Below are 56,633 nucleotides of genomic sequence, written 5' to 3'. Positions count from 1 at the left end.
TGCCCGAGCACTTCAGCGAGTACGAGGTCCGTGAGGGCGGCGACGGCGAGGGCACCCTCGTGCACTGGAAGCTCCAGGCCACCAGCAAGCGGGTGCGCGACTGCCTGATGGAGGTCAGCGAGCCCACCGACGGCGAGCTGGTCGAGAAGGACCGCAACTCCTCCATGGTCACCACCTGGCGCGTCACCCCCGCCGGCGAGGGCAGGTCCCGGGTCGTGGTCACCACCACCTGGAAGGGCGCCGGCGGCATCGGCGGCTTCTTCGAGAAGACCTTCGCCCCCAAGGGCCTCGCCCGGATCTACGACGCCGTGCTGGCCAAGCTCGCCGCCGAGGTCGAGAAGTAACCCCAAGGCTCCACCGCTGAAGGGGTGTTGCCTCCACGGCGCGCCCCTTCACTGGTTCGAGTGGATCTCCCCCTCGTCCGGAACGATGCCGTGACTCACCGCAGTTGTTCACAGTTGACGCTCAATGCGGGAAATGTGACAGGTGTGACGAGGGGAGCGGTACGTGGGCGGCACGACACTCGTGGAGCAGGAGCCGGTGGTCGCACCGGCCGCGGAGCACACCGCCGCCGCGCCCGAGGCCTCCGCGTCCGCGGGCGCGCCCGGCCCGCGCCGGGTCGGGCTGGTCTTCTTCGGACTGATGCTCGCCCTGCTGCTGGCCGCGCTCGACCAGATGATCGTCGCGACCGCGCTGCCGAAGGTCGTCGGCGAACTGCACGGCCTGGACCGGATGTCCTGGGCGATCACCGCCTATCTGCTCACCTCCACCATCGGCCTGCCGCTCTACGGCAAGCTCGGCGACCTCTTCGGCCGCAAGGGCGTCTTCCAGTTCGCCATCGCCGTCTTCGTGCTGGGCTCGGCGCTGGCCGGCCGGGCCCAGTCCATGGACCAGCTGATCGCCTTCCGCGCGGTGCAGGGCGTCGGCGCCGGCGGGCTCATGATCGGGGTGCAGGCGATCATCGCGGACATCGTGCCGCCCCGGCAGCGCGGCCGCTACATGGGCCTGATCGGCGCCGCCTTCGGCCTCGCCTCGGTCGCGGGCCCCCTGCTCGGCGGCTACTTCACCGACCACCTCTCCTGGCGCTGGTGCTTCTACATCAACGTCCCCTTCGGACTCGTCACCCTCGCCGTCGTCACCCTCGTCCTCAGACTTCCCAGACCCGCGGGCCGCGGCAGGCTCGACATCCTCGGCGCACTGCTGCTCGCCGCCGCCTCCACCTGCCTGGTGCTGCTGACCAGTTGGGGCGGCACCGAGTACGCCTGGGGCTCGCGGCAGATCACCGGCCTCGGCGCCGGGGCGCTCGCCTCGGTCGTGCTGTTCCTCGTCGCCGAGCGCTTCGCCGCCGAACCCGTCATCCCGCTGCGGCTGTTCCGCGACTCCGTCTTCAACGTCTCCGGCCTGGTGGGCCTCGTGATCGGCGTCGCCCTGTTCGGCGCAGCCAGCTATCTGCCGACCTTCCTGCAGATGGTCGACGGGGCCAGCGCCACCGAGTCCGGGCTGCTGATGCTGCCCATGATGGCCGGGATCGTCGTCGCCTCCGTCATCGGCGGCCAGCTCATCAGCCACACCGGCCGCTACCGGATCTACCCCGTGCTCGGCGGCGCCGTCTCCGCCGTCGGCATGTGGCTGCTGTCCCGGCTCGCCGTGGACACGCCCCGGCTCCACTACAGCATCTGGATGGCCGTCCTCGGCGCCGGCATCGGCATGGTGATGCCCGTCCTCGTCCTCGCCGTGCAGAACTCCGTACGGCCCGCCGACCTCGGCACCGCCACCAGCGCCAGCAACTACTTCCGGCAGATCGGCGGCAGCGTCGGCGCCGCGGTCTTCGGCACCCTGTTCGCCAGCCGGCTCACCCACTCCCTGCGCAGGGAACTGCCGGAGAGCACGGGTGTCCGGCTGCCCGACCCCGAGTCCATCACCCCGCAGCTCGTCCACGCGCTGCCCCCGGCCCTGCGCGACGCCTACATCCGCGCCTACGCCGACGCGATGCCCCGGATCTTCCTCTACCTGGTCCCGGTGCTCGTCCTCGGCCTCCTCATCGCCTTCTTCCTCAAGGAGAAACCCCTGGTGTCCCACCACACCGCCGAAACCGAGCCCGGCACCGCCGGCACCGCGATCCCGCAGGCCCGCACCCCCCACACCGCCGGAATCCCCGTCTGCGGCACCGTCCAGCACCCCGACGGCACCGTGGTGCCCCGCGCCGCGCTCACCCTCATCGACGTCGCCGGGCAGCAGATCGGGCGCGGCGCCAGCGGCGACGACGGGCGGTACGCACTCAGCACGCCCGGCTCCGGGTCGTACGTGCTGATCGCCGCCGCCGGCGGTCACCAGCCGCAGGCCGTCTCCGTCACCGTCGGCGAGCGGCCCGTCGAACTCGACGTCGTCCTCGGCGGCGCGGGCCGCCTCGCCGGCAGCGTCCTCACCGCCGACGGCAGCCCCGTGCGCGACGCCACCGTCACCCTCACCAACGTGCACGGCGAGGTCGTCGCCGCCACCCGCAGCGGGCGCGAGGGCGGCTACGTCATCACCGAACTGGTCGCCGGCGAGTACACCCTCGCCGCCAGCGCCCCCGCCTTCCGCCCGGCCGCCCTCCCGGTCACCGTGCAGGCCTCCCGGGAGACCCGGCAGGACGTCGAACTGGCGGGCGGCGCCGTGCTGCGCGGCACCGTCCGGGCGAGCGGCGGACGGCCCGTGGAGGACGCGCGCGTGACGCTCCTCGACGCCGCCGGGAACGTCGTGGACACCCTCACCACCTCGGCGGACGGAACGTTCCGGTTCGTCGACCTGTCCTCCGGCGAGTACACCGTCATCGCCGCCGGTTACCCGCCGGTCGCCACCGTGCTCCAGGTCGCGGGCGGCGGCCGTACCGAACGGGACCTGCAGCTGGGCCACGAGGACTGAGCGGGACCGTGCGGAGGCGCCCGGCGGGGCGCCCGCCCGCGCGCCGGTGCGATCCGGTGCAGGGCAATTCCGGGATTGCCACACATCGCGACCGGCCGCCGTCTTACCGTAGTGGCGGGCGGCACAGATCGTTTGCGTACAGCCGTGGGGAGAGAGGGCCTGGGCCATGGACCGTGGCAGCGAGCGGGACACACCTCCCGGGAGCGGCGCCGGCGACGCGGCGGCGGGCCGGATTCCGCTGGCCGTGGTCGTCGTCGACCGCGACGGTCTGGTGTCCCACTGGAGCAGCGGCGCACGGCGTCTGTTCGGCGCCGCCAGGGAGGAGGCCGTCGGGTGCCCGGCGGCCGACCTGCTGCCGGTCTCCGGCGCCCTCCCCGAGGAGCTGCACGGCGCGATGCCGGACGCCTACGAGGAGTACGACGGGCTCGGCCCCGACCTGGAGGCCTCGCTCGGCGGCCGCACCGCCTACCCCACCGCCGGCCGCGCCCGCGTCGTGCCGCACGGCCACCGGCCCGACGACGACCGGCTCGACGTGCTCTGGTGGGCCTACCCGCTGGTCGGCCCCGGCCCGTCCCGGCTGCTCGTGCTCGCCGCCGACGCCACCCGGCTGCGCGACGAGCGCGGGTACGACGACGAGACCGCCGAACGCATCTCGCCCGGCTTCGCCCGCCACACCGAACTGCCCGCCTCCGAGGAGCTGGCACGCCGGCTGCCCGAGATCCTGCCCAACATGGGTCCGGGACTGAGCGGCCGCATCGTCTCCCAGGTGCTCGAACTGGGCTATCCGGTGCTGGAGTTCAGCCAGTTCGACCGGGTGCCCGTCACCCCGTACTGGGGCGTGCCCCGCCGGCCCGGGCGCAGGCGCGCCGAGGCCGTCGTGCCCCCGCAGCGAAGCGCGCCGGCCGCCGTCGTCCCCGAGGGCGCCGAGCAGGACCTGGAGTACGCCGCCGCGCGCGAGCGGCTGGAGTTCCTCAACGAGGTGAGCTCCGCCATCGGCTCCTCGCTCGACCTCGGCGAGACCATCCGCGAGGTCACCAGCGCCGCCGTACCCCGGTTCGCCGACTTCGCCGGCACCCATCTGCGCGCCGCCGTCCTCGCCGGCGAGGGCTTCCCGGACGGCCCGCCCGACGCCAGCACCGTGATGTTCCGGGTGTGGGTCGAGCACAACGACGAACCGGGCCGCTGGGACGACACGGTGCCCGTCGGCGAGGCCTTCGCCTTCCCCGAGCACACGCCGTTCTACAAGTGCATGAGCACCGGCGAGCCCGTGCTGATCCCGCGGGTCACCGAGGAGCTGTCCGAGCGCATCGCCGGCGAGTTCGAGAAGCGCGACCTCAGGCCGCTCATCGGCGGGCGCTCCCTGCTGATCGTGCCGCTCAAGGCCCGCAACGTCGTCCTCGGCTTCATGGTGCTGATGCGCCGCCCGGACCGCCCGGCCTTCGACGACATGGACCGCACCACGGGCGCCGAACTCGCCGCCCGCGCGGGCCTCGTGCTCGACAACGCCCGTATGTACACCTACCAGGAGAACGTCGCCGAGACCCTGCAGGACAGCATGCTCCCGCAGGTCACCCCGCGGATGGCCGGCTGCGACGTCGCCACCCGCTATCTGCCGGGCACCCGGCTCGGCCGGATCGGCGGCGACTGGTTCGACACCATCAAACTGCCCGGCTCGCGCACCGCGCTCGTGGTCGGCGACGTCATGGGCCACGGCCTGAACTCGGCCGCGATGATGGGCCAGTTGCGCACCGCCGTGCAGACCATGGCCACCATGGAGACGCCGCCCGCCCAACTGCTGCGCAACCTCGACGACCTGGCCCGCCGGCTCGGCGACAACTACCTCGCCACCTGTCTGTACGCCGTCTACGACCCGATCCGCGGTGAACTGCACCTCGCCAACGCGGGCCACATCCCGCCGGTGCTGGTGCGCGCCGAGGACGGCGGCAGCGAACTGCTCGACCTGCCCACCGGCGCGCCCATCGGCGTCGGCGGCGTGCCCTTCGAGGCCACCCGGGTGAAGGTCTCGCCCGGCGACCGGCTGGTGCTGTGCACCGACGGCCTGGTCGAGGTCCGCGGGTCCGACATAGGCGAGGGTCTCGCCGCCCTCTGCGAGTCCGCCGCCCATCCCGCCGCCTCGATGGACGACGCCTGCGACACCATCATCCGCGCCCTGAACACCCGCGGCGGCCGCAAGGACGACGTCGCCCTGCTCATGGCCCGCCTCAACGGCATCCCGGACGACCATGTCGCCGAGTGGCGGCTGGACGCGGATCCGCGCGAGGTCGCCCGGGCCCGACGCCTGGTCCGCGACCAGCTGCTGGAGTGGGGGCTGCCGCAGGCCGTGGAGACCGCAGAGCTGCTGGTCAGCGAGGTCGTCACCAACGCCGTACGGCATGCCGTGAGCGAGTCCGTCGGACTGCGCGTGGTCCGCACCGAGGCGCTGCTGTTCGAGGTCACCGACGACGAGCCCGCCCTGCCCGAGATGCTCTCCGCCGGACCGTACGACGAGTCGGGGCGCGGCCTGCGCGTGGTCAGCCGGCTGGCCCAGGAGTGGGGCGCCAGCGCCACCGGGCACCGCAAGACCGTGTGGTTCGAACAGGCCGTCGCCGGACGCAGATGACCAGCGGGGGCGCGCAGTGCGCTGACGTGCGCCCCTGCCAGGTTGTCCGGGGCCCGTACATCCGGTGAAGGCGGCCTCCCGCCCCTTGCCCCGCTCCGGGCGCCCGCGATATCCCGATCACGGAACCGAACCGTGGGGAGATCGCATGAACGTCTCGGACAAGTACCGCAGCAACTGGGAGAGTTACTGGAGCGAGACCTCCGACGACACCGGCGAGGCGATCTGGGACAGCGATCCCGCCCTCTCCGCCGAACCGCACAGCGCCCTGCTGCTGGCCCACGCGGACCCGGCACGCACCATCGTCGACCTCGGCTGCGGCAACGGCACCCAGACCCGCCATCTCGCCACCCGGTTCGCCCGCGCCGTCGGCGTCGACCTCTCGCACGCCGCGGTCGAGCACGCCCGCCGCGCCACGTCCGACGGCGCGGTGGAGTTCGAGCAGCTCGACCTGACCGACTCCGCGGCGGTGCGCGACCTGCACGAGCGGCTCGGCGACGTCAACGTCTACATGCGGGCCGTCATCCACCAGAGCGAGCCCGAGGCGCGGCCGGCGGTCGCCGCCGCCGTCGCCGAACTCATAGGCGCCGAGGGCCGCGCGTTCGTCGTGGAACTCACCTCCGGCTCCCGGGACGTGCTCAGGCGCGCCGTGTCCCAGGAGGGCGGGCCGGGGCCCAAGCTGCAGCGGGTCTTCCAGCACGGGCTCAAGCCGGCCGACGCCGACGACTCGGAGATCCCGCGGCTGCTCGGCGAGGCCGGTCTGAAGGTCCTCGCCGAGGGCGAGACGGTCGTGCCGCAGACCGAGCACCTGACCGACGGCACCCGCATCGACCTGCCGGCCCACTGGTTCGTCCTCGCCGGAGCGTAGGCCCGGAGGGTGCGCGGGAGCGCCGTCCCGCGCACTCTTGCCCGCGTTGTGGAGCCGCATGGCCGAAGACGGCCCCGCTCACCTGCACATCCCCGGCCGTCGCGCGGCCGTCCGGGATCCGGGTCCGGCAGCAGCGCGCCGCGTGACGGCTCGTTCCGAGTCGTAGCCTTGCCGCCGTCCGGCGCGTAACGTGACGCAGCATGAAGATCCTGATCAGTGCCGACATGGAGGGGGCCACGGGCGTCACCTGGCCGGCCGACGTGCTGCCGGGCACGCCGCAGTGGGAGCGGTGCAGGTCGATGTTCACCTCGGACGTGAACGCCGCCGTACAGGGCTTCTTCGACGGCGGGGCAGAGCACGTACTCGTCAACGAGGCCCACTGGACCATGCGCAACCTGCTGCTGGAGCACCTCGACGAGCGGGTGGAGATGCTCACCGGCCGGCACAAGGCGCTGTCCATGGTCGAGGGCGTGCAGCACGGCGACGTCGACGGCATCGCGTTCGTCGGCTACCACGCGGGCGCCGGCATGGAGGGCGTCCTCGCCCACACCTACCTCGCCAACCAGATCACCGGCGTCTGGCTGAACGACGTCCGCGCCAGCGAGGGACTGCTCAACGCGCGCGTCGTCGCCGAGTACGGCGTCCCCGTCGTCCTCGTCACCGGCGACGACGTGGCCTGCGAGGACGCGCTCGGCTACGCGCCCGAGGCGCTGAAGGTCGCGGTGAAGGACCATGTGTCCCGGTATGCGGCGGTGTGCCGGACACCGGCGCGCACGGCCGCCGACATCCGCGCCGCCGCCAAGGAGGCCGCCCGGCTGGCGGTGCGCCACGAACCCGTCGACGCCGGGCCGTTCACCGTGGCCGTCGAGTTCGACGCCGAGCACCTGGCGATGGCCGCGACCGTCGTGCCCGGGGTCGCCCGGACCGGGGAGCGGAAGGTGGCGTACACGAGCGCCACGATGTACGAGGGGATCAGGGCGTTCAAGGCGGTCACCACCGTGGTCTCCGCCGCCGTGGAGGAGCAGTATGGCTGACCGGCAGCCCGACCGGCAGGCCCTCGACGAGGTCGTGGAGTTCACCTCGGGCCTGATCCGCATCGACACCACCAACCGGGGCGGCGGGGACTGCCGGGAGCGGCCCGCCGCCGAGTACGCCGCCGAGCGGCTGGCCGGGGCCGGCCTGGAACCGGTGCTGCTGGAGCGCACCCCGGGCCGCACCAACGTCGTCGCCCGGATCGAGGGCACCGACCCGGCCGCCGACGCCCTGCTGGTCCACGGCCACCTCGACGTGGTGCCCGCCGAGGCCGCCGACTGGAGCGTGCACCCCTTCTCCGGGGAGATCCGCGACGGGGTGGTGTGGGGGCGCGGCGCCGTCGACATGAAGAACATGGACGCGATGATCCTCGCGGTCGTCCGGTCCTGGGCCCGGCAGGGCGTGCGGCCCCGCCGGGACCTCGTCATCGCCTTCACCGCCGACGAGGAGGCCAGCGCCGAGGACGGCTCCGGCTTCCTCGCCGACCAGCATCCCGGCCTCTTCGAGGGCTGTACCGAGGGCATCAGCGAGTCAGGCGCCTTCACCTTCCACGACGGCGCCGGCCGGCAGCTCTACCCGATCGCGGCGGGGGAGCGGGGCACCGGCTGGCTCAAGCTCACCGCGCGCGGCCGGGCGGGACACGGCTCCAAGGTGAACAGGGAGAACGCGGTGACCCGGCTAGCCGCCGCCGTCACCCGGATCGGCGAGCACGAGTGGCCGCTGAGGCTCACCCCCACCGTCCGCTCCGCGCTCACCGAACTCGCCGCGCTGTACGGCATCGAGCCGGACTTCCGGGACGTGGACCGGCTGCTGGAGAAGCTCGGCCCGGCCGCCAAGCTGGTCGAGGCGACGATCCGCAACAGCGCCAACCCCACGATGCTCGACGCCGGTTACAAGCTGAACGTCATCCCCGGCGAGGCCGTCGCCCACGTCGACGGACGGTATCTGCCCGGCGGCGAGGACGAGTTCACCGCCACCCTCGACCGGCTGACCGGTCCGGACGTGCACTGGGAGTTCGCGCACCGGGAGGTGGCCCTCCAGGCACCGGTGGACTCGCCGACGTACGCGAAGATGCGGGCCGCCGTCGAGGAGTTCGCGCCCGAGGGACACGTGGTGCCGTACTGCATGTCGGGCGGCACGGACGCCAAGCAGTTCTCCAGGCTCGGCATCACCGGATATGGTTTCGCCCCGCTGAAGCTGCCCGAAGACCTCGACTACCAGGCGCTGTTCCACGGCGTGGACGAGCGCGTGCCCGTCGAGGCGCTGCACTTCGGCGTGCGGGTGCTCGACCGGTTCCTGCGCACGGCCTAGGGGATGGGGGACGAGATGATCACCACACCGTACGGTTCCTGGCCGTCGCCCGTCGACGCGGCCCTGGCCGCCGCGCACGACGGCCGGCCGGAGTGGACCGGATTCGTCGGGGACGAGACCTGGTGGACCGAGCCCCGGCCCACCGAGGGCGGCCGCCGCGCCCTGATACGGCGCCGCGCCGACGGCACCGAGGAGTCCGTGCTGCCCGCGCCCTGGAACGTGCGCAGCCGCGTCATCGAGTACGGCGGCCGGCCCTGGGCCGGGACCGTACACGACGGGCACCCCCTCGTCGTCTTCGTCCACTTCGCCGACCAGCGGCTCTGCCGGTACGAACCCGGCGCCGAGCCGCGCCCGCTCACCCCGGTGTCGGCCGTGGGCGGCGGGCTGCGCTGGGCCGACCCGCGCGTGGACCTTCAGCGCGGAGAGGTCTGGTGCGTGCTGGAGGAGTTCACCGGCGACGGCCCCAGTGACCTGCGGCGCGTCCTGGCCGCCGTGCCGCTGGACGGCTCGGCCGCCGAGGACCGGGGCGCCGTCCGGGAACTCACCGACGACCGGCACCGGTTCGTCACCGGGGCACGCCTCGCCCCCGACGGCCGGCGCGCCGCCTGGCTCGCCTGGGACCATCCGCGCATGCCGTGGGACGGCACGGAACTGCTCGTGGCCGACGTCGCCGACGACGGCACCCTGCACGACGTGCGGACCGTCGCCGGCGGACCCGAGGAGGCCGTCGCACAGGTGGAGTGGGACGCGGACGGCAGGCTCCTCTACAGCAGCGACCGCAGCGGCTGGTGGAACCTCTACCGCGACGGCACCCCGCTGTGCCCGCGCGAGGAGGAGTTCGGCGGCCCCCTCTGGCAGCTCGGGCTGCGCTGGTTCGCGCCGCTCGACAACGGGCTGATCGCGGTCGTCCACGGCAAGGGACCGGCCGTACTCGGCGTCCTGGACCCGGAATCCGGCGAGATCGTCGACGCCGCCGGCCCGTGGACCGAGTTCCCGGCCCATCTCGCGGCCCACGGCACCCGGGTGATCGCGGTCGGCGCCAGTCCGCGCACCGCCTACGAGGTGGTCGAACTGGACACCGCCACCGGCCGGGCCCGCGCGATCGGCGCCCGGCACCGGGACGCCGTCGACCCCGCGTACTACCCGGAGCCGCAGATCCGCGTCTTCACCGGCCCGGACGGCCGCGAGGTGCACGCCCACGTCTACCCCCCGCACCACCCCGGACACACCGCCCCCGACGGCGAGCTGCCGCCCTACGTCATCTGGGCGCACGGCGGCCCCACCAGCCGGGTGCCGCTCGTGCTCGACCTGGAGATCGCCTACTTCACCTCCCGCGGCATCGGCGTCGCCGAGGTGAACTACGGCGGCTCCACCGGATACGGCCGGGCCTACCGGGAGCGGCTGCGCGAGCAGTGGGGCGTGGTCGACGTCGAGGACTGCGCCGCCGTCGCCCGGGCCCTGGCCGGCGAGGGCACCGCCGACCCCGCCCGGCTCGCCGTCCGGGGCGGCAGCGCGGGCGGCTGGACCACCGCCGCCTCCCTGACCACCACCGACGTCTACGCCTGCGGCACCATCCTGTACCCGGTGCTGGACCTGACCGCCTGGGGCCCGGGGGACACCCACGACTTCGAGTCCCGCTACCTGGAGTCGCTGATCGGCCCCTACGCCGAGGTGCCCGCCCGGTACGCCGAGCGCTCCCCGGCCGCCCACGCCGACCGGCTCACCGCGCCCTTCCTGCTGCTCCAGGGCCTGGACGACGTGATCTGCCCGCCCGCCCAGTGCGAACACTTCCTCGCCCGGATCGCCGGCCGTGACGTGCCGCACGCCTACCTCACCTTCGAGGGGGAGGGGCACGGCTTCCGCCGGGCGGAGACCATGGTGCGCGCCCTGGAGGCCGAACTCTCCCTGTACGCCCAGGTGTTCAAGCTGGACGTGCCCGGCGTCCCGAGACTGGAGCTGCACACGTGAAGCAACTGACGCGGCCGGCGCGGCTGGCCCCGGGCGCCCGGGTGGCCGTCGTCGCCCCCAGCGGACCGGTGCCCGAGGAGCGCCTCCAGGCGGGGCTCGACGTGCTGCGCGGCTGGGACCTCGACCCGGTCGTGGCGCCCCATGTGCTCGACCGGCACACCGAGTTCGGCTACCTCGCCGGCCGCGACGCCGACCGCGCTGCGGACCTCCAGAACGCCTGGTGCGACCCGTCGGTGGACGCGGTGCTGTGCGCCCGCGGCGGATACGGCGCGCAGCGCATGGCCGACCTGCTGGACTGGGAGGCGATGCGGGCGGCCGGACCGAAGGTGTTCGTCGGCTTCAGCGACATCACCGCGCTGCACGAGGCCTTCGCCGCCCGGCTGGGCCTCGCCACGCTGCACGGGCCGATGGCGGCCGGCGTCGACTTCCTCAAGAACGCCGCGGCCCAGGAGCATCTGCGGGCCACGCTGTTCGCCCCGGAGACGGTGCGCACCATCGCCTCCCGCGGCACCGCCCTGGTGCCCGGCCGGGCGCGCGGCATCACCCTCGGCGGCTGTCTGAGCCTGCTCGCCGCGGAGCTGGGCACTCCGCACGCGCGCGCCTCGGCGGCCGGCGGGCTGCTGTGCCTGGAGGACGTGGGCGAGGAGACGTACCGGCTGGACCGGTATCTCACCCAGCTGCTGCGCGCGGGCTGGCTTCAGGGGGTGCGCGGGGTGCTGCTCGGCTCCTGGGAGGAGTGCTCCGCCTACGCCGAGGTGCGCCCGCTGCTCGCCGACCGGCTCGGCGCGCTCGGTGTGCCGGTGGCGGAGGAGTTCGGCTTCGGGCACTGCGCGGGCGCCCTGACGATCCCCTTCGGCGTGGCGGCCGAACTCGACGCCGACGCGGGCACGCTGACCCTGGAGGAGCCCGCGCTGCGCTGAACCGCGGCACGTACGCGGTGACCCGTCGCGCCGACGGCCCCGGCCGGAACGCCGTATTACCCTGGCCGGATGCCGCACACCGCGCCCCACTACCTCGCCGAGGGTCCCCGCGTCGCCATCCGCCACTTCACCCTCGAGGACGGCCCCGAGTTCACCGCGCGGGTCCGCGAGAGCAAGGACCTGCACCGGCCCTGGCTGTTCCCGCCGGACAACGAGCAGGCCTACGCCGCCTACACGCGCCCGCTGATCGAGGACCCCGCGAAGGCCGGCTTCCTGGTGTGCGAGAGGGACAGCGGGGACATCGCCGGATACATCAACATCAACAACATCGTGCGCGGCGCCTTCCAGTGCGGCGCCCTCGGCTACGGGGCCTTCGCGCACGCCGCCGGGCGCGGTCTGATGCGCGAGGGCCTCGGCCTGGTCGTCGACCACGCCTTCGGGCCGCTCGGGCTGCACCGGCTGGAGATCAACGTACAGCCCGGCAACACCGCCTCCATCGCGCTGGCGCGCGGTGCCGGCTTCCGGCTGGAGGGGTTCTCCCCGGCCATGCTCTTCGTCGACGGCGCCTGGCGCGACCACGAACGCTGGGCGCTCACCGTGGAGATGCGCGCCGGGACACGGGAGTCCACCGCCTGAGCACACCCTTTGCGCAATCCTGACCGGCACGTCCCCTGGCCGGGACGGCCCGCGCCGGGTTCCATGGTGATCGTGACGAGGATCCGACGTGAGGTACTGACGCTGCCCGCCGCGCCGTTGGGCCCGGACAACCCCCTGCCCCCGCTGCGCCCCCTCGACGAGGTCCACCGCATCGACGACCGGGACCGGGACGGCATGCCCAGGGACATGGCCCGCCAGCTGGGCTACGAGCCGCTGCGCAGCCTGCTCCCGGTCCGCGTCCGCGACGGCTACGGCAGAACCCGCGAGCCCCGCCCCCTAGACGCCCTGGTGATCGAGAACGACCGGCTGCGCGCCACCGTCCTGCCCGGCCTCGGCGGCCGCGTGGCCTCCCTGGTCCACCTGCCGACCGGACGCGAACTCCTCTATGCCAACCCGGTGTTCCAGCCCGCCAACTTCGCCCTCAACGGCGCCTGGTACTCCGGCGGCATCGAATGGAACATCGGCGCCACCGGCCACACCACCCTGTCCTGCGCACCCCTGCACGCCGCCCGCGTCCCGGCCCCGGACGGCGGGGAGATGCTGCGCCTGTGGGAGTGGGAGCGGCTGCGCGACCTGCCCTTCCAGGTCGACCTGTGGCTGCCCGACGGCTCCGACTTCCTCTACGTCGGCGTCCGCGTCCGCAACCCGCACGAGCGGCCGGCGCCCACGTACTGGTGGTCCAACATCGCGGTGCCGGAGGAGTGCCGGGTCCTGGCCCCCGCCGAGGAGGCCTGGCTCCCCCACTGCCTTAAGGGCGTGGGAGGTACCCCCATCGGCTACGAGCGCCGGCTGCGCAGGGTCCCCGTCCCGTCGTACGACGGCATCGACCGCACCTACCCCCTCAACAGCCCCTACGCCGCCGACTACTTCTACGAGGTGCCGGACGGCCGCCGCCGCTGGATCGCCGCGCTGGACGCCGGCGGCCACGGGCTGGTGCAGACGTCCACCGACACCCTGCGCGGCCGCAAGCTGTTCGTGTGGGGCCATCTGCCCGGCGGCCGGCGCTGGCAGGAGTGGCTCACCGAACCCGGCACCGGAGGCTACTGCGAGATCCAGGCCGGGCTCGCCCGCACCCAGCTGGAACACGTCCGGCTGGAGGCGGAGAGCGAGGTGTCCTGGCTGGAGGCGTACGGCCCGCTCGACGCCCCGCCCGAGGGGGAGTGGGACCGGGTGGTGCGGGACGCCGAGGAGCGCCTCGAGTCCGTCCTGCCCCGGGCCCGCGTCGAGGAGGCGTACGCGGCGTGGCAGCCGTGCGCCGACACCGAGCCCGGCGAGATCCTGGCCGCCGGCTCCGGCTGGGGGGCGCTCGAAGTGCTGCGCGCGGACTGGAAGCTGCCCGGCACCCCGTTCCCCGAATCCACTCTCGGCGAGGCCCAGGCGCCGTGGCGGGAACTGCTGCGCACCGGCTCACTGCCGGAGCCGCGCCGGGTGCGGCCGCCGGGCGAGACCCTCGTCGCCCCGCACTGGCGGGACATGCTGGAGACCGCGCCCGCCACCCCGCACACCGAGTACCACCTCGGAGTCGCCCAGTGGCACGCCGGCGACCGCGCGCAGGCGGTCCGCAGCTGGGAGCGCGCCCTCGGACTCGCCCCGTCCCTGTGGCCGCTGCTGCGCTGCCTGGCCGTGGCCGACCAGGAGGCCGGCCACCACGAGCGGGCCGCCGACCGGTGCGCGGACGCCTTCGACGACCTGTGCCGCGAGCGGCGCGACGACGGCGAGGCGTGGACGGCCGCCGTGGCCGCGCTCGGCCGGGAGGCCCTCGAGGCGCTGCTCCGGGTGCGGCGGACGGCCGAGGCGCGCGCGGTCTTCGACCGGCTGCTGCCCGCCGTCCGCGAGCGCGGCCGCTTCCGGCTCCTGGAGGCCGGGCTGCTGCTCGCGGAGGGCCGGCCCGCCGAGGCCCGGGCGGTGTTCGACGCCGGGTTCGAGGTGGCCGACCTGCGGGAGGGCGAGGAGGCGCTGGGCCGGCTGTGGTCCCGGCTCACGGACGAGCCCCTTCCCGCCCGCTACGACTTCCGGATGCCCGACGCGCCCTGACGGGGTGCCCTGACAGGGTGCTCTGCCGGGGTTTTCGACGGGCTCAGCCGCGCTGGTCGACGTACTCGAACACCGACCCGTCCGGGTGCATGGCGAGGAGATTGCGGCCCACCGGCGTCGGCACCGGACCCGCGAGGATCCGGGCGCCGAGCTCCGTCAGCAGCCGGTGGGCCTCCTCGACGTCCTTCACCGCGATGGTCGCCGCCACCTTGCGCAGGATCTCCAGCTCCTCCTCCGGCCCGCTCATCAGCAGAAAGGAGCCGATCGCGGCCACCTGCACCCCGCCGCGCTCGAACCGCAGGGCTCTGCCGGCGGCGAGCCGCTCGTAGAACGGGATCGCGGTATCGAGGTCGTCGACGCAGATGCGCAGCGAGGCGCCCAGAATCTCCATGCGCCAGAGCCTAGTTGGACCGGGCGGACGTGTGCAGGGCACCGCGGATCAGGGCAGCTGCGGCAGCACCTTCGTCCGGTAGAAGTCGAAGAACCCCTGCTGATCGGGCCCGATCTGGTTCACATACACCCGGTCGAACCCGGCGTCGGCGAACGACTTCAGCACGGCCACGTGCTGGTCGGCGTCGTCCCCGCACACGACCTTCTCCCGCACCATGTCCTCGGTGACCAGCTCGTGGAGCTGCTCGAAGTGCCGCGGCGACGGCAGCACCTGGCCCATCTCGCCGGGCAGCAGCTCGTTGTACCAGAGCCGGTGCACCGTACGGACGCACTCCTCGCGGTCGGTGCCGTAGCACACCTTCGTCCCGCCGCTGACCGGCTTCGCGCCGCCGCCGCCCTTGCGGAACCGAGTCACCATCTCGTCGTCCGGCATCATGCTGATGTACCCGTCGCCCACCCGGGCGGCCAGCGAGATCGCCTTCGGGCCGAATCCGGAGATGTCGATGGGGACCGGCTCGTCCGGGACGGTGTAGAGGCGGGCGTTCTCCACGGTGTAGTGGGTGCCGCGGTGGTTGACCTCCTCGCCGGTGAACAGCCGGCGCATCACCTGGATGGCCTCCTCCAGCATCTCCAGGCGCACGTGCGTCGGCGGCCAGCGGTCGCCCAGGATGTGCTCGTTCAGCGCCTCGCCGGTGCCCACGCCCAGCCGGAAGCGGCCCCCGGTCATCACCGCGCTGGTCGCCGCGGCCTGCGCCGTCACCGCCGGGTGCATCCGCACGGTCGGACAGGTCACCGCCGTCTCGATCGGCAGGGACACCGCCTCCGACAGGGCGCCGATCACGGACCACACGAACGGGCTCTGCCCCTGCGCGTCGTTCCACGGGTGGAAGTGGTCGGAGATCCACAGCGCCCGGAATCCGGCCTGCTCGGCCATCCGGGCCTGCTCGACGAGCGCGGCCGGGCTGTGCTCCTCGCTCGCCAGGAAATAGCCGTACTCGGGCATGGAAAGCACCTCCGCGTGATCCGGTCCGGGCCCGGGTAACCGGGGCGCACGGCACAAAACGCGGAGCGGCGTTCGGGTGCCGCGGGGCGCGTACGGGTGACCCGCCCGGCGTTTGGGTGCCCCGGCCCCGGTTACGCGGAAAGCCTCGGACGAGCCGCACCGCCGGAGGCGCACCGTGAGCCGACCTCATGTCGTGATCGTCGGCGCCGGGTTCGCCGGGTACCGGGCCGCCCGCACACTGGCCCGGCTGACCCGGGACCGGGCCGACGTCACGTTGCTGAACCCGACCGACTATTTCCTGTACCTGCCGCTGCTGCCCCAGGTCGCCGCCGGCAGCCTGGAGGCCCGCAGGGTCACCGTGTCGCTGCCGGGCACCCTGCGCGGGGTGCGGATGGTGCTCGGCGAGGCGGACCACGTCGACCTCGACGCCCGCACCGTGCACTACGCCGACCCGGAGGGCGGCATCGGCACCCTCGGCTACGACCGGCTGGTGCTCGGCGTCGGCAGCGTCCACAAGCTGCTGCCCGTGCCCGGGATCGCCGAGCACGCGCACGGCTTCCGCGGGCTGCCCGAGGCGCTGTACCTGCGCGACCACGTGACCCGCCAGGTGGAGCTGGCCGCCACCGAGGACGACCCGAAGGTCTGCGCGGCCCGCTGCACCTTCGTCGTGGTGGGCGCCGGCTACACCGGCACCGAGGTGGCCGCGCAGATGCAGCTGCTCACCGACCGGCTGGCGCGCCGGCACCGGCTGCCCGTCCGGCCGCGCTGGATCCTGCTGGACGTGGCGCCACGGGTGCTGCCGGAGCTGGCCGAGCGGCTGTCCCGCACCGCCGACCGGGTGCTGCGGGGGCGGGGCGTCGACGTGCGGATGGGCACCTCGGTGAAGGAGGCCACTCACGACGGGGTGCTGCTCACCGACGGGGAGTTCGTGCCGTCCCGGACGCTGGTGTGGTGTGTCGGGGTACGGCCCGACCCGCTGGTGGAGGCGGTCGGACAGCCGCTGGAGCGGGGCCGGCTGATCGTCGACCCGTATCTGCGGCTGCCGGGCCGGCCCGAGGTGTTCGCCTGCGGGGACGCGGCCGCCGTACCGGACCTGGAGCAGCCCGGGTCGTTCACCCCGATGACGGCCCAGCACGCCTGGCGGCAGGGCCGGGTGGCCGGGGAGAACGTGGCCGCCTCGCTCGGCCTCGGCAGGCGCCGGCGGCCGTACCGCCATCGCGACCTGGGCTTCGCGGTCGACCTGGGCGGGGCGCGGGCCGCCGCCAACCCGTTCGGCGTCCCGCTGTCCGGCCCGGCGGCCGGCGCGGTCACCCGCGGCTACCACCTGGCCGCGCTGCCCGGCAACCGGATCCGGGTGGCCGCGGACTGGCTGCTGGACGCCGTACTGCCGCGCCAGGGCGTCCAGTTGGGCCTCGTACGGTCCTGGTCGGTGCCCCTGGACTCGGCGTCCCCCGAGCTGCCGCGCGTCCCCGGCGGACCGGAGGGGAAACAGGGACGTGAACGGGCGGCGCAGCCGCCCGCCGCCGGGCACGAGCCCGGCGACCACCCCGCCCCCGGCCCGGTCAGGCGCACCGATCCCCCGGCGCCCGGGGAGCCGGCCGACGGGTGACCCCGCCCACTGTGCCCGGCCGCCCGGCTCCTTCGGGGCCGTACCCCCCTCGACTCATCACAAGGAGATCCATGAACACCGACGAACTCGTCGAACTCGGACAGCAGTTGCGCGTGGACAGCGTGCGGGCGTCCGCCGCCGCGGGGTCCGGGCATCCCACGTCCTCGATGTCCGCCGCCGATCTGATGGCCGTGCTGCTCGCCCACCATCTGCGCTACGACTTCGAACGCCCCGAGCACCCCGCCAACGACCGGTTCGTGCTGTCCAAGGGGCACGCCTCACCGCTGCTGTACGCCGCCTACAAGGCGGCCGGGGCGATCGAGGACGGCGAGCTGCTCACCTTCCGGGGGCTCGGCAGCCGGCTGGAGGGGCATCCGACGCCCCGGCGGCTGCCCTGGGTGGAGACGGCCACCGGCTCCCTCGGCCAGGGCCTGCCGGTCGGCGTGGGCATCGCCCTGGCCGGCAAGCGCCTGGACCGCACCGGGTACCGGGTGTGGGTGCTGTGCGGGGACAGCGAGCTGGCGGAGGGCTCGGTCTGGGAGGCCGCCGAACACGCCGGGCACGAGCACCTGGACAACCTGATCGTCATCGTCGACGTCAACCGGCTCGGCCAGCGCGGGCCCACCCGGCACGGGCACGACCTGGACGCCTACGCCCGCCGCTTCCAGGCCTTCGGCTGGCACACCGTCGAGATCGACGGCCACGACGTCGACAAGATCGACCGGGCCTACGGCGAGGCGCTGTCCACGGCCGGGCAGCCCGTGGCGATCCTCGCCCGCACCCTCAAGGGCAAGGGCGTCGCCGCCGTCGAGGACCTCGAGGGCCACCACGGCAAGCCGCTGCCCGACGCCGAGGAGGCCGTCGCCGAGCTCGGCGGGCCGCGCTCCCTGCACGTGCGGGTGCACGAGCCGCCGGCCGCCGCCGCGCTGCGCGACCTGACCACCGAGGTGCTCCAGCTGCCGCGCTACGACCAGGGCGACCAGGTGGCCACCCGGGACGCCTTCGGCGCGGCCCTCGCCGCGCTCGGCAGCGCCCGCGGCGATGTCGTCGCCCTGGACGGCGAGGTCGGCGACTCCACCCGCACCGAGGAGTTCGCCAAGGCCCATCCGGACCGCTTCTTCGAGTGCTACATCGCCGAGCAGCAGCTGGTCGCCGCAGCCGTCGGCATGGCCGCCCGGGGCTGGCTGCCGTACGCCTCGACGTTCGCCGCGTTCCTCACCCGCGCCCACGACTTCGTGCGGATGGCGTCCATCAGCGGCTCCGGCATCAACCTGGTCGGCTCGCACGCCGGCGTCGCCATCGGCCAGGACGGGCCCTCGCAGATGGGCCTGGAGGACCTGGCGATGTTCCGCGCCGTGTACGGCTCGACCGTGCTGTACCCGTGCGACGCCAACCAGACCGCCCGGCTGGTCGCGGCCATGGCCGGCCTCGACGGGATGCGCTATCTGCGCACCTCACGCGGCAAGACCCCGGTGCTCTACGGCCCCGACGAGGAGTTCCCGGTCGGCGGCAGCAAGACGCTGCGGGAGAGCGAGGAGGACCGGCTGACGGTCGTCGCGGCCGGGGTCACCGTGCCCGAGGCGCTGACCGCGGCCGACCGGCTGGCCGAGAACGGCATCCGGGTCCGGGTGATCGACCTGTACTCGGTCAAGCCCGTCGACGCGGACACGCTGCGCCGGGCCGCCGAGGAGACCGGCTGCCTGCTCACCGTGGAGGACCACCACGCCGAGGGCGGCCTCGGCGACGCGGTCGCGGAGGTCTTCGCCGACGGCCGTCCCGTGCCCCGGCTGGTCCGGCTCGCGGTGCGCACCATGCCGGGCTCGGCCGCGCCCGACGAGCAGCTGCACGCGGCCGGCATCGACGCAGCGGGCATCACGGCGGCGGCGAAACTCCTGGTCGAGGAGGCGGTCGTGCGATGAGCGGCGACGCGCGGTCCATACGGGCGGGCCGCCGCACGGTGCGGATCCAGCGGCCGGGGAAGGTCCTCTTCCCCGGCGGCTCCGGCGCCAAGGAGTACACCAAGGGCGACCTCGCCGACTACTACCGGTCCGTCGCACCGGCCATGCTGCCGCATCTGCGGGGCCGCCCGCTGATGCTGGAGCGGTATCCCGACGGCATCGACGCCCAGCGGTTCATGCAGAAGAACGTCCCGGAGCACTACCCGGACTGGATCACCCGCGCCGTGGTCGCCAAGGAGGGCGGCACGGTCACGCACGCCGTCTGCGACGACACCGCCACCCTTCTCTACCTGGCCGACCAGGCCTGCATCACCCTGCACCGCTGGCTGTCGCGCACCGACCGGGCCGGCGGCACGGACCACCCCGACCAGCTCGTGTTCGACCTCGACCCTCCCGGCGACGACTTCTCCCCGGTGCGCGAGGCGGCCGGCCGGCTCAAGGAGCTGCTGGACGACCTGGAGCTGCCCGCCGCCCCCATGACCACCGGCTCGCGCGGACTCCACGTCGTGGTCCGCCTCGACGGCCGCGCCGGCTTCGACGAGGTCCGCGAATTCGCGCGCGCCGCCGCCGGGTTGCTGGCGTCCCGATACCCGGACCGGTTCACCACCGCAGCCCGCAAGGACGCCCGCGGCGACCGTCTCTACCTCGACGTGCAGCGCAACGCCTACGCCCAGACCGCCGTCGCCCCCTACACCGTCCGCGCCCGCCCCGGCGCCCCCGTCGCCGTACCGCTGTCCTGGGACCAGCTGGACGATCCCGGGCTCGACGCCCGCCGCTGGACCCTCGCCGACGCCGCCGAACAGGCCCGCACCGACCCCTGGGCCGGCCTGCCGGGCCGGGGCCGCTCGCTGGGCCCCGCCCGGCGCCGGCTGGAGGACCTCGGCTCCTGAAGGTTTGGCCATGGGATGAGGGGCCACCCGCAGAGGGAGGTGGCCATGTCGAACACAAAGAACACATCCCAGTCACCAAGCTCACAAGAAGACCAAGATTCACAGGAGTCACACGCCACGGACGAGCGCAGCACGGCGGACGAGCGACGGCCCACGCCCATGGAAGTACTGCGCGGGGCGCGCGCCCAGCTCGCCGAACTCACCGGACTCGCCCCCGAATCGGTGACCTCCTTCGAGCAGACCGAGGACGGATGGACGCTCGAGATGGAGGTCCTCGAACTCGCACGGGTCCCGGACACCATGAGCCTGATGGCGAGCTACCTGGTCGAACTCGACCAGCAGGGCCTGATCACCGGGTACCGGCGCGTCCAGCGCTACGAACGCGGGCGGTCCGACGCACGTCGGCCCGGCGGCCGCTAGGCCGCCGCACCGCCCGCCGCGCCTGTGAGCGCCCGTGACCCCGACCGACAACGAGGAGGAACGGCCGGCATGACCGTTGTCCCGGCACAGCAGACCGGAGGCGGAGGCGGCACCAGCGGCCTCTACGACGTACTGGAACTGGTTCTGGACAGGGGACTGGTGATCGACGCGTTCGTGCGCGTCTCCCTGGTCGGTATCGAGATCCTGAAGATCGACGTGCGGGTCGTCGTGGCCAGCGTCGACACCTACCTGCGCTTCGCCGAGGCGTGCAACCGCCTCGACCTCGAGGCCGGACCCAGCAAGAGCCCCGGGCTGCCCGAGATCGTGGGCGAGGTCACCGAGTCCGGAGCCCAGGGCAAGTCGAAGGGAGCCCTGTCCGGCGCCGCCGAGACCATATCCGACGCCTTCAAGCAGGCCCGCGGCGAACGCGACCAGGAAGAGGCCGAGCGGCCGCGTCCCCGCAAGACGGTGCGCCGTAAGGAGGAGCAGGAGTGAGCACGTACGTCTACGGAATCACCGCCCGGTCGCACCCGGCCCTCCCCGAGGGCATGGCCGGGATCGGGGAGCCGCCCCGACCGGTGCGTGTGATCAGTGCCGGCGATCTGGCGGCCGTGGTCAGCGACGCCCCCGAGGACCTGCGCCCCAAACGCCGCGACCTGCTCGCCCACCAGAACGTGCTCGCCGAGACCGGCGCGGCCGGCTGTGTGCTGCCGATGCGCTTCGGCAGCGTCTCGCCGGACGACGACACCGTCGCCCAGGTGCTGACGGAGCGGGCCGAGCACTATCTGGAGCGGCTGCGCGAACTGGACGGCAAGGTCGAGTACAACGTCAAGGCCACCCACGTCGAGGACGCGGTCCTGCACCGTGTGATGGCCGAGAACGCCGAACTGCGCGCGCTCGCCGAGGCCAACCGGAAGGCGGGCGGCGGCACGTACGAGGACAAGGTGCGGCTCGGCGAGATGGTCGCCACCGCCGTGAAGGCCAAGGAGACCGAGGACGCCGACGAGGTGCAGAACCTGCTCGAGCCGTCCGCCGCCGCGGTGGCCGTGGGGCCGGAGTCCACCGGCTGGCTGATGAACGTGTCGTTCCTGGTCCCGCGCACCGCGGCCGAGGACTTCCTCGCCGCCGTGGAGGCGGTCCGCGAGAGCCACCCCCACCTGGAGCTGCGCGTCAACGGGCCGCTGCCGCCGTACAGCTTCGTCGAGCCCGGCCCCGCCGAGCCCGCCGGCAGCACGGCCGGCGCCGGACACGGCGCACCGTGACGGGCCCGGGCTCGTACGGACCCGGACGGAAGGGAGGAACACCGTGGGACTGATCAGCGAGGTCCTGCTGCTGCCGTTCGCGCCGGTGCGGGGCAGCGCGTGGGCGATCAGGCAGGTGCTCCGTGAGGCGGAACGGATCTACTACGACCCCGCCACCGTACGGGCCGAGCTGGCTCGCCTCGAAGAACAGCTGGAGGCGGGCGAGATCACCGACGAGGAGTTCGACCGGCGCGAGGACGAACTGCTCGACCGGCTGGAGATCGCCCTGCACTCCGCCGACACCACTGGCGACGGGACGACACGATGAACCGTGCGGCACTGGGTCTCGCCCTGGGAGCGGGATACCTCCTGGGGCGTACCAGGAAACTGAAGATGGCCATGGCGGTCGGCTCCGTCGTGGCGGGCAAGAAGCTGAACCTGACCCCGCGGGGTGTGGCTCAGCTGGTCAACCAGCAGCTGCGGGACAACCCGCAGTTCAAGGAGATCGGCGACCAGCTGCGCCAGGACCTGCAGGGCGTCGGCAAGGCCGCGTCCGGGGCCCTGGTCGAGCGGCAGATGACCGCGCTCGCCGACCGGCTGCACAGCCGCACCGAGCGGGTGCGGGGCCAGGTCTCCGGATCGGTGCCCGGCACCGGCTCGAAGAACGAGCAGGAGACCGGCGAGGACGAGGAGCAGGAGACCGGCGAGGACGCGGAGCGCGGGGAGAGCCGCGAGGACTCCGCCGATCGCGAGTCCGGGACGGGCGACCGGGCGGGCGACGCGGACGAAGGCCGCGAGGACGAGCAGCGTGGTGAGCGCCCGGCCAAGAAGGCCGCGCAGAAGAAGGCGCCCGGCCGCAAGGACGGGGAGCGCGGTGCCGCTGCCCGCAAGACGGCCGCCAAGAAGACGGCCAAGAAGACCGGTGCGGCCCGCAAGACGGCCGCGAAGCAGACGGCAGGGGCCGGAAGCGCCGCCCGCGGCGGCCGTTCCCGGCCGGCGAAGGGCGGTGACGACCGATGACCGAAGCCCTCCGATCGGCCACCGGCGCGGCCGGACGGGCCACGGGAGCGGCCGGCAAGGCCACCGGCACCGCGTCGGACCTGGCCGGCCCGCTCAAGGACCTCGCCCACAGCGAGGCCGCCGACCGCCTGAAGGCGGAGGCGCAGGAGTACCTGGGCGCACAGGCCCAGCGCATGCTGGTCGGCCTCGGCCGCAAGCTCGGCGAGACCACCGGCAAGCTCAACGACATCGCCGAGGGCAGGAGCCCGGGCTTCGCCAAGCTGGCGCTCGACGGCGGGCGCAAGCTCGCCGAGGGCAAGGGCCCGCTGCGCACGGCACTGGAACTCGGGGCATCGCGCGCCAAGGACAACGTGATGGGCGCGGTCAAGAGCCTCGGGGGCGGCGGAAAGGGGAAGAAGAAGGGCGGCGGCAACAAGCCGACCGTCATCATGGAGTCCATCGACGTGGGCGTCCCGGTGCGCACGGCCTACGACCAGTGGACCCAGTTCCAGGACTTCAGCAGCTTCGCCAAGGGCGTCAAGAGCGCGAGCCGCGCCGACGACACCCACTCCGACTGGCAGGCGAAGATCTTCTGGTCCAGCCGCAGCTGGAAGGCCACCACCACCGAGCAGGTCCCGGACCAGCGCATCGAGTGGACCTCGGAGGGCGCGAAGGGCAGCACCAAGGGCGTGGTCACCTTCCACCCGCTCGGCGAGAACCTGACCCGCGTCCTGCTGGTCATCGAGTACTACCCGAGCGGCTTGTTCGAGAAGACCGGCAACATCTGGCGCGCCCAGGGCCGCCGGGTCCGGCTGGACCTGAAGCACTTCGCCCGCTTCGTCACGATGAAGGGCGAGGTGGACGAGGGCTGGCGCGGCGAGATCCGCGACGCCGAGGTCGTCCGCAGCCACGAGGACGCCGTGGCCGAGGAGGAGGAAGAGCAGCGCAAGGAGTCCGAGGAGCCCGCCGGCGAGGAGGAAGAGGGCGAAGAGGCCGAGGAAGAAGAGGGCGAGGACACCGGCTACGAGGCCGAGGACGAGGACGAATACGAGGACGAGGAGGAAGGCGGCGAGGAGGGCGCCGGGGAGGAGTCCGACGAGTACGAGGACGAGGCCGGAGAGCCCTATGAGGGCGAGGAGGAAGAGGAGTACGAGGAGGAAGAGCCCGAGTACGCCGAGCGCGGGAGCCGTCGATGACGACACCGAACCGGGCGGCGCCGGGCCGGTTCCCCGAGCCCTATGGGCAGGGCTCGGGGGCCAACCTCGCCGACATCCTCGAACGGGTGCTCGACAAGGGCATCGTCATCGCGGGCGACATCCGGATCAACCTGCTCGACATCGAACTTCTCACCATCAAGCTGCGGCTGATCGTCGCGTCGGTGGACAAGGCCAAGGAGATGGGTATCGACTGGTGGGAGAGCGACCCGGCGCTCTCCTCCCGCGCCCGCCGCGACGAGCTGACCCGGGAGAACGCGGAGCTGAGAGCGCGGCTGGAGCGGCTGGAGGCGCTGGAGCACGGCCGTGAACCGAGGGAGGCACCATGACAGGGCTGCGCTACGTCTACGCCGTCTGCCGCCCCTTCGAGACCCCCCTGCAGTCACAGCTGACCGGCGTCGGGGGCGCGCCTCCGGCGCTGCTGCACCACCACGGGCTGGTCGCGGTCGTCAGCCAGGTCCCGGAGGCCGACTTCGGCGAGGAGGCCCTCAAGGCCCACCTGGAGGATCTGGACTGGCTGTCCGCCACCGCCCGCGCGCACCAGGGGGTGATCGACGCGCTCACCACGGTCACCACACCGCTGCCGCTCCGGCTCGGAACCGTGTTCCGGGACTGCAGCGGGGTGCGCACCATGATCGAGGCCCGCGAGGACGACTTCCGGCGCACCCTGGACCGGCTGGAGGGCCGGGTGGAGTGGGGCGTCAAGCTGTATCTGGAGCCCGAGCCCGCCGAGCAGGCCGAGCCCGCCCCCGAGGCCGCCGCGCGGCCCGCGAGCGGCCGGGACTATCTGCGCCGGCGCCGCGAGAGCAGCCGGGCGCAGGAGAGCCGGTGGCAGCGGGCCGAGGCCTTCGCCCACTCGCTGCACGAACTCCTCTCCCGGCACGCCGAGGACTCCCGGCTGCACGCACCGCAGAATTCCGCGCTGGCCACGGAGCCCGGCCGGAACATTCTCAACGCCGCTTATCTGGTGCCCCGTAAGGAGTGCGAGGAATTCGTGGAACTGGTGGACCGCACCAAGGACGAGGAACCCGGAATCCGGGTGGAACTCACCGGTCCCTGGGCCGCTTATTCGTTCGTGGGGGAGGCGGCGCCGTGACCGTTGTCGAACGGCGCGAGATCGCACTCGTCGACCTTCTGGACCGACTGCTCGCGGGGGGCGTCGTCATCACCGGCGACATCACCCTGCGGATCGCGGACGTCGACCTGGTCCGGATCGATCTGAACGCGCTGATCAGCTCGGTGAACGCCTCCGTCCCCTCGCCTTTCGAGCTCCCCGCCGGCCGCCGTGAGGAGGGCCTGTGACCCCCCGCAACCACCTCGACCTGGACCCCGAATCCGTCGAGCGCGAACTGGTGAAACTGGTGCTGACGGTGGTGGAACTGCTGCGGCAGCTGATGGAACGCCAGGCCCTGCGCCGCGTCGACACGGGTGAGCTGACCGAGGAGCAGGAGGAGCGCATCGGGCTCACCCTGATGCTGCTGGCCGAGCGCATGGCGGAACTGCGCGAGCACTACGGACTGCGGCCCGAGGACCTGAATCTGGACCTCGGGCCGCTCGGACCGCTGCTGCCCCGCGACTAGCCGGGGGCGCTCCGCTCACTCACCACCGATACCAGCGGCCCCTGCCGCCCGCCTCGGTGGTGCTGCGGACCAGGAAGCCCAGCAGCCAGATCACCAGCACTGCCAGGGCGACCCACCAGAGAACCTTTACAGCAAATCCGACGCCGAAAAGAATGAGCGCCAGAAGCAGTACCAGAAGGATGGGAACCATAGTGTGAACCTCCTGCGATCCGTGTTTCCCGAATTTCGCGGATCAGGCTTCTTTCCGGCGCACTGTTTCCATGTATCAGACAGCTTTACGGCACAGAATCTCCCCGTGCAGCACCGCGAACCAGGCGTCGTCCCGCCGGCCCCACTCCCGCCAGGCCTCGGACACGGCCGCCAGCTGTTCCGGGGTGGCGTGACCGCCGCCCACGGCCCGCTCGGCGTACGCCGAGGCCAGGGTGCGGTCCGCCCACAGGCCGCTCCACCAGGCCCGCTCCTCGGGCGTGGCGAAGGTCCACGTGCTGGAGGTGGCGGTGATGTCCGTCAGCCCGGCGGCCAGCGCCCACGCCTTCAGCCGGCGCCCGGCGTCCGGCTCGCCGCCGTTGCCGCGGGCCACCCGCTCGTACAGGTCCAGCCAGTCGTCCAGGCCCGGCAGCGCGGGGTACCAGGTCATCGCCGCGTAGTCCCCGTCGCGTACCGCGACGAACCCGCCCGGCTTCGTCACCCGGTGCATCTCGCGCAGCGCCTGCACCGGGTCGCCGACGTGCTGCAGCACCTGGTGGGCGTGGACCACGCAGAAGGTGTCGTCCGGGTAGTCCAGGGCGTGCACGTCGGCGACCGCGAAGTCCACGTTCGTCAGACCCCGCCCGGCGGCGGTGGCCCGGGCCCGCTCCAGGACGTCAGGCGCGTGGTCGACCCCGGTGACATGGCCGTCCGGGACCCGTTCCGCCAGGTCGGCCGTGATGGTGCCGGGCCCGCATCCGATGTCCAGGATCCTCATGCGGGGCTTGAGGACGCCCAGCAGATAGCCCGCGGAGTTCTCCGCGGTCCGCCAGACGTGCGACCGCAGCACCGACTCGTGGTGCCCGTGCGTGTAGACGGCGGTCTCCCGTGCCTTCGGCATGGCTGTTCCCCTTCACCCTCGTCACCGCTGGTACGCCCCACCGTACGCGCGCATGCCGAATGTTGAGACCGCTGTTTTGCATAATGGACTGATGTGTAGTCAGGTGGGAGCGCTGACCTTTCGTCAGGACCCGGTGGTGAGCGGGCGGTAGACGGTCAGCGCCTCCGGCAGCTTCTCCACGGTGACCTCGCCCGACACGGCCGTCACCTCGCCGTCGTACGCCAGCGGGGTGCCCGGTGCGAGGCCGGTCAGCCGGAGCCGTTTCACCTGCACCGCCGCGTGCCCGGGGGAACCGGTCAACGGGCCCGCCGCGGCCGCCGCCAGCAGCCGCAGCGCGGGCCGCCGGCCGCCGTGCACCACCCGCACGTCCAGCAGCCCGTCCGCGAGATCGGTACGGCGGCCGGGCGCGAGCCCCATCCGGTGGTAGACCCCGTTGCCCACGAACAGCAGCCACAGCGGCCGCCGCGTACCGTCCAGCTCCACCTCCAGCGGATGCCGGTCCGCGCGCAGTACCCGCAGCGCGGCCAGCAGCCCGGCCGGCCAGCCGCCGATCCGGCGCGACCAGCGGGTGCGCACCCGCACCAGCTCCGGATAGACGCCCAGGCTCAGCGTGTTCAGGAACACGCCCTCGCCGTCGCCGGTGACGTACCGGACCGCGTCCACCCGCACCGCCTCGCCGTGCCGGACCGCACGGGCCAGGTCACGCTCGTCCTCCACGCCCAGGTCGAGCGCGAAGTGGTTGAGGGTTCCGCCGGGCAGCACCGCGAGCGGCAGGCCGTGCCGCAGCGCGATCCGCGCGGCCGTGTTCACCGTGCCGTCGCCCCCGCACACGCCCAGCACCCGGGCCCGGTCCGCGGCCTTCGTCAGCGCGTCGCCGACGTCGTCCGGCGCGCACTCCACGATCTCCGCCCGCGGCAGTGCGTCGCCGAGCGCGCGCACCCGGTCCGCCGTCCCCGAGGCCCGGTTGACGACCATCACCAGACCCTCGCCCTCCGGCAGCGCGGGCACCTCGGCCCGCGACCGGACCCCGTGCCGCGCCGGTGCACGGGTCGGCACCAGCCGCCGTACCAGGAGGGCCGCGCCCGCGCCGAGGGCCGCCCCCGCCAGCACGTCGCTCGGGAAGTGCACCCCCGTGTACACCCGGGAGGCCGCCACCGAGAACGCCACCGGCGCCACCGCGGCGCCCCACGCCGGGGACTCCAGGGCCACGCCGGTCGCGAACGCCGCCGCCGACGCCGCGTGCCCCGACGGGAAGGACGTGGTGATCGGCTGCCGCTTCAACTGGCGCACCAGCGGTACCGGGTCCAGCACCGGCCGGGCCCGGCGCACCGAGCGCTTGCCGACCGTGTTGATGGCCAGCGAGGCCACGCCGAGCGAGGCCAGGCCGCGGACGGCGGCACGGCGGGCCCTCGGGGTGCGGACCGCGGCCATCGCCGCGGCCGTCGCGAACCACAGCACCCCGTGGTTGGCCCCCCGGCTCAGGCGGGGCAGCACCCGTTCGGCGCCGGGCCAGTGCCAGGCGGCCGCCGCCTCGAACAGCCGGCCGTCCAGGTCCAGCAGCCGGCACAGCGGGCTGCGCTTCGTCATGCGCGCGGTCAGGTCCACATCTGGGCTCATGAGGTGCGGTTACCCTGAAGTGCCCGTTCCTTGTGCCCGCCCGCGCCGGGGCCGTGCGCGTCCGTGCCGGGCGCCCGGCCGGCGCCGTAAGGAGTCCCCGCGCATGCGCCTGCTCCTCGTCCGACACGGCGAGACCCCGTCCAACATCGGCCACCTGCTGGACACCGCCGTGCCGGGCCCCGCGCTGACGCCGCTCGGCGAGGCGCAGGCCGCCGCACTGCCGAAGGCGCTCGCCGGCGAGGACATCGAGGCGCTGTACGCCTCCACCCTGCTGCGCGCCCGGCTCACCGCCGCGCCGCTGGCCGCCGAGCGGGGCCTGGAGGTGATCGTCCGGGACGGCATCCGCGAGGTGTCCGCCGGCGACCTGGAGATGCTGCCCGGCGAGTCGGCCGAGGGCCGCGTGTACATGCGCACGATCTTCGCCTGGGCGGCCGGCGACACCGCGGCGCGCATCCCCGGCGGGGAGAACGGCGAGGAGGCCCTGGCCCGGTACGACGCCGTGACGGCCGAGGCCGCCGCGAGCGGCGCCCGCACCGTCGCGATGGTCAGCCACGGCGCCGCGATCCGCATGTGGACCGCCGCCCGCGCCGCCAACGTCGACGTCGCCTTCGCCGCCGCCCACCCGTTGAGCAACACCGGCGTCGTCGTCCTGGAGGGCTCCCCGTCCGACGGCTGGAAGGCCCTGTCCTGGGAGGGCGCCGCCGTCCAGCCCGCCGGAGAGACGGGGCCGACGGGGGAGCCGGTGGACACGGCGAGGTAGTGCGGGGGAGTGCTGACGGCGGGCCGGCCGATAAGCGTTTGCCCGGCACCGGCGCCGCCCCGGAGAATCCCTGCCCATGGGACATCTGGAAGCCGCGCACCTCGAGTACCACCTCCCCGACGGCAGGACCCTGCTCGGGGATGTGTCCTTCCGGGTGGCGGAAGGGTCCACCGCCGCGCTGGTGGGCCCGAACGGCGCGGGCAAGACGACCCTGCTGCGGCTGCTCTCCGGTGAGCTGAAACCGCACGCCGGGACCGTCGCCGTCAGCGGCGGCCTCGGCGTGATGCGCCAGTTCGTGGGCTCCGTACGGGACGAGACGACCGTACGGGACCTGCTCGTGTCCGTCGCCCCGCCCCGGATCCGCGAGGCGGCGAAGGCCGTCGACGAGGCCGAGCACGCCATCATGACCGTCGACGACGAAGCCGCCCAGCTGGCCTACGCGCAGGCCCTCGCCGACTGGGCCGAGGCCCGCGGCTACGAGGCCGAGACGCTGTGGGACATGTGCACCACGGCCGCGCTCGGCGTGCCGTACGAGAAGGCACAGTGGCGCCAGGTGCGCACCCTCTCCGGCGGCGAGCAGAAACGCCTCGTGCTGGAGGCGCTGCTGCGCGGCACCGACGAGGTGCTGCTGCTCGACGAGCCGGACAACTACCTCGACGTGCCCGGCAAGCGGTGGCTGGAGGAACAGCTCAGGCAGACCCGCAAGACCGTCCTGTTCGTCTCCCACGACCGCGAACTCCTCGCCCGCGCCGCCGAGCGGATCGTCTCCGTGGAGCCCGGCCCGGCCGGCGCCGACGCCTGGGTGCACGGCGGCGGCTTCGCCACCTACCACGAGGCCCGCCGCGAACGCTTCGCCCGCTTCGAGGAGTTGCGCCGCCGCTGGGACGAGAAACACGCCCAGCTGAAGAAGCTGGTCCTGAACCTGCGGCAGGCCGCCGCCGTCAGCCACGAGATGGCCTCCCGGTACGCCGCCGCCCAGACCCGGCTGCGCAAGTTCGAGGAGGCCGGCCCGCCGCCGGAGCCGCCCCGCGAGCAGGACATCACCATGCGCCTGAAGGGCGGCCGCACCGGCGTACGGGCCGTCACCTGCACGGGACTGGAACTGACCGGCCTGATGCGCCCCTTCGACCTGGAGGTCTTCTACGGCGAACGCGTCGCGGTCCTCGGCTCCAACGGCTCCGGCAAGTCCCACTTCCTGCGGCTGCTGGCCGGCGAGGACGTCGCGCACACGGGCCGGTGGAAGCTGGGCGCACGCGTCGTACCGGGGCACTTCGCGCAGACCCATGCGCATCCCGAACTCCGCGGCCGCACCCTGCTCGACATCCTGTGGCAGGAACACGCACAGGACCGCGGCGCGGCCATGTCCCGGCTGCGCCGCTACGAGCTGACCGGGCAGGCCGAGCAGACCTTCGATCGGCTCTCCGGCGGCCAGCAGGCCCGGTTCCAGATCCTGCTGCTGGAACTGGCCGGCGCGACGGCGCTGCTGCTGGACGAGCCGACCGACAACCTCGACCTGGAGTCCGCCGAGGCCCTGCAGGAGGGCCTCGAGGCGTTCGAGGGCACGGTCCTCGCCGTCACCCATGACCGCTGGTTCGCCCGCTCCTTCGACCGCTACCTCGTTTTCGGCGCCGACGGACGCGTGCGTGAGACGGCGGAACCGGTGTGGGACGAGCGCCGGGTCGAGCGGGTCCGTTAGGAGCACGGGCCTCTCGCCGTCGGGGCGCGGGCCGTACCGCGTGTGCCGGTCCGTCGTGGGGGCTCGCGCCCACACGGCGGAGCCGCACATCGGTACCGCCCCGCGCCCCTCGCCCGTGCGTCCGGTGCCGTGACGGTGAGGTCACTTCCAGCGCAGCAGTGCGCCCAGGCCGCCCGCGAGCTCGTCACCGGTGTCCTCCAGCACCGGCGTCAGCGACATCACCGGTGCGCCGGTGACCGCGGCCGCCCGGACCAGGGCGTCGTCCGCGCGGGCCTGCCACGCCTGGCGCTCGCCGATGGCCTTCAGCTCCTCCCGGCGGGCCGCCAGCTGGTCGGGGTCCTCGCCGATCCACACCTCGCGGCGCGTGTCGGGCGCGTCCGGGCGGATCAGCAGCTCGGCCAGCCGGTGCTCGCGCGCCGCCTCGATCAGCCGCGGCAGCCCGTCGACGGCCGCCGCCCGCTGCTCCTCGTCCGGCGTCCGCGCCGCCCGGAACCGCTCCACCTCCGCCAGGACCCGCTGCCGTACGTGCTCGGCGCGAATCTCCTCCACCTCCTGCGGCAGCAGGTTGCTGTCCTTGCCGCGCGAGGTCTCCATCACCCGGTCCTGCAGCGCCTTCGGCAGCTGCTCGTGCACCGACCTGCGCTCGCGGTCGTCCCCGCACAGGATCAGCAGGTCGGCGCCGGTCTCCTCCTGACACGAGGCCAGCGCCTCGGCGACCTCGCGGGCGTTGTGCTCCCAGGTGTCCTCCACCTTCAGCTGGAAGTGCCGCTCGGACCAGTCCGAGGCCTTCGACCGGTGCATCGGCCACTGCCGGCCCGTCACCTGCCCGGCCTCCTCGTGCAGCAGCGCGCTGCGCAGCTCGATCCGGGCCCCGGTCCGGTCGATGTAGGCCACCAGCGACAGCGGGTCCTCGCCGGCCAGGTCCAGCAGGGGCGTCACCCGCGGCAGCGGACCCCAGTACGCCTCGGCGTCCTGCGGACCCCGCGTCAGCGGCACCTCCAGGACCACCTCGCCGTCCCGGGCGAACACCGCCCGGCCGTACGGCTCGGGCGAGCGCTGCAGCGCGTCCAGGGCGTCGTGCACCGCCCGGCACGTGGGCTCGTCCGCACCCTGCCGGGCCAGCTCCCGGGCGACCGCTTCCGCGTTCAGATGACGCCGTTGCTGCTGGTCCTCCGTGTGCAGGGAGGTGTCGACGTATGCGGAGGCCCAGGACCCCGGATGTTCGTACAGTGGATTCAGGAACGCCAGCTCCATGGATTCCTCCCGGAAACCGCTCGGGGGCAGTGCCTTGCCTGCCGGGCGGGTACCCGGACCGGGACCCACGGACACGGACACGACGAGCGGGGTACCAATGACCGGAGTCGACCCCAGCCGGCTGGACGACCAGCAGCTCATGAAGGAGCTGGAGACGATCCACCGCACGCGCCACGACACCCTCCTGTACGGCTCGAACGACGCGCTGCGGACCCACAACGAGCGCATGGCGCAGCTGGAGGGCGAGTATCTGCGCCGCAACCCGCGCCGCCTGGTGAGCGCGGCCCGCACCCGGGAGGGCGCCCGGGAACGGCGGTGCGGCGAGGAGGCGACTCCGGAGGCCTCCGGCACCTGAGGCGCGGCCTGGACCCGGACCTGAAAGAGGGGGCCGGCCCGCACGGGCCGGCCCCCTCTCTTCCGTTTCTCTCTCGCTCTTCCGGTTCTCTCCCGGATACGGCGGTTCAGCCGGGATCCCCGGCGAACACGTGCACGAACGCGTCGCAGAACGCCTTCAGATCGTCCGGCTTGCGGCTCGTGACCAGCACGTTCGGGCCGTGGTCGCAGATCTTCACCTGCTCGTCCACCCAGGTGCCGCCCGCGTTGCGGATGTCCGTCCGCAGGCTCGGCCACGAGGTCAGCACCCGGCCCCGTACGACGTCCGCCTCCACCAGCGTCCACGGCGCATGACAGATCGCCGCGACCGGACGGCCCCGCTCGAAGAACTCCTTCACGAACGCCACGGCCTTGTCGTCCATCCGCAGGAAGTCCGGATTGGCCACCCCGCCGGGCAGCACCAGACCACCGAACGAGGCGGCCGAGGCCTCGCCCACCACCTCGTCCACGTCGAACGTGTCCCCCTTGTCGAGATGGTCGAAGGCCTGGAGCTTCCCCGGCTTCGTCGACACCAGCACCGGCTCGTGCCCGGCGTCCGAGGCCGCCTTCCACGGCTCGGTCAGCTCGACCTGCTCGACACCCTCCGGTGCCGCCAAAAACGCGATACGCATGACTTCCGATCTCCCTTCCGTTTCCGTGCGGCCCGTCGGCACCGCAGCAGCTCCTCGCCGTACGGCAGCACCACGCACAGGCCGACGGCCAGGCCGATGCCCGCCAGATAACCGGGTGACAGCGGACGCCGGCGCGGCAGCAGCCGCCAGGCGTCCGGGTCCCCGCGGCCTCCCCGCACCAGCGACCGCACCTGGTCGGCGTGCAGGCACATCAGCGAGGCGAGCGCGCCGAACGGCAGCGACTCCAGGAAGCTGTGGATGTGCTGCTCCACCGGCCGGACCTCCCGGTCGCTGTCGACGGCCGTCCTGACGTCCCACAACGCCGTCGCCTCGTGCACCAGCGCGCCCGCCAGCAGCAGGCTCAGCAGCCGGGGATTGACCCGGTAGCGCAGAGTCAGCATGATCGGCACGCCGACCTCGGCCATCATCAGCGCGTGGATGAGGGACTCCTTCGTCCCCGCCGTCTCCTCGATGCGGGTGCGCCGGTGCATCGCCCAGTCGGCGAGCCCCGGCGCGAACCAGCCGGGCAACAGCCCGTACAGCAGGAACCTGGTGGTCGCCACGTCGGCGTCGACAGCGGCGCCCTGTGCGATCTCGGCCGCCTGGCCCTGCCTCATGCGCCCCCCACCAGAGCCTCGGCGAGCTGCTGGACGTTCTCGTACCGCGCCGACTGCGGCAGCCGGGCCACCGCGTCGACCAGCGTGCCGGGCGCGTTCTGCCGGCGGAGCATCCGGGCCAGGTCCCGCGCGGTCGCCGGGAAGGAACCCCGGCTCAGGGTGCGGGCCAGCTCCGAGCGCACCCGCTCCAGCGACGCCGGCGCGCCCAGGCCGCCCACGGGTCCGCTCCACACCTCCGGGTCGTCGTCCGCGGCCGGTTCCGGGTCGTGCCACTCCTCGACCCGCGTCGGATGCCCGGACCTCAGCAGTCCCTTCAGCTCGTGCTTCATCTCGTCGTCCCGGTGGACGTTGAGCCGGTCACTGCCTCGCTGCATGTCTTCCTCCAGGGCGCTAGCTCTTGTCCTTGCCGGGCAGGAACTCCTGCACCTTCGCCTTCAGTCCCTGTTTGATCATCGACTTGCGTTCGGCGTCGCCCTTCAGGATCGACGAGGCCGTCGCCTCCATCTGCTCCCAGGTGGCGTGCGGCGGGATCGGCGGCACGGAGGGATCGGTGAGGAACTCGATCACGCACGGACCGTCGGCCTCCAGCGCCGCGCGCCAGCCCGCCTCCACGCCCTCCGGCTTCTCCACCCGGATGCCGGTGAGACCGAGCGACCGGGCGAACGCCGCGTACTGCACGTCCGGGATCTCCTGCGACGGCAGGAACGACGGCGAGCCCTCCATCGCCCGCATCTCCCACGTCACCTGGTTCAGGTCATGGTTGTTCCAGACCGCCACCACCAGCCGCGGATCCGACCAGCGGTCCTTGTACTTCGCCGCCGTGATCATCTCCGCGAGGCCGTTCATCTGCATCGCCCCGTCGCCGACCAGCGCGAACACCGGCCGGTGCGGATGCGCGAACTTCGCGCCGATCGCGTACGGCACACCGGGCCCCATCGTCGCCAGCGTGCCCGACAGCGAACCGCGCATGCCCGGCCGCATCGTGATGTGCCGCGCGTACCAGTTGGCGACCGACCCGGAGTCGGACGTCAGGATCGCGTTGTCCGGCAGCAGCGGATCCAGCGCCCGCGCCACGTACTCGGGGTTGACGGGGTCGGCCGACAGATGGGCCCGCCGCTCCATCGTCTCGTGCCAGCGCTTGACGTTCGCGCACACCGTGTCGTACCACTCGCGCCCGCCCCGGTCGGTCTTCAGCAGCGGGATCAGCCGCCGCAGCGTCGCCTTCGCGTCGCCGACCAGGTTCACCTCGTACGGGAAACGCATGCCGATCATGTGCGGGTCGATGTCGATCTGCACCCCGCGCGCCTTGCCGAAGTCCGGCATGAACTGGGTGTACGGGAACGACGAACCGATCGTCAGCAGCGTGTCGCAGTCCCGCATCAGCTCGTACGACGGCCGGCTGCCCAACAGCCCGATCGGCCCGGTGACGTACGGCAGTTCGTCGCTCAGCACGTCCTTGCCGAGCAGCGCCTTCGCGACGCCCGCGCCGAGCAGTTCGGCGATCTCCTGTACCTCCGCGACCGCGCCGGCCGCGCCCTGGCCGATCAGGATCGCCACCTTGTCGCCCTCGTTGAGCACGTCCGCCGCCCGGCGCAGCGCCTCGTCCGTCGGGGTCATGGTGTACTCGCTCATGCCCATGCTGGAGGGCACCATCTTGAACTCGTGCGTGGGCGGCGAGTAGTCCAGCTCCTGCACGTCGGCGGGGATGATGATCGCGGTGGGGCAGCGCCGGGCGTAGGCGGTGCGGATCGCCCGGTCCAGCACGTTCGGCAGCTGCTCGGGCACCGTCACCGTCTCCACGAACTCCGAGGCGACGTCCTTGTACAGGGTGTGCAGGTCGACTTCCTGCTGGTAGGAGCCGCCCATCGCGGTCCGGTTGGTCTGGCCGACGATCGCCAGCACCGGCACATGGTCGAGTTTCGCGTCGTACAGGCCGTTGAGCAGATGGATGGCGCCCGGTCCCGAGGTCGCCGCGCACACCCCGATGCGGCCGCTGAACTTCGCGTACCCGACGGCCTCGAACGCGGACATCTCCTCGTGCCGCGACTGGATGAACCGCGGCCGGTCCTCGGCACGTCCCCACGCCGCGAGCAGCCCGTTGATGCCGTCGCCTGGATACCCGAAGACCTGTTCCACGCCCCAGGCGCGCAGGCGCTCCAGGATGTGGTCGGAGACCTTGGTGCTCATGAAGGGACCTCCCCGATGGGGTGCGAGCGGACGATCCGGTCAGCACACACCGAGTCACCTGCACGGGAGACGGAAAACCTCCCCGAAGGGGTGCAGACGGGGGCTCCAGGGAGCGGCGAGCGGCGCCGGGCCTGGAACTGCAACGGTGTACGCCGGGGCCGAAACGGGCGGGCTGCGCGCGTCACCCGGCTGGACGTCCCCGTCCCGCGAATGGGGCCCGGCCGCGCGCGCCGCGCCGCAGCGCGGGCTGTGATGGCAGCGAGGGCACGCCCGTGCCCCGTACCAGCGACGCCCGCAGGGCAGTGCCCGCGCACCGCCGTATCCGTCCTACCGGAGGCGGTGCCCGAGGTGCCGCCGTACCGGCGTCCCGCGTACCGCCCGCCACCTCTACCACCGCCGACCGCCGTGCCTCCCGAGGAGCCCTCCCCATGCGCCGCCGCACCGCCCGTGCCCTGTCCGTCGCCTTCGCCGCCGGTGCCGTGCTCGCCGTGGCGGGGCCCGCCGCAGCCGCCGACATCGATCCCGGCGCCCCGCCCGCGGCGCAGACCGCCACCACGGAGGGGGTCCCCGGCCCGTGCGCCGCACCGCAGCAGTGCGCGCTCCCCGGCGCTCCGGCCGCGGTCCCGGGCGACCCGGCCGCGGTCCCGGGCGGCCTGGCAGCGGTCCCCGACGGCGCCGCCGCACCGAGCTACGACCCCGCCTTTCCGGGCCGTGGGGAGGGGGCCCCGAGCCTCCAGGGAGTCACGCCGACCCGCGAGGGCTGGGCCCCGGGCGCCGCTCCGAGCGGCGGTTTCGGTCTGGCGCAACCACCTCAGCCCCCACAGGCTGTCCAGCCCTCTCAGGTAGCTCCGTCCTCTCCGTCCTTCCCGGGCCTCGCCGCCGGCCGTGACCCCTATCTCCCGTCCCCGCAGGGCATCGCCCCCGGCCACGACGGCGTCGCACCGACTCGCGACGGCCTCAGCCCCGGCCACGACGGCCTCAGCCTCGGCCACGACGGCGTGGGACCCGGCCACGACGGCGTGGGACCCGGCCACGACGGCGTGGGACCCGGCCACGACGGCGTGGGACCCGGCCACGACGGCGTGGGACCCGGCCACGACGGTGTCGGCCCGGGCCATGGCGACGGCCGCGGCTGCACCGGCCCCAGACCGTGCCCCGACGCCGAGCCGCCCACCGTGCAGTACGGGGTCGAGGCCGGTACCGGCGGCAGCTTCACCGACTCGGTCCCGGCCCTCGCCGCCGGCGCCACGCTCATCGCCGCGGCCTGCGGCGGGGCCGGCTACCGCCTGTACGGCCGCTGGCGCGCCTCCGTGGGCAGGTCAGCGGACGTGTGACCCGGACAACGTCCGGCACGCCCTTGGAGTGCCGCCCCGCGGGTACACACCCTCCCGAGGGCACCGGCAGGCCCTCGCACCGACGGACTCCACAGCTCACCATCGAGCCACCACCGACGCGAAGGAACCCCCAGCCCGACCCACCCCCCATCGCACACGGCAGCACACCAGGACACAGCCCGGCCCGGCCACCCGGCCCGGACCGGCGGCACACGGCACGAGGACCGCGCGGAGGCGGACATGCGGCGGACGGACCCCGAAGGCCACGGCCCCGTCCGCTACGGCCCGCCGCTCCCCGGCGACGGCCTCCCGGTCCTGCCCGAACTCACCGCCGTACTCGCCGCGGCCGCGAGCCGCACCGACGCCCAGCCGGTCGGCGGCGCCCCCGCGCTCCTCGAAGCGGCCTGCGGCTACTGGACCCGGCGCGGACTGCCCACCGTCCCCGACCAGGTGGCGGCCGGACCCGGTGCCCCCGCGCTGCTGCTCGCCCTCACCGCCGCGCTCGCCTCGGACGGCGGCGACGTCCTCGTACCGCGCCCCTGCGCCGCCTGGTGGGCGCCGTACGCCCGGGTGCTCGGCCGGCCCGCCTACCACGTGCCCACCCCCGCCGAGAGCGGCGGCGCCCCCGACCCCTACGCCCTGCTGGAGACCGTCCGCCGGGTCCGCGCGGAGGGCGGCGACCCCCGGCTGCTCGTGCTGTCCGTCGCCGACGACCCCACCGCCACCGTGGCCCCGCCCGAACTGCTCCACGAGACCGTCGAGGCCGCCACCGCCGAGGGCCTGCACCTGGTCAGCGACGAGACGTGGCGCGACACCCTGCACCACCCCAAGGACACCGTCCTGCTCAGTCCCGCCGAGATGGCGCCCGACCGGGTCACCGTCGTCACCGATCTCGCCGGCTCCCTGCTGCCGCCGGGCTGGCCCGCCGCCGTCGCCCGCTTCCCGGCCGCCGAGTCCGGACGGCACCTCCACGCGCGCGTGCTCGACATCCTCACCGCCCTCGGCGCCCGCATCGCCGCACCCGTCGCCGCCGCGGCCGGGTACGCCCTGGACGAACCCCCGCCCGTCACCGAGCGCCGCGAGGCCGCCGTACGCCTGCACGCGCGCGTGGCCGCCGCCGCGCACGCAGCCGTCGTCGCCGCCGGGGCGCTCGCCCGCCCGCCGCAGGCCGGCCGCCATCTGTACGCCGACCTCGGGCCGTGGCGCGAACCCCTCGCCGGGCACGGCATCGGCGACGCCCAGGAACTGGAGGACCTCCTCACCGCCCGCCTCGGCATGCCCGCGCCCGGCGGCCACCGCTTCGGCGACGACCTCGGGGCGCTGCGTGTACGCCTCGCCACCGGCCCCCTGCTGGGAAGCACGGACGACGAACGCATGGAATGCCTCACCTCACCCGCGCCGTTGGAACTGCCACACGTGCAACGCGCGTTGACCTCCTTGACGTCGGTCCTCGACGATCTCCGCGACGACGCTCAGCGATGGGAGCCTCCTCGATGACGCAGCAGACGCATGAGCCCGAGACGCACGAGCCCGCACCGGCCCCGACGACCCCCACGAGCACCACGACTCCGGCCTCCACCACGACTCCTGCGCCCCCCACGGCTCCGGCGAGCGAGACCACCCCGGCGAGCGCCACGGCCACCGCCACCGCCACCGCGACAGCCGCACCGGCCACGGCGACCGCGACCGCCGCGCCCAGCCGCGGCGCCGGCGTCCAGGACCCCCTGGCGCCCCCGTTCCCCCCGCTGGCCGAGCCCCGCCCGCTCGGCGAACACCGCGTCTGGCCGCGCACCTTCCACGACCGGCTCACCGCCCCCCTGCCCGGCCTCAAGGCCCTCGCCCGCTTCGCCCGCGAGGGCGCCGTACGTCCCGGCGCGGCGGGCCTGGCCGACATCCCCCGGCTCCCGTGCGCACCCGCCCCGCTGCCCCGCGTCGACGCCCGCACCCTCGCCGTCACCTGGGCCGGGCACGCCAGCTGGGTCGTGCGGATCGGCGGCCTCACCGTCCTCACCGACCCGGTCTGGTCCCGCCGCATCCTCGGCACCCCGGCCCGCATCACCCCCGTGGGCGTGCCCTGGTCCTCCCTGCCCCGCGTCGACGCCGTCGTCATCAGCCACAACCACTACGACCACCTGGACGCGCCCACCCTGCGGCAACTCCCGCACGACACACCGGTGTTCGTGCCCGCCGGCCTCGGCCGCTGGTTCCGCCGCCGCCGGTTCACCTGCGTCACCGAGCTGGACTGGTGGGAGGGCGCCGAACTGTCCGGCGTCCGCTTCGACTTCGTGCCCGCCCACCACTGGTCCAAGCGCACCCTCACCGACACCTGCCACAGCCTGTGGGGCGGCTGGGTCCTCACCGACGCCGGCGGACAGCGCCTCTACTTCGCGGGCGACACCGGTTACGGCCACTGGTTCTCCCGGATCGGCCGCCGCTATCCCGGCATCGACCTCGCCCTCATGCCCATCGGCGCCTACGACCCCCGCTGGTGGCTCAGCGACGTCCACTGCGACCCGGAGGAGGCGGTCCAGGCCACCCTCGACCTCGGCGCCCGCCGCATGGCCCCCATGCACTGGGGCACCTTCATCCTCTCGGCGGAGCCCGTCCTGGAACCGCTCACCAGAGTGCGGGCTGCCTGGGAGAAGGCGGGGCTGGAGCGGGAGGACCTGTGGGACCTGCCGGTCGGGGCGTCACGGGTGCTGGAGGCGTCGGGCTGAGGCGCCGCTACCGGAACCGCCGGACCACACCCGGCACCGCGCCGACCAGAACGGTCAGCGCCACCGCCACCGCGACCCCCTCCCACGGCTCCCTGAACAACGACCCGCCCAGCACCCCGATGACCTGATACGTGGCCGCCCAGGCCAGACACGCGGGCAGGTTCCCCCGCGAGAACCGCCTGAGCGGCCAGTCCGCCATGAGGCAGGCCAGCATGACCGGTATGCGGCCGGCCGGCACCAGCCGGGACAGCACGAGCACCGCGATCCCGTGCTCGGCCAGCTTCTCCCGCGCCTGCGCGAGCCGTTCCTCCGGCGCCCGGGACCGTATCGCCTCCAGCCACCGCGAGCCGTTCCGGGACCGCATGCCGCGCCGCCCCAGCCAGTACAGCGCCGCGTCCCCCAGGAACGCCGCCAGCGACGCCGTCACGAACACCAGGACCAGCGACAGAGGCGCCGTCTGATGGAACGCCACCACCGCCGCCGAACTCACCAGCGCGCCCGTCGGCACCACCGGCACCAGCGCGCCGATCAGCACCAGCAGGAACAGCGACGGATAGCCCACCGCCTGCCGCGTGGACTCGGCCGTCGCCGCTCTCGACGCCTCGGCGAGCCAGGTCACCGCGCGACCTCCAGCCGCACGCTCTCCCCGTGCCCCAGCTTGTGCACCGCCACCCCGGGCGCCGCCACCGCCGCCAGCCGCACGAACTCGTCACCCGGCGCGTGGAACTCGTGCGGCCGCACCGCGTCCAGCCCGATCGGCCAGTACGTCCCGTAGTGCACCGGCACCGCCGCCCGCGGCGCCAGCCGCGCCAGCGCCCGCGCCGCCCGCCCCGCGTCCAGATGTCCCGCGCCGAGATACGGCCCCCAGCCGCCCACCGGCAGCAACGCCACGTCCACCGGCCCGACCCGCTCCGCCATCGCGTCGAACAGCCCGGTGTCCCCGGCGAAGTACGTCCGCGCCTCGCCCTCCACCACGAAGCCGAGCGCGGGGGAGCGGTGCGGGCCCACCGGCAGCCGCCGCCCGTCGTGCAGCGCCGGCACCACCCGCACCAGCAGCTCGCCGATCCGCACCTCGTCCCCCGGCGCCACCTCCGTCACCCGCAGCTGCCGCAGCCGGCGCAGACCCGGCACCGCCCGTGGTGCGCCCCGGGGCACGAGCAGGCGCGTGCCCGGGGCCAGCTCCGCGAGCGAGGGCAGATGCAGATGGTCGGCGTGCAGATGCGAGACCAGCACCACGTCCGCCGCACGGGCCCCGGCCGGCGGCAGGGCGCCCCGGCGCCGCCGCAGATGCGCCAGCCGGCGTGCGAACAGAGGATCGGTGAGCACACGTATGTTCCCGTCCCGCACCGTGCAGGTGGCGTGACCCCACCAGGTGATCTCCACCGGCACCCTCTACGCCTCCTTCACGCGACTCCCCGAAGCCTACGGGCAGGAGTAGGGTCGGCGACGAAACCCGGAGGTGAGGGGGACGCCATGGGACAGACGCGGGGTACCTCCCACACGCCCGCATCCGCGCCGGTGCGGGTCATCGCCATCGCCAGCCTGGCTCCCCTGGAGGAACTGGAGGCCGACCCCTTCCTCGTCGACTCCCGCAGCCAGCACGCCATGTGCGCCCGCTGGGCCGCCGAACGCGGATACGTCATCGCCCGGGAGCTCCTCGTCGGCGGACTGCGCTTCGACCACGGCGCCCTGTGGGACGGCGTCCGGCCCGGCGTGGACGTGTTCGTCGCGCCCAGCATGCGCGTCCTGCGACGCGCCCTGTCCTCGGTGGAGGCGTTCACCGCCGAGTGCGCGCGCCGCGGCGTGCGCGTGGAGACCGTCGGGCGGGCCGAGCCGTCGTACGACGCGCAGATGAAGGCCCGTGTGCACCGCCGGCTGTCCATGCCGACGGCCGGCTACGACGGCCGCTGACACCCCGGCCTCACCGTCCGCCGGGCCGCTCACGCCGACTACGGCCCCCGGCGTGCCGTGTCCGGTATGACAAGGTGGGTCCCGGCCCGGTGGGCCGGCGAAGCCGGAGAGGGCCCTTTCACCGCGCGGGCGGGGAGGGCCGGGACGTGAGGTGGACGAGGCGTGCGAGGGGTGCGGTGGCGGCGGGTCGCCGGTCAGTTCGGACGGATCATCGCCGTATGGGCGGTGTCCACCCTCACCATGCTGGCACTGGCCGCCGTCCTGCCCGACTTCCGGCTCCAGTCCGCCGACGGCGACAGCGCCACCCGCATCGCCGTCACCGCCGCGTGCGGCGCCGGTGCGTTCGGCGTGCTGTCGGCCGTGGTCTGGCCGCTGCTGGTCAGGCTCCTGCTGCTGGTGCCCGCCCTCGTACTCGGCCTGCTGGTCTTCTTCCTCAACGGCTCGCTGCTGCTGCTCGCCCTGCGCATCAACCCCTCCGGCCACGGCGAGGCCGCCCCGGAGACCGCCGTCATCGTGGCCGCGGTGATGTCCGCCGTGGCGTCGGCCACCGGCGCCGCCCTAGCCGTACGCGACGACGAGGCCTACCGGCGCCGGCTGCACCGCCTGGCCGCCCGCCGCCGCAGATCCGACCCGCCCTGCCCCACCACGCCCGGCCTGGTCTTCGTCCAACTCGACGGCGTCGGCCGCGACGTGCTCCTGGACGCGGTCGGCAAGGGACTGATGCCGACGGTGGCCCGCTGGCTGTCGGCCGGCGACGGCATACGGTCCACCGGCGACGGCATACGGCCGACCGGCGACGGCATACGGCCGACGGACGACCTGTGCGCCGTCGACGGTACACGGTCCACCGGTGACCGGTCCGACGTCGACGGCACACGGCCGACCGGCGACAGCCCGACGCCGACCCACCGCCTCACCCCCTGGCGCACCGACTGGTCGAGCCAGACCGGCGCCAGCCAGCTCGGCATCCTGCACGGCAGCACTTTCGACGTGCCGGCGTTCCGCTGGTACGAGAAGGACCGCGGGGAGGTGATGGTGTGCAACCGGCCGACGAGCGCGGCCGAGTTGCAGCGCCGCGCCGTGCTGCGCACGGGCAGCGGCGGGCTGCTCACCGTGGACGGCGCCAGCCGCGGCAACCTCTTCAGCGGCGGCGCCGGCGAACAGGCCCTCGTGCTGTCCATCGCCGCCCGCCGGCGGGGCCGGGAGAACCGTTCCCGCGCCGGTTACTTCGCCTACTTCTCCGACCCCGCCAACGCCGTGCGCACCGCGCTGTCGTTCGTCGCCGAGGTGGCCCGCGAGATCGGCCAGTCCGTCCGCGCCCGGATCCGCGGACAGCGCCCCCGGGTGAGCCGCGGCGGCCTCTACCCGCTGGTCCGCGCCTTCGCCACAGTCGTCGAACGGGACGTCGTCGTCGCGGCGGTGATGGGCGACATGCTCGCCGGCCGCACCGCCGTCTACGCGGACCTCGTCGCCTACGACGAGGTCGCCCACCACTCGGGCCCCTGCAGCCGGGACGCCGGGAAGGTGCTCCAGCGCCTCGACCGCTGCCTCGCCCTCCTGGAGCGGGTCGCCGAACACTCCCCCCGGCCGTACCGCATCGTCGTCCTCTCCGACCACGGGCAGAGCCCCGGCGAGACCTTCCGCTCCCGCTACGGCCTCACCCTCGCCGACCTGGTGCGGGCCGGCTGCGGACTGCACGTGCCGCGCCGCGCCGAAGGCACCCGCAGCGGCGCCGAGGCACGGGCCGCCGTCCGGGCCGCGCTGCGCCGGCCCGTGGAGGAGAAGGGCGAGCAGCAGCGGCCCGCCCGCGGCTCCGAGCCGATCGTGCTGGCCTCCGGCAACCTGGGCCTGGTCTCCTTCCCCGACGTGCCGCACCGCCTGACCAAGGAGGAGATCGACGCCCGCCACCCCGCGCTGCTCACCACCCTCGCCAACCACCCCGGCATCGGCTTCGTGCTGGTGGCGAGCGAGGAGCACGACGGCGTGGTGCTGGGCCCTCACGGCGCCGAGATCCCGCTCGCCGAGCTCGACGACCAGCCCGGTCCGCTGGCCCGCTTCGGGCCCGGCGCCGCCGACGCGGTCCGCCGCACCCACTCCTTCCCGCACACCGCCGACATCATGGTGAACTCCGCGTTCGACCCCGCCGACGGCGAGGTCCTCGCCTTCGAGGAGCAGATCGGCTCGCACGGCGGTCTCGGCGGCGCCCAGTCACGGCCGTTCCTGCTCTCGCCGCTGGAGCTGTCCGCACCGGCCGCCGGCGAGGAGGAACCGGCCGGCGCCGAGCAGGTGCACCGGATACTGCGCCGCTGGCTGGACGAGCTGAACGGCCCCCAGGTGCCGCTGACCGACACCGGGGACGGCGGCACCGAAACAGCCCGCCCCGCCCCCGCGCCCGCCGGTGCCGAGCCCGCCGACGCCGAGCCCCGCGGCACGGAGGACGAGCGGGCCGCCTGAGAACCGGCCGCGCCCGCCCGGCCGGACGCCCACGACCCGGCGACCTGCCGCACCGGACCGAGGACTTCCCGCCCGGCGCACCGGTACCCGCGTCACCTCCTGTTCACCCCGCGTGGGCCCGTCTTCGGAGTGCGACGAGCCCGGATGTGATCGGATAGGGGGCACGGAAAACCCCGTTACGGACCTCACGTCACGGGATCCCACGAGAAAGGAACCACCGTGGCCACCACGCGCACCGCGCACACCGTCTGGGAAGGCAACCTGCTCGAGGGCAACGGCGTCGTCACGTTCGACTCCTCCGGCATCGCGCAGCAGCCGGTCACGTGGGCCTCGCGCTCCCAGGACGCGAACGGCAAGACCAGCCCCGAGGAGCTGATCGCCGGCGCCCACTCCAGCTGCTTCTCCATGGCCCTCTCGCACGCCCTGGCCGGCGCCGGCACGCCGCCCACCCGGCTGGAGACCAAGGCCGACGTGACCTTCCAGCCGGGCGAGGGCATCACCGGCATCCACCTCACCGTGCGCGGCGAGGTGCCGGGCCTGGACGCGGACGGCTTCGCCGCCGCCGCCGAGGACGCCAAGAAGAACTGCCCGGTCAGCCAGGCCCTGTCCGGCACGACCATCACGCTGACGGCCGAGCTGGCCTGACCCCCGCACGACCCCGGATGCCGCGCCCCGCAGCGGGGCGCGGCATCCCCGCTTCCGGGGCGGAAGTCCCCGCGCGGCGGCCCGGGGACTTCCGCCTGCCGGCGAACGGGCGTCCGCTGTCGCTCACATGAGGGCGGTGAGGTTTCTGATCGCCTCGTGCGCCCACTCCTGTGCGCCCGCCTCCGCCCCGGCCGCGGCGCCCGTGGCGACCGGAGCGAGGACGCCCTTCAGGCCGTTCAGGGCCCGGCGCAGCCGGCCAGGCTCGGGGGCGTCGGGGCCGGTGACCTCGGCGAGCACCTCCTCGGCCGCGGCCTGGGCGTCCGCCCGGTCCTGCGCGGCGAGGCCCGCCCGCGGCAGCTCCCGCAGCAGGGCGCCCACGCACCGCACGAGTTCCTCGAAACCCGGCGCGGCGGCGGTGTCGTTGCGCTGGTTCTGGGTGACCGTCTCGTTGTTCCAGGCGAACTGGCTGCCCGAGACCGGCCCGTGGAACACCGGCCCTCCGGAGACGTCCTGCCGCTGGGGGTCGGTCATGTGCCGGCTCCGTCCTGTGTGGTCTGCCGCTGGATGACATGGCTGTTGCCGAAGGCGATCTGGGAGTGCTGGATCGCGCCGTTGAAGACCGGGGCGTTGTAGTGGTTGACGACGGTCGTCGGAGCGGGGGCCGGCTCGGGGGCCTGCTCCTCGACCCGCAGTGCGGAGTCGAGTGAGATCAGGGCGACCCGGCCGTTGTGCTGGACGGCCACGCCGCCCGGCGCCCCGGTCACGCTGCAGTCCACCAGCCGTCCGGCGCTCATGCCCTGCACCGACACGGCCACCTTCCCGCAGTCGGTGAAACGGGTGCCGGTGATGTCCAGGTACGCGGAGTCCATGGCGCCGAGGCCGGGTCCCCCGGGTCCGTCGACGACGAGGTTGCGCGCGGACAGCGTCGATCTGCCGATGGCGAGCAGCCCCATGCCCATCTCGGCGACCCGGCAGTCGTGCAGGTGCAGCGTGGCCTCCTCGACGGCGGAGAAGCCCACGATGCCGCGCCGCGCGGTCACCTGGCGCACCGTGGCCCGCGACTGGCCGCCGCAGGCCACCGACCCCATGTGGCAGTCGTCGAACCGGCCGCCGGTCAGCTCTGCCGTGGTGGAGGTGTCGCCCAGCGTCTCCAGGCCCGCCGCGCAGCGTTCGACGCGCACGTCCTCGAAGACGGCCTTGGCCCCTTCCCGCACCCGCAGGGCGACGTTGGTCAGGTCCCGGACGGTGATCCGCGAGAAGCGGCCCCGCGCCTGCTCGACGAGCGCGACCCCGACGTTGCCCCCGGCGATCCGGCAGCCGGTGACCGTCGGCGCGCCACCCCGGGTCGCGAACACCGACACCGCCCCGGCGTCGAGGACCTCGCAGTCCTCGAACGTGCCCCGCCCTCCGTCCGGCACGTTGATGCCGGTGTCCCGGCAGCCGGTGAACACACAGTCGCGGACCACCGGATCGCTGCCGGTCGTCACCGCGACCCCGTGCTCGGCGTCGCTCACCCGGCAGCCCCGCACCAGCCCCCGGGACTGCTCGATGAACAGCACGCCCTCGGCGTGTACGGCCCTGATCACGCAGTCGGCGACGGTCAGTTCGGCGCGGGTGTCCGCGCACACGGCCGCCCGGCCGGTGCCGGTCAGCTCGCACCCCGTCAGCTCGGCCCGGGCGTCGCAGACCCGCACCCCGTGGATACGGCTCGCCTCGATGCGGCTGTCGCGCACCGTGACCCGGCCGCCCTCGGTCACCGCGAGCGCGTTGTCGGCGGCGTCCGTGAGCCGGCACCGCTCCACCGTGCCTGTGCCGCCCGCGAACAGCACGCGACCGTAGACGAAGTGACTGTCCGTCAGGACGGCTGCGGAGTCGCGCCGGGCGTGCAGGCACACCCCGCCGTGGGCCCGGACCTCCACCTGGTCCAGCACCAGGGCGCCGGCGTGCGCGTCGACGACGTCGGCGTCCCGTCCGATCAGCCGCAGCCCGCGCACCGTCACCGACCCGGCGGCGTCCAGCACCGTGCCCCGGGCCGGGTTCAGCACCACGGAACCGGGTGCGCCGCGCGCGACCAGCTCGATCTCGCCGCGGACGATCAGGCGCTCCGGGTAACTGCCCGGCTCGATCTCCACCCGCGCCGGGCCGGGTCGCCTGCCGGCGGCACGCAGCGCGGACCCGATGTCGGGATGGGCGCCCCACCGCCCGCCCGGCGCGACCACGTACCGCCTCACCATGTCCGCATTCCCCCGCCGTGCTCGCCGGTGGCACCGTCCGCTCGCGCCGCCCGATGTTACCGGAGCCCCGGCGGCCCCACCCGGACGCGCGGGCGGACGACGTACGGCTCAGCGCTTGACCGCCACGCCCGCGTAGACCGGCACGACCCCCTCCGCCTGGGCCGCCACGTCCACCGGCTCCGGGCGCCAGCCGTACACCGGGATGACGCCGGGGCCCAGCAGGTCGAGGCCGGTGAAGAAGCGGGAGAACTCCGGGAGCGTACGGGGATGGAAGGGCGTGCCGCTGCTGCGGAACAGCTCGGCTGCCCGGGCCACACCCTTCGGGCTCAGATCCTGCGTGACCTGGGACAGGATCAGGAAGCTGCCGGGGGCGAGCGCGTCGACGTACCGCTCGACCAGCCCGTACACGTCGTCCTCCCGCTCGCCGAGGTAATGGGTCAGCGCGACCAGGGACAGCGCGACGGGCCGGGTGAAGTCGAGGGTCTCACCGGCGAGTCGCAGGATGGTGCCGGGGTCGCGGACGTCGGCGTGGACGTAGTCCGTGCTGCCCTCGTCGGTGCCGCGCAGCAGCGCCTCGGCGTGCCGCAGCACGATCGGGTCGTTGTCCACGTACACCACCCTGGACTCCGCGGCGACGCCCTGCGCGACCTGGTGCAGGTTGGGCTCGGTCGGGATGCCGGTGCCGATGTCCAGGAACTGCCGTACCCCTGCCTCGGCCGCCGTGCGCACGGCCCGGTGCATGAACCGCCGGTTGGCGCGCGCCCCGCGCACCACCGTGTCGTCCACGGCGAGGATCCTGCGCGCCAGTTCCTCGTCCACCGGGTAGTTGTCCTTGCCGCCCAGCCACCAGTCGTACACCCGGGCGGGGTGCGGACGGCTGGTGTCGATCGGCGCGGGCGTGGCATCGCGAGCGGTCATGCTGTTCCCCCTGAGGTCGGTGCGGGCGTGCGGTCACAACGCCCCTGTGTCACAAGGTCTTCCGGAACTCCCGCAGCAGGGTGAGCGTGCGCTGGGCGGAGGCGGCGCGGGCCGTCATGTGGTCCAGCACCTCGAGGTGCGCGGCCACCTCGCGGCGGGAGTCCAGATACAGGGCGCCGGTCAGGTACTCGGTGAACACCATGTCCGGCAGCTCCGGTTCGGCGAACCGGAAGAGCGTGAAGGGCGCGTACGTCCCCGGATGCGGGCCGGCCGCGAACTCGGCGATCTGCAGCGTGACCCGGTCCCGCCCGGCGTACTCCAGCAGCCGGTCCACCTGCGCGCGCATCACGCCGGAGCGCATGCTCACCGGGCGCCTGAGCACCGTCTCGTCCATGATCACCCACAGGTGGGGCGGGTCGTCCCGGTCCAGCAGCCGCTGCCGCTCCATGCGCAGCGACACGTGCCGCTCCACGGACTCCGGCGAGGCCTGCCCGACCGTCCCGGCCTCCAGCACCGCGCGCGCGTAGTCCTCGGTCTGCAGCAGACCGGGCACGAAGTGCGGCTCGTAGGAGCGGATGATCCGGGCGGCGCCCTCCAGGCTCACATAGAGGCTGAACCAGTCGGGGAGCACGTCGTGGAACCGCTGCCACCAGCCCGGCTGGTTGGCCTCCTCGGCCAGCCGCACGAACGCGGCGGCCTCCTCCTCGGGCACCCCGTAGGTGTCCAGCAGCACCTGCACGTAGGGGATCTTCAGCGCGACCTCGGCCATCTCCATCCGCCGCACGGTCGCCGACGCCACCCTGAGGACCTGGGCGGCCTCCTCCCTGCTGAGGTTCGCCGCCTCGCGCAGTTCCTGCAGCCGTTTCCCGAGCACCACCTGGCCCACCGTGGGCGCAGCCCGCCGCTCACTCACGCCACGCCCTCCCCACGCGCCGGATCACCCCCGGCAGTCTGCCATGCGATCCCGCTTCGCACACCGGTCCGAGGCGATCCCGGCGGGCGCGGCAGGAAGCCGGACGGCGGGCCCGGGCAGCGGTCAACCGGCCAGTGTCTGCAGGTACTTGGCGGTGGCCGGGTCGGCGGGCAGGAACGTCTCGATGGCGAGTTCGGCGACCGTGACGTCCATCGGGGTGTTGAAGGTGGAGATCGACGACACGAACGACAGGACGCGGCCGTCGTGCTCGATGCGCAGCGGCAGTGCGAAGTACGGCACGGGCTCGGCCGGTTCGCCGCCCGGCGCGTCCTCGGGCACCGGGTAGGCGGCCACCTCCTCGTACAGGGCGCGCAGCCGGTCCGAGCGCTGCAGCGCGATTTCCCGCTCCATCTGCGCCAGCAGATGCCCCCGCCACTCGCGCAGATTGCGGATGCGCGGCGCGAGGCCCTGCGGATGCAGCGTCAGCCGCATCGCGTTGGGCGGCGACAGCAGGGTCTCCGGCACGCCCTCCAGGAGCATCGCGATGCCCCGGTTCGCGGCGACGACCGTGTAACCGGCGTCGACCACCAGGGCCGGATAGGGCTCGTAGCCCTGGATGAGGCGTTCCATGCCGTCGCGCAACGCGTCCAGCGCCGGGTCGTCCAGCGGGGTCTCCGGATAGCGCGGGGCGTAACCGGCCGCCAATAGAAGGGAGTTGCGCTCGCGCACGGGGACGTCCAGATGCTCGGCGAGCCGCAGCACCATCTCCTCGCTCGGCCGGGACCGGCCGGTCTCGATGAAGCTGATGTGCCGGGCCGAGGAGTCGGCGCGCAGCGCCAGTTCCAGCTGGGAGACCCGGCGCCGCTCCCGCCAGGCGCGCAGCAGCGGGCCGACGCCCTTGTCGGACGGGGCGGGGCAGGAGGCGGCTTTGCCGGTCGCGACAATGGTCATGACGACGACCGTAGTCGAGGAGTGCCCGCATGTACGGGCCGTGGGACAGGGACGGCGCGGCGCAGTACCACGCGAGGGTGCGCGGCTGCCTGCCGGGCCAGGGGCGCCGGGCTCGCCGACGGCCTCGGGGCGGTGGGTGGCTGTTCGGTCCGGGGTGAGTCGGCCGGGGCCGTCCCGGCAGGGCTGTGGCACGCTGGGAGTCCGTGCCGTACCACCGGGAAGGAGCGCGGCCATGGCCGTCGAACCGCTGTCGCAGAAGGAGATCGAGGACCGGCTCGCCGAGCTGCCCGGCTGGTCGGTCGACGACGCCGGCCGGCTCGCCCGCTCCTACCGCCTCGGCTCGCACGTCGCGGCCGCCGCGCTGGTCATGCACATCGCCGCCGTCCAGGACGAACTGGACCACCACTCCGACCTCGCCCTCGGCTACAACACCGTCTCCCTCACCGTGCACACGCACAGCGCCGGCGGCGCCCTCACCGAGAAGGATTTCGCGCTCGCCCGCAGGGTGGAGGACATCGCCCCAGGTCACGGCGCACACTGAGGGGCGTGCTCGACTACGACAAGGAAGCCGACGCCTACGACGCGTCCCGGGGCGGCGAGGCCCGCGCAGCGGCGGCCGCCCATGCCGTCCTCGACCTGATACCCGACGCCCCGGGCCGTCTCCTCGACGTCGCCTGCGGCACCGGCATCGTCACCCGCCGCCTGGCCGCCGGCCGCCCCGCGCTGCGGGTGACGGGTGCCGACCTCGCCGCCGCCATGGTCCGCAGGGCGGCCGCACGGCTGCCGGGCGCGGTCGTACGGGCCGACAGCCGCCGCCTGCCGTTCCCCGCCGGCACCTTCCACGCCGTCACCAGCGTCTGGCTGCTGCACCTCCTGGACCCCGAGGACGTCGCCGGGGTCATCGCCGAGTGCGCCCGGGTGCTGCGCCCCGGCGGCATCTACGTCACCACCGTCGACAAGGCCGCGGCCCACGACGTCGGCAGCGACATCGACGCCGTCCTCGCCTCCCGCCCGCGCCGGCCCGCCCGGGACGACACCACTGCCGTCACCGCGCACGCCGTCCGGCACGGGCTCCGGCCGGCCGGGGAGGCCTCGTTCCGGGGCGTCGGCCAGGGCCGCAGCCCCCGCACCACCATCGCCGACCTGCGCCGCGGCTGGTTCACCCAGCTGCCGCCGGGCGATCCGCGCACCGAGGAGTTCGCCGCGCGCCTGGCCCGTCTCCCCGACCAGGACCGCCCACGCCCGGACCCGGTGTTCGCACTGCGCGCGTTCCGCAAGCCGGTCGAACCGGTCACGGAGCACGAGCCGTACCGGCCGTAGGCGGGCCGAGGTACGACGACCGGGCGGCCCCCCTGTGCGGGTGGGGCCGCCCGGCGCGGTACGCGGAGCCTTTGCGGGGCTGGGGCTATTCGAGAAGCTCCGCGTACGAACCCATGGCCAGGGCGATGTCCGCCTGGGCCCAGAACCGGTGGTACGTGAAGACGGGCGCGGCGCCGCCCTTGAGGTAGGACTCGATCTCCGACCACGCCGGGTCGTTCTTGTAGAAGGAGCGGATCGAGCTGAACGTGGCGGAGGAATCGATCTTGTCGCCGTCCGGCATCGTGCCGCTCCAGCCGCTCGGCACGTACACGCCGTCGCCGAACCGGCTGTAGTCGCTGCGGGTCTCGGGGACGGCGATGCCCAGGCTGTCCTGGTCGTTGTTCCACATGCCGTCCAGCAGCGCCTTCGCGGTCGACTTGGCCGTCGCGTCACCGGACTTGGCGCCGTAGTACGTCAGCGTCTTGGCGTACGCGGCCGCCACACCCACGTCGTCGGTGTAGTCGGCGACGGTGACATGGAGCCCGCTGTTGGAACCGGGACTCGACGGGTTCCAGGTGTCGGGCCGGCCCGACCACTGGAGGGTGGAGGGGATCCGGTAGGTGCCGTCCGGGTTGATCGTGGTCTTGGACAGCGCCCACTTCACCCACTTGTCCAGCACCGCCTTGGCCGTGGCGTTGCCGGTCTGCTGGTAGTACTCGGCGACCCGCTCCATCGACCAGGCCTGGAAGCCGAACCACTGGTTGGACGGCGGGTCGTGGTAGACCGGCGCCTCGTCGTAGTACATGCCGTAGAACGTCGGCGTGCCGGCCGGCGGGTTGGCGTACCGGCCCTGCCAGCTGTTGGTCGCGCCGCCCGCGATCGCGCCCTCGGACGACTGCAGCCACTGGTAGAACTCCAGCTGCCGCTGCAGCGACTTGCCCCAGTCCGAGGCGCCGGTCGCCGACTTGGGCTCCAGGTCGGGGTAGCTGCTCAGCGCGTACGCGGCCAGCGGGTTCTGGTAGCCGCCGTGGACATGGCTGGAGCCGATCCGCCAGGCCCAGCCCGCGGAGGTGTCGGTGGCGCCGCCCCAGGCGTAGTACCAGGAGAGCAGATAGTGCGAGGCGTCCTTGCCGGTGCCGGCCGGGCAGGCCGAGGGGCCCACGCAGTTGCCGATCTTCTTGAAGTACTTGTCGTACATCGCGTACCGCAGGTAGTCGCCCATCTTCGCGGCCTTGGCGACGGTCGCGGAGACGTCGCCGCCCCTGCCCTGCTGCTTGGCCCACACGTCCGCCCAGTACGCCGCCTGCACCGCGCGGGCGTCCGCGTCCGGGGCGTCGGTGTACTTCCACTGCCTGGCGTAGGAGCTGTCGCCGGTGAACAGGTCCAGGTAGCCGTTCCTGCCGCCGTACTTGAAGGCGTCGCAGGTCGGCTGCGGGACGGTCTCCCACACCGATTCCTGCGGGCCGCGCTGGAAGGTGTTCAGGTACGACGGACCGCTCGCGGTCGGGCCGCCCTCGCAGGTGCCGCCCGGCGTGTCGCCGTAGCCGTAGACGTTGTCGACGTCCTCGATCCAGTGCATGCCGTAGACGTCGTCCGTGCCGTACGCGCTCTTCAGCTCACCGGCGATCGGGTCCGTCCCCACGGACACCGAGGTGTCCAGCTTCGCCGGGTACTGGTCCGGGGTGTCCTCCTCGGGTGCGTAGGTCGCCGGCTTGGAGGCGTTGTAGAAGGAGTTCGTCGGCTGGTCGGCGTGGGTGGGGATCATGTACTTCTCCATCAGCGCCCACGCGCCGTTGAACTTCGACCAGTCGCCGGTGACCTTGCCGTACATCGCCTGCAGCCACAGCAGGTAGCTGTACGCCTCCGAGGTCGTCTCGTGGCCGTAGTCCGGGGCCTCCACGATCAGCGTCTCCACCGAGTGGTACGGGATGCCCTGCGGGGAGAAGTAGCCGTTCGCCGGGTTGGTGATCTTGCCGTACAGGTCCAGGAAGCGGGCGTCGTACGCCTTCGACGCGGCCAGCTCGGTCACCGTGACCGTGGCCTTGCCGTAGCCGGTGGCCGAGGCGGTGAAGGTCGCGCTGCCGGTGCCGGAGGAGTCCGCCGTGACGGTCACCGACTGCGCGGTGTCCCAGTTCGACGGCGTGAAGGTGAGCGAGGAGCCGCCGGTGACGGACAGTCCGGTGTTGCCGCCCGTGCGGGCCACGCTCACCGTGACGTTCGCGCTGGGCTGCTTCGACAGCTTCACGCCGAACGTGCCCGACTTGCCCTGCTGGACGCCCAGTTGGGTGGGCGAGGCCACCACCGCGGGACCGGACGCGACCGTGATGCCCACCGGCGTGGACGCGGCGGAGGCGCCCAGGCTGTCGTACGCCTTCGCCACCAGTGAATGACTGCCCACGGTCAGATCGGAGACGGAGAGCGTGTACGGCGCGCTCGTGTCCGTCCCCAGCAGCGTGGTGTCGTCGTAGAACTCCACCTTGCTGATCGACGCGTTGTCGGCGGCCGCGGCCGTGGCCGCGAGCGGCACCGCGTCCCCCTGGCTGTAGACGGCGCCCGCGCTCGGGCTGGTCAGCACCGTCACCGGAGGCTGGTGCGCGCCGGCGCAGACCGTGCCGTTGACGGTGAAGGAGGCGGGCGCGGTGTTGGTGCCGCTGTAGCTGAACTGCGCGCCGGTGGAGACGGCGGCCCCGGCGGCGATGGTGCCGTTGTACGAGGCGTTCTTCACGGTGATCGTCTTGCCCGACTGGGACCAGCTGCCGTTCCAGCCGTTGGACAGCGTCTGGTTGCCGGTGTAGGCGTAACTCAGCGTCCAGCCGTCGATGGCGGCCGCGCCGCGGTTGGTGAGGGTCAGGTCGGCCGTGAAACCGCTGCCCCAGTCGTTGGTCTTGTAGTCGACGCTGCACTGCACGGACGCCGCGTGCGCGGTCGTCGCACCGGTGGCGAGCATCGACAGGGGCAGGGCCAGCGCGGCCGCCACGGCGGTCCACCACCGCCGCACGGCTCTGCGTCTGCGTCCGGGATCCATGTGCTGGTTCCTCCTCGGTGGGGGTGCTGCTCGGGAGGGATGTCCTCGGGAGAGGTCAAGGCTTGAACCAGTGGGAGCGCTCCCATAGTGAGGATGACCCTGTGAGCGGTCAAGGTGCTTGAAGAGTCGAAAAGATTCGACCTGGACCGTTGCGGAAAAGTCGGTAACTCCCCTGTGCAAGCCGGCTACTTGGCGCTACCTTCCTTCGCACCAGTGGGAGCGGTTCCAGTCAGTCGACGCGCCTGTCACGGCGCGCCCAACTGCAAGGAGTCGCTCATGCGACACCCCCCGCGTTCAGTACCTTTAGCCACCGCCGGTGCGGTCGCGCTCGTCGGGAGCGCGGTCGTACCGGTCGTGTCGGCGCAGGGAGCCACACCCGCGTGCACGGTGCCCGGGTCGAGGCGCACGGCATGACCCCGGTCCTCGACCTGCACTGGACCTACGGGCAGTACACCGGCAACTCGGCCGGCTGCTCCGACGTGCACGCCACCTGCCGGAAGCCGATGCCCGACATGCAGTACAGCCCGTCGTTCCGGGCGTCGGTGGCGAGCACCTTCAAGGATGACCCGGCTGTGGTGTTCGACCTGTTCAACGAGCCCTACCCGGACCGGGCGACCGCCGGCGCGGCCGACGCCTGGACGTGCTGGCGGGACGGCGGAACCTGCCCCGGGATCTCCTACGAGGTCGCCGGCATGCAGGACCTCGTGGACGCCGTCCGCGGCGCCTGCGCGAAGAACGCCGTCATGGCGGGCGGCCTGGCGTACTCCAACGACCTCAGCCGGTGGAGCGCGTACAAGCCGTCCGATCCCACGGGGAATCCGGCCACCGCCTACGGCGCCGGGCTGCGCGACCACCTGCGCGCCCTCAACCCCTAGTTCCGCACCCCCAGATCCGTACCGGACGACAGAAGGAACCCGCACTCATGAGTCGTACCAGAACAACGCTGCTCGCCGCCCTGGCACTGGTCGCCGGGGCCTCCGGGACGGCGCTCAGCACCGGCCCGGCCTCCGCCGCGGCCGCCACCGTCCCCTGCACCGTGGACTACAAGGTGCAGACCCAGTGGGACACCGGTTTCACCGCCGCCGTCACCCTCACCAACAACGCGGCCGCCAAGTCCAGCTGGTCGCTGAAGTGGTCCTACGCCGGCAACCAGAAGGTCACCAACGGCTGGAACGCCCAGATCAGCCAGAGCGGCACCGCCGTCACCGCCACCAACGCCGGCTACAACGGCACGCTGGCGACCGGCGGTTCGGTCAGCTTCGGCTTCAACGCCTCCTACAGCGGCACCAACGCCGTGCCCAGCACGTTCACGCTCGACGGCGTCACCTGCAACGTCGACGACGGCAGCGGCTCCGGCAGCGGCTCCGGCGGCGGCGGAACGGGCGGCGGTGGCACCGGCGGTGGCGGCACCGGCAGCAAGGTCGACAACCCCTACGCCGGGGCCAAGGTCTACGTGAACCCCGAGTGGTCGGCCCACGCCGCCGCCGAACCGGGCGGCAGCCGCATCTCCAACCAGCCCACCGCCGTCTGGCTCGACCGGATCGCCACCATCAACGGCGTGGGCGGCGGCATGGGTCTGCGCGACCACCTGAACGAGGCCCTGAAGCAGAAGGGCTCCGGCGACCTGGTCGTCCAGCTGGTCATCTACGACCTCCCCGGCCGCGACTGCGCCGCCCTCGCCTCCAACGGCGAACTCGGCCCCAACGACATCGACAAGTACAAGACCCAGTACATCGACCCGATCGCCTCGATCCTCGCCGACCCGGCCTACGCCTCCCTGAGGATCGCCACCGTCATCGAGCCCGACTCGCTGCCCAACCTGGTCACCAACGCCGGCGGCACCAACACCAGCACCGCCAACTGCGAGACCATGAAGGCGAACGGGAACTACGAGAAGGGCGTCAGCTACGCCCTGCAGAAGCTCGGCGCCATCCCCAACGTCTACAACTACATCGACGCCGGCCACCACGGCTGGCTCGGCTGGGACACCAACCTCGGCCCGTCCGTGCAGGAGTTCTACAAGGTCGCCACGACCAACGGCGCCGGCGTGAACGACGTCACCGGGTTCATCGTCAACACCGCCAACTACAGCCCCACCAAGGAGCCGTACTTCAAGGTCACGGACACCGTCAACGGCACCACCGTGCGCCAGTCGAAGTGGGTGGACTGGAACCAGTACGTGGACGAGCAGTCGTACGCCCTCGGACTGCGCGACAAGCTCGTCGCTGCCGGGTTCAACTCCGGTCTGGGCATGCTGATCGACACCTCCCGCAACGGCTGGGGCGGCTCCGCCCGGCCCACCGGCCCCGGCCCGCTGACCTCCGTCGACGACTACGTCAACGGCAGCCGCATCGACCGGCGCGTCCACGTCGGCAACTGGTGCAACCAGAGCGGC

General features: G+C 73.4%; 53 protein-coding genes and 2 pseudogenes (2 of these 55 running past the window's edge). 36 read left to right on the top strand and 19 right to left on the bottom strand.

The window, feature by feature from the left end:
* From OG956_RS06335 to OG956_RS06290, 10 genes are all read left to right on the top strand, one after another.
* Window positions 1-344: the 3' portion of an SRPBCC family protein gene (locus OG956_RS06335; protein ID WP_330336956.1), read on the top strand. The gene continues 100 nt to the left of window position 1, outside the view; 344 of the gene's 444 nt are visible here — the last part of the coding sequence; the start codon falls outside the window, past its left edge; its stop codon occupies window positions 342-344.
* 163 nt (window positions 345-507) lie between these two features.
* Window positions 508-2,904 carry an MFS transporter gene (locus OG956_RS06330; RefSeq protein ID WP_330336955.1) on the top strand — a complete coding sequence of 799 codons (2,397 nt, stop codon included), beginning with the start codon at window positions 508-510 and terminating at the stop codon, window positions 2,902-2,904.
* A gap of 166 nt (window positions 2,905-3,070) precedes the next feature.
* Window positions 3,071-5,524, top strand: a complete 2,454-nt coding sequence (locus OG956_RS06325; protein WP_330336954.1) for an ATP-binding SpoIIE family protein phosphatase — start codon at window positions 3,071-3,073, stop codon at window positions 5,522-5,524.
* Between the two features lie 145 nt (window positions 5,525-5,669).
* Window positions 5,670-6,389 (top strand): class I SAM-dependent methyltransferase, encoded by a 720-nt coding sequence (locus tag OG956_RS06320; protein ID WP_330336953.1) that lies wholly within the window; start codon window positions 5,670-5,672, stop codon window positions 6,387-6,389.
* Window positions 6,390-6,589: 200 nt separating this feature from the next.
* Complete coding sequence (locus OG956_RS06315) at window positions 6,590-7,423, top strand: M55 family metallopeptidase (RefSeq protein WP_330336952.1); 834 nt, start codon at window positions 6,590-6,592, stop codon at window positions 7,421-7,423.
* The gene (locus tag OG956_RS06310; protein ID WP_330336951.1) at window positions 7,416-8,732 is read left to right on the top strand and encodes a M20/M25/M40 family metallo-hydrolase; all 1,317 of its coding nucleotides are present in this window, start codon (window positions 7,416-7,418) and stop codon (window positions 8,730-8,732) included. The genes OG956_RS06315 and OG956_RS06310 overlap by 8 nt, the downstream gene beginning before the upstream one ends.
* Before the next feature lie 15 nt (window positions 8,733-8,747).
* On the top strand, window positions 8,748-10,700 hold the full coding sequence (locus OG956_RS06305) for a prolyl oligopeptidase family serine peptidase (protein WP_443065537.1): 1,953 nt from the start codon (window positions 8,748-8,750) through the stop codon (window positions 10,698-10,700).
* Window positions 10,697-11,620 carry a S66 peptidase family protein gene (locus OG956_RS06300; RefSeq protein WP_330336949.1) on the top strand — a complete coding sequence of 308 codons (924 nt, stop codon included), beginning with the start codon at window positions 10,697-10,699 and terminating at the stop codon, window positions 11,618-11,620. The genes OG956_RS06305 and OG956_RS06300 overlap by 4 nt, the downstream gene beginning before the upstream one ends.
* 69 nt (window positions 11,621-11,689) lie before the next feature.
* On the top strand, window positions 11,690-12,256 hold the full coding sequence (locus tag OG956_RS06295; protein WP_330336948.1) for a GNAT family N-acetyltransferase: 567 nt from the start codon (window positions 11,690-11,692) through the stop codon (window positions 12,254-12,256).
* Between the two features lie 63 nt (window positions 12,257-12,319).
* Window positions 12,320-14,311 carry a DUF5107 domain-containing protein gene (locus tag OG956_RS06290; protein WP_330336947.1) on the top strand — a complete coding sequence of 664 codons (1,992 nt, stop codon included), beginning with the start codon at window positions 12,320-12,322 and terminating at the stop codon, window positions 14,309-14,311.
* Between the two features lie 43 nt (window positions 14,312-14,354).
* Here the strand turns inward: OG956_RS06290 and OG956_RS06285 are convergent, their stop codons facing one another.
* A complete protein-coding gene (locus OG956_RS06285) occupies window positions 14,355-14,702 on the bottom strand; it encodes a VOC family protein (RefSeq protein ID WP_330336946.1) in 348 nt (115 codons plus the stop codon).
* Between the two features lie 48 nt (window positions 14,703-14,750).
* Window positions 14,751-15,704 (bottom strand): LLM class F420-dependent oxidoreductase, encoded by a 954-nt coding sequence (locus tag OG956_RS06280; protein ID WP_330336945.1) that lies wholly within the window; start codon window positions 15,702-15,704, stop codon window positions 14,751-14,753.
* A gap of 175 nt (window positions 15,705-15,879) precedes the next feature.
* Here OG956_RS06280 and OG956_RS06275 point away from each other — a divergent pair, with 175 nt between their 5' ends.
* The 13 genes from OG956_RS06275 to OG956_RS06215 all read left to right on the top strand — a co-directional run bounded on the left by OG956_RS06275 (window position 15,880) and on the right by OG956_RS06215 (window position 25,615).
* Window positions 15,880-17,313: an NAD(P)/FAD-dependent oxidoreductase gene (locus OG956_RS06275; protein ID WP_330336944.1), complete on the top strand. Its 1,434-nt coding sequence runs from the start codon at window positions 15,880-15,882 to the stop codon at window positions 17,311-17,313.
* A gap of 71 nt (window positions 17,314-17,384) precedes the next feature.
* The gene (locus OG956_RS06270) at window positions 17,385-19,232 is read left to right on the top strand and encodes a transketolase (RefSeq protein WP_330336943.1); all 1,848 of its coding nucleotides are present in this window, start codon (window positions 17,385-17,387) and stop codon (window positions 19,230-19,232) included.
* Window positions 19,229-20,161: a non-homologous end-joining DNA ligase gene (gene ligD, locus OG956_RS06265; RefSeq protein WP_330336942.1), complete on the top strand. Its 933-nt coding sequence runs from the start codon at window positions 19,229-19,231 to the stop codon at window positions 20,159-20,161. Before OG956_RS06270 ends, ligD begins: the two co-directional genes overlap by 4 nt.
* 45 nt (window positions 20,162-20,206) lie before the next feature.
* A complete protein-coding gene (locus tag OG956_RS06260) occupies window positions 20,207-20,581 on the top strand; it encodes a gas vesicle protein GvpO (protein WP_330336941.1) in 375 nt (124 codons plus the stop codon).
* A 69-nt stretch (window positions 20,582-20,650) separates the two neighbouring features.
* Complete coding sequence (locus tag OG956_RS06255; protein ID WP_330336940.1) at window positions 20,651-21,076, top strand: gas vesicle structural protein GvpA; 426 nt, start codon at window positions 20,651-20,653, stop codon at window positions 21,074-21,076.
* Window positions 21,073-21,843, top strand: a complete 771-nt coding sequence (locus OG956_RS06250) for a GvpL/GvpF family gas vesicle protein (RefSeq protein ID WP_330336939.1) — start codon at window positions 21,073-21,075, stop codon at window positions 21,841-21,843. Before OG956_RS06255 ends, OG956_RS06250 begins: the two co-directional genes overlap by 4 nt.
* Before the next feature lie 43 nt (window positions 21,844-21,886).
* On the top strand, window positions 21,887-22,150 hold the full coding sequence (locus OG956_RS06245) for a gas vesicle protein GvpG (protein WP_330336938.1): 264 nt from the start codon (window positions 21,887-21,889) through the stop codon (window positions 22,148-22,150).
* A complete protein-coding gene (locus tag OG956_RS06240; RefSeq protein ID WP_330336937.1) occupies window positions 22,147-22,842 on the top strand; it encodes a DNA primase in 696 nt (231 codons plus the stop codon). The genes OG956_RS06245 and OG956_RS06240 overlap by 4 nt, the downstream gene beginning before the upstream one ends.
* On the top strand, window positions 22,839-24,017 hold the full coding sequence (locus tag OG956_RS06235) for an SRPBCC family protein (protein ID WP_330336936.1): 1,179 nt from the start codon (window positions 22,839-22,841) through the stop codon (window positions 24,015-24,017). Before OG956_RS06240 ends, OG956_RS06235 begins: the two co-directional genes overlap by 4 nt.
* The gene (locus tag OG956_RS06230) at window positions 24,014-24,364 is read left to right on the top strand and encodes a gas vesicle protein (RefSeq protein WP_330336935.1); all 351 of its coding nucleotides are present in this window, start codon (window positions 24,014-24,016) and stop codon (window positions 24,362-24,364) included. Before OG956_RS06235 ends, OG956_RS06230 begins: the two co-directional genes overlap by 4 nt.
* Window positions 24,361-25,131 (top strand): GvpL/GvpF family gas vesicle protein, encoded by a 771-nt coding sequence (locus OG956_RS06225; protein ID WP_330336934.1) that lies wholly within the window; start codon window positions 24,361-24,363, stop codon window positions 25,129-25,131. The genes OG956_RS06230 and OG956_RS06225 overlap by 4 nt, the downstream gene beginning before the upstream one ends.
* Entirely contained in the window at window positions 25,128-25,337 is a 210-nt protein-coding gene (locus OG956_RS06220) for a gas vesicle protein (protein ID WP_330336933.1), read from the top strand. The genes OG956_RS06225 and OG956_RS06220 overlap by 4 nt, the downstream gene beginning before the upstream one ends.
* Entirely contained in the window at window positions 25,334-25,615 is a 282-nt protein-coding gene (locus OG956_RS06215) for a gas vesicle protein K (RefSeq protein WP_330336932.1), read from the top strand. Before OG956_RS06220 ends, OG956_RS06215 begins: the two co-directional genes overlap by 4 nt.
* A 19-nt stretch (window positions 25,616-25,634) precedes the next feature.
* Here the strand turns inward: OG956_RS06215 and OG956_RS06210 are convergent, their stop codons facing one another.
* From OG956_RS06210 to OG956_RS06200, 3 genes are all read right to left on the bottom strand, one after another.
* Entirely contained in the window at window positions 25,635-25,805 is a 171-nt protein-coding gene (locus tag OG956_RS06210; RefSeq protein ID WP_330336931.1) for a hydrophobic protein, read from the bottom strand.
* A gap of 75 nt (window positions 25,806-25,880) precedes the next feature.
* Entirely contained in the window at window positions 25,881-26,702 is an 822-nt protein-coding gene (locus OG956_RS06205) for a class I SAM-dependent methyltransferase (protein ID WP_330336930.1), read from the bottom strand.
* Between the two features lie 123 nt (window positions 26,703-26,825).
* Entirely contained in the window at window positions 26,826-28,319 is a 1,494-nt protein-coding gene (locus tag OG956_RS06200) for a bifunctional phosphatase PAP2/diacylglycerol kinase family protein (RefSeq protein WP_330336929.1), read from the bottom strand.
* A 103-nt stretch (window positions 28,320-28,422) separates the two neighbouring features.
* On the opposite strand from OG956_RS06200, the gene OG956_RS06195 reads away from it, so the two are divergent.
* The gene (locus tag OG956_RS06195) at window positions 28,423-29,079 is read left to right on the top strand and encodes a histidine phosphatase family protein (protein WP_330336928.1); all 657 of its coding nucleotides are present in this window, start codon (window positions 28,423-28,425) and stop codon (window positions 29,077-29,079) included.
* A 76-nt stretch (window positions 29,080-29,155) separates the two neighbouring features.
* Window positions 29,156-30,775, top strand: a complete 1,620-nt coding sequence (locus OG956_RS06190; RefSeq protein WP_330336927.1) for an ABC-F family ATP-binding cassette domain-containing protein — start codon at window positions 29,156-29,158, stop codon at window positions 30,773-30,775.
* 141 nt (window positions 30,776-30,916) lie between these two features.
* On the opposite strand, the gene OG956_RS06185 is transcribed toward OG956_RS06190, so the two are convergent.
* A complete protein-coding gene (locus OG956_RS06185) occupies window positions 30,917-32,029 on the bottom strand; it encodes a baeRF2 domain-containing protein (RefSeq protein WP_330336926.1) in 1,113 nt (370 codons plus the stop codon).
* Between the two features lie 72 nt (window positions 32,030-32,101).
* Between OG956_RS06185 and OG956_RS06180 the strand changes: the two are divergent.
* Window positions 32,102-32,384, top strand: a pseudogene (locus OG956_RS06180) (DUF6158 family protein); the annotation flags it as partial.
* 106 nt (window positions 32,385-32,490) lie between these two features.
* Here the strand turns inward: OG956_RS06180 and OG956_RS06175 are convergent.
* Genes OG956_RS06175 through OG956_RS40210 form a run of 5 tightly spaced genes read right to left on the bottom strand, consistent with a single transcriptional unit; the run spans window position 32,491 to window position 36,955 of the window.
* Complete coding sequence (locus OG956_RS06175; RefSeq protein WP_330336925.1) at window positions 32,491-33,033, bottom strand: type 1 glutamine amidotransferase domain-containing protein; 543 nt, start codon at window positions 33,031-33,033, stop codon at window positions 32,491-32,493.
* Entirely contained in the window at window positions 32,982-33,650 is a 669-nt protein-coding gene (locus OG956_RS06170) for a diguanylate cyclase (RefSeq protein ID WP_330336924.1), read from the bottom strand. The genes OG956_RS06175 and OG956_RS06170 overlap by 52 nt, the downstream gene beginning before the upstream one ends.
* Window positions 33,647-34,024: a DUF2795 domain-containing protein gene (locus OG956_RS06165; protein WP_330336923.1), complete on the bottom strand. Its 378-nt coding sequence runs from the start codon at window positions 34,022-34,024 to the stop codon at window positions 33,647-33,649. Before OG956_RS06165 ends, OG956_RS06170 begins: the two co-directional genes overlap by 4 nt.
* Before the next feature lie 16 nt (window positions 34,025-34,040).
* Complete coding sequence (locus OG956_RS06160; protein WP_330336922.1) at window positions 34,041-35,837, bottom strand: thiamine pyrophosphate-requiring protein; 1,797 nt, start codon at window positions 35,835-35,837, stop codon at window positions 34,041-34,043.
* Complete coding sequence (locus OG956_RS40210; RefSeq protein ID WP_443065536.1) at window positions 35,834-36,955, bottom strand: hypothetical protein; 1,122 nt, start codon at window positions 36,953-36,955, stop codon at window positions 35,834-35,836. Before OG956_RS40210 ends, OG956_RS06160 begins: the two co-directional genes overlap by 4 nt.
* Window positions 36,956-37,012: 57 nt before the next feature.
* On the opposite strand from OG956_RS40210, the gene OG956_RS40205 reads away from it, so the two are divergent.
* The 3 genes from OG956_RS40205 (at window position 37,013) to OG956_RS06145 (ending at window position 39,888) form a co-directional block, all read left to right on the top strand.
* Window positions 37,013-37,171, top strand: coding sequence for a hypothetical protein (locus OG956_RS40205; protein WP_443065535.1), 159 nt, complete (start codon window positions 37,013-37,015; stop codon window positions 37,169-37,171).
* Window positions 37,172-37,411: 240 nt separating this feature from the next.
* On the top strand, window positions 37,412-38,668 hold the full coding sequence (locus OG956_RS06150) for an aminotransferase class I/II-fold pyridoxal phosphate-dependent enzyme (RefSeq protein ID WP_330336920.1): 1,257 nt from the start codon (window positions 37,412-37,414) through the stop codon (window positions 38,666-38,668).
* Window positions 38,665-39,888, top strand: coding sequence for an MBL fold metallo-hydrolase (locus tag OG956_RS06145; RefSeq protein WP_330336919.1), 1,224 nt, complete (start codon window positions 38,665-38,667; stop codon window positions 39,886-39,888). Before OG956_RS06150 ends, OG956_RS06145 begins: the two co-directional genes overlap by 4 nt.
* Before the next feature lie 7 nt (window positions 39,889-39,895).
* Here OG956_RS06145 and OG956_RS06140 read toward each other — a convergent pair whose 3' ends face one another.
* Both OG956_RS06140 and OG956_RS06135 read right to left on the bottom strand, forming a co-directional pair.
* Complete coding sequence (locus OG956_RS06140) at window positions 39,896-40,507, bottom strand: DedA family protein (RefSeq protein WP_330336918.1); 612 nt, start codon at window positions 40,505-40,507, stop codon at window positions 39,896-39,898.
* Complete coding sequence (locus OG956_RS06135; protein ID WP_330336917.1) at window positions 40,504-41,277, bottom strand: MBL fold metallo-hydrolase; 774 nt, start codon at window positions 41,275-41,277, stop codon at window positions 40,504-40,506. The genes OG956_RS06140 and OG956_RS06135 overlap by 4 nt, the downstream gene beginning before the upstream one ends.
* Before the next feature lie 84 nt (window positions 41,278-41,361).
* On the opposite strand from OG956_RS06135, the gene OG956_RS06130 reads away from it, so the two are divergent.
* The 3 genes from OG956_RS06130 (at window position 41,362) to OG956_RS06120 (ending at window position 44,898) form a co-directional block, all read left to right on the top strand.
* Window positions 41,362-41,799, top strand: coding sequence for a hypothetical protein (locus OG956_RS06130; protein ID WP_330336916.1), 438 nt, complete (start codon window positions 41,362-41,364; stop codon window positions 41,797-41,799).
* 162 nt (window positions 41,800-41,961) lie between these two features.
* The gene (locus tag OG956_RS06125) at window positions 41,962-44,253 is read left to right on the top strand and encodes a phage holin family protein (RefSeq protein ID WP_330336915.1); all 2,292 of its coding nucleotides are present in this window, start codon (window positions 41,962-41,964) and stop codon (window positions 44,251-44,253) included.
* Window positions 44,254-44,472: 219 nt separating this feature from the next.
* On the top strand, window positions 44,473-44,898 hold the full coding sequence (locus OG956_RS06120) for an OsmC family protein (protein ID WP_330336914.1): 426 nt from the start codon (window positions 44,473-44,475) through the stop codon (window positions 44,896-44,898).
* Between the two features lie 123 nt (window positions 44,899-45,021).
* Here OG956_RS06120 and OG956_RS06115 read toward each other — a convergent pair whose 3' ends face one another.
* From OG956_RS06115 to OG956_RS06095, 5 genes are all read right to left on the bottom strand, one after another.
* Window positions 45,022-45,429, bottom strand: coding sequence for a hypothetical protein (locus tag OG956_RS06115; RefSeq protein WP_330336913.1), 408 nt, complete (start codon window positions 45,427-45,429; stop codon window positions 45,022-45,024).
* Complete coding sequence (locus OG956_RS06110) at window positions 45,426-47,132, bottom strand: right-handed parallel beta-helix repeat-containing protein (RefSeq protein ID WP_330336912.1); 1,707 nt, start codon at window positions 47,130-47,132, stop codon at window positions 45,426-45,428. The genes OG956_RS06115 and OG956_RS06110 overlap by 4 nt, the downstream gene beginning before the upstream one ends.
* 108 nt (window positions 47,133-47,240) lie before the next feature.
* Window positions 47,241-48,050, bottom strand: a complete 810-nt coding sequence (locus tag OG956_RS06105; protein WP_330336911.1) for an SAM-dependent methyltransferase — start codon at window positions 48,048-48,050, stop codon at window positions 47,241-47,243.
* Between the two features lie 49 nt (window positions 48,051-48,099).
* On the bottom strand, window positions 48,100-48,963 hold the full coding sequence (locus OG956_RS06100) for a helix-turn-helix domain-containing protein (RefSeq protein WP_330336910.1): 864 nt from the start codon (window positions 48,961-48,963) through the stop codon (window positions 48,100-48,102).
* A 123-nt stretch (window positions 48,964-49,086) separates the two neighbouring features.
* Complete coding sequence (locus OG956_RS06095; protein ID WP_330336909.1) at window positions 49,087-49,914, bottom strand: helix-turn-helix domain-containing protein; 828 nt, start codon at window positions 49,912-49,914, stop codon at window positions 49,087-49,089.
* A gap of 232 nt (window positions 49,915-50,146) precedes the next feature.
* On the opposite strand from OG956_RS06095, the gene OG956_RS06090 reads away from it, so the two are divergent.
* On the top strand, window positions 50,147-50,455 hold the full coding sequence (locus OG956_RS06090; RefSeq protein WP_330336908.1) for a 4a-hydroxytetrahydrobiopterin dehydratase: 309 nt from the start codon (window positions 50,147-50,149) through the stop codon (window positions 50,453-50,455).
* 5 nt (window positions 50,456-50,460) lie between these two features.
* Window positions 50,461-51,234 (top strand): class I SAM-dependent methyltransferase, encoded by a 774-nt coding sequence (locus OG956_RS06085; protein ID WP_330336907.1) that lies wholly within the window; start codon window positions 50,461-50,463, stop codon window positions 51,232-51,234.
* A gap of 85 nt (window positions 51,235-51,319) precedes the next feature.
* Here the strand turns inward: OG956_RS06085 and OG956_RS06080 are convergent, their stop codons facing one another.
* Window positions 51,320-54,238, bottom strand: coding sequence for a glycoside hydrolase family 48 protein (locus OG956_RS06080; RefSeq protein WP_330336906.1), 2,919 nt, complete (start codon window positions 54,236-54,238; stop codon window positions 51,320-51,322).
* Between the two features lie 389 nt (window positions 54,239-54,627).
* On the opposite strand from OG956_RS06080, the pseudogene OG956_RS06075 reads away from it, so the two are divergent.
* Window positions 54,628-55,071: pseudogene (locus OG956_RS06075) on the top strand (cellulase family glycosylhydrolase); the annotation flags it as partial.
* Window positions 55,072-55,160: 89 nt separating this feature from the next.
* Window positions 55,161-56,633: the 5' portion of a glycoside hydrolase family 6 protein gene (locus OG956_RS06070; protein WP_330336905.1), read on the top strand. 273 nt of this gene lie beyond the right edge of the window; 1,473 of the gene's 1,746 nt are visible here — the first part of the coding sequence; its start codon is at window positions 55,161-55,163; the stop codon falls past the right edge of the window.

The organism is Streptomyces sp. NBC_00557 (assembly GCF_036345995.1).
Lineage (GTDB): Bacteria > Actinomycetota > Actinomycetes > Streptomycetales > Streptomycetaceae > Streptomyces.
Note: the sequence above shows the minus strand (reverse complement) of the source record. Positions and strands in the feature narration are given on the sequence as shown.

Bases quoted from the DNA above. Each gene is read 5' to 3' on its own strand.
- OG956_RS06325 (WP_330336954.1), top strand. From the start codon at position 3,071: ATGGACCGTGGCAGCGAGCGGGACACACCTCCCGGGAGCGGCGCCGGC.
- OG956_RS06320 (WP_330336953.1), top strand. From the start codon at position 5,670: ATGAACGTCTCGGACAAGTACCGCAGCAACTGGGAGAGTTACTGGAGC.
- OG956_RS06315 (WP_330336952.1), top strand. From the start codon at position 6,590: ATGAAGATCCTGATCAGTGCCGACATGGAGGGGGCCACGGGCGTCACC.
- OG956_RS06310 (WP_330336951.1), top strand. From the start codon at position 7,416: ATGGCTGACCGGCAGCCCGACCGGCAGGCCCTCGACGAGGTCGTGGAG.
- OG956_RS06305 (WP_443065537.1), top strand. From the start codon at position 8,748: ATGATCACCACACCGTACGGTTCCTGGCCGTCGCCCGTCGACGCGGCC.
- OG956_RS06295 (WP_330336948.1), top strand. From the start codon at position 11,690: ATGCCGCACACCGCGCCCCACTACCTCGCCGAGGGTCCCCGCGTCGCC.
- OG956_RS06290 (WP_330336947.1), top strand. From the start codon at position 12,320: ATGGTGATCGTGACGAGGATCCGACGTGAGGTACTGACGCTGCCCGCC.
- OG956_RS06285 (WP_330336946.1), bottom strand. From the start codon at position 14,702: ATGGAGATTCTGGGCGCCTCGCTGCGCATCTGCGTCGACGACCTCGAT.
- OG956_RS06280 (WP_330336945.1), bottom strand. From the start codon at position 15,704: ATGCCCGAGTACGGCTATTTCCTGGCGAGCGAGGAGCACAGCCCGGCC.
- OG956_RS06270 (WP_330336943.1), top strand. From the start codon at position 17,385: ATGAACACCGACGAACTCGTCGAACTCGGACAGCAGTTGCGCGTGGAC.
- ligD (WP_330336942.1), top strand. From the start codon at position 19,229: ATGAGCGGCGACGCGCGGTCCATACGGGCGGGCCGCCGCACGGTGCGG.
- OG956_RS06260 (WP_330336941.1), top strand. From the start codon at position 20,207: ATGTCGAACACAAAGAACACATCCCAGTCACCAAGCTCACAAGAAGAC.
- OG956_RS06255 (WP_330336940.1), top strand. From the start codon at position 20,651: ATGACCGTTGTCCCGGCACAGCAGACCGGAGGCGGAGGCGGCACCAGC.
- OG956_RS06240 (WP_330336937.1), top strand. From the start codon at position 22,147: ATGAACCGTGCGGCACTGGGTCTCGCCCTGGGAGCGGGATACCTCCTG.
- OG956_RS06235 (WP_330336936.1), top strand. From the start codon at position 22,839: ATGACCGAAGCCCTCCGATCGGCCACCGGCGCGGCCGGACGGGCCACG.
- OG956_RS06230 (WP_330336935.1), top strand. From the start codon at position 24,014: ATGACGACACCGAACCGGGCGGCGCCGGGCCGGTTCCCCGAGCCCTAT.
- OG956_RS06225 (WP_330336934.1), top strand. From the start codon at position 24,361: ATGACAGGGCTGCGCTACGTCTACGCCGTCTGCCGCCCCTTCGAGACC.
- OG956_RS06210 (WP_330336931.1), bottom strand. From the start codon at position 25,805: ATGGTTCCCATCCTTCTGGTACTGCTTCTGGCGCTCATTCTTTTCGGC.
- OG956_RS06205 (WP_330336930.1), bottom strand. From the start codon at position 26,702: ATGCCGAAGGCACGGGAGACCGCCGTCTACACGCACGGGCACCACGAG.
- OG956_RS06200 (WP_330336929.1), bottom strand. From the start codon at position 28,319: ATGAGCCCAGATGTGGACCTGACCGCGCGCATGACGAAGCGCAGCCCG.
- OG956_RS06195 (WP_330336928.1), top strand. From the start codon at position 28,423: ATGCGCCTGCTCCTCGTCCGACACGGCGAGACCCCGTCCAACATCGGC.
- OG956_RS06190 (WP_330336927.1), top strand. From the start codon at position 29,156: ATGGGACATCTGGAAGCCGCGCACCTCGAGTACCACCTCCCCGACGGC.
- OG956_RS06185 (WP_330336926.1), bottom strand. From the start codon at position 32,029: ATGGAGCTGGCGTTCCTGAATCCACTGTACGAACATCCGGGGTCCTGG.
- OG956_RS06175 (WP_330336925.1), bottom strand. From the start codon at position 33,033: ATGCGTATCGCGTTTTTGGCGGCACCGGAGGGTGTCGAGCAGGTCGAG.
- OG956_RS06170 (WP_330336924.1), bottom strand. From the start codon at position 33,650: ATGAGGCAGGGCCAGGCGGCCGAGATCGCACAGGGCGCCGCTGTCGAC.
- OG956_RS06165 (WP_330336923.1), bottom strand. From the start codon at position 34,024: ATGCAGCGAGGCAGTGACCGGCTCAACGTCCACCGGGACGACGAGATG.
- OG956_RS06160 (WP_330336922.1), bottom strand. From the start codon at position 35,837: ATGAGCACCAAGGTCTCCGACCACATCCTGGAGCGCCTGCGCGCCTGG.
- OG956_RS40210 (WP_443065536.1), bottom strand. From the start codon at position 36,955: ATGGCCCGGGCCGACACCGTCGTGGCCGGGTCCCACGCCGTCGTGGCC.
- OG956_RS06150 (WP_330336920.1), top strand. From the start codon at position 37,412: ATGCGGCGGACGGACCCCGAAGGCCACGGCCCCGTCCGCTACGGCCCG.
- OG956_RS06145 (WP_330336919.1), top strand. From the start codon at position 38,665: ATGACGCAGCAGACGCATGAGCCCGAGACGCACGAGCCCGCACCGGCC.
- OG956_RS06130 (WP_330336916.1), top strand. From the start codon at position 41,362: ATGGGACAGACGCGGGGTACCTCCCACACGCCCGCATCCGCGCCGGTG.
- OG956_RS06115 (WP_330336913.1), bottom strand. From the start codon at position 45,429: ATGACCGACCCCCAGCGGCAGGACGTCTCCGGAGGGCCGGTGTTCCAC.
- OG956_RS06110 (WP_330336912.1), bottom strand. From the start codon at position 47,132: ATGGTGAGGCGGTACGTGGTCGCGCCGGGCGGGCGGTGGGGCGCCCAT.
- OG956_RS06105 (WP_330336911.1), bottom strand. From the start codon at position 48,050: ATGACCGCTCGCGATGCCACGCCCGCGCCGATCGACACCAGCCGTCCG.
- OG956_RS06095 (WP_330336909.1), bottom strand. From the start codon at position 49,914: ATGACCATTGTCGCGACCGGCAAAGCCGCCTCCTGCCCCGCCCCGTCC.
- OG956_RS06090 (WP_330336908.1), top strand. From the start codon at position 50,147: ATGGCCGTCGAACCGCTGTCGCAGAAGGAGATCGAGGACCGGCTCGCC.
- OG956_RS06080 (WP_330336906.1), bottom strand. From the start codon at position 54,238: ATGGATCCCGGACGCAGACGCAGAGCCGTGCGGCGGTGGTGGACCGCC.